This is a genomic window from Streptomyces sp. NPDC037013 (genome assembly GCF_055607265.1).
Map to the genome: position 1 here is coordinate 1 of NZ_JBVJRV010000001.1, position 56,487 is coordinate 56,487.

A 56,487-nucleotide genomic window follows, 5' to 3' on the forward strand; every position below is an offset into this window, starting at 1 on the left:
TGCCGCTCAGGTCGTCGCTGTCGAAGAACACCGCCACCGGGTTACCGGACAGGGGCTTTTCGGCAAACGCGTCGACCACTACATAGGTGTGCATCTGTTCCGTTCTCCGCTCGTCCTTCGGGTCGAAGCCCACGATGCGCGGTCAATCTTTGGCGGGAACGGATTCCTGCTGGAATCACGCCGAACCCGCCCCGGCTCGGTGGCGCGGGGCGGGTCCGTACGTGTTTCCTGACGCCCTCACAGGGGTACGGGCGTCTCCGTTCCGCCCCTGAGGAACCTCCGGAGGTGCTCCTTGAGGCCGAACCCCGGAGCCGAGGCCTCCGCGGGCGTCAGGACGGCACCCTCCGCAAGGAGCCGGCGCGCGGCGAGGTGGTCGGCGGGGCGGTTGACCGACTCGACCGCCTGGAGGGCTTCCCCTCGGAAGAGGAGCACCGAGAACGCGCCGGGGTCGTCGCCGGTCACCACCTCGGTCTCGTGCCCCTCGTCGAGCCCCGCGATCTGCAGGGTCGTGTCGAACTGATCGCTCCAGAACCAGGGCAGTTCGTCGTACGAGCCGGTCGTGCCGGTCAGCCGCCTGGCCACCGCCAGACCGTGGCCGACGGCGTTCTGCACCGATTCCAGCCGCAGCAGGTTCCCGGAACGCACCTGCGGGAACGCCGCGCAGTCCCCGATGGCGGAGATGTGCGGGTCGGCGGTGAGCAGCCGGGAGTCGACGACGATGCCGTCGTTCACCGGGAGACCGGCCTCGGCGGCCAGCTCCGTGCGCGGGGTGACGCCGGCGCCGATGAGGACCAGGTCGGCGGGGAGCCGGCTGCCGTCGGCAAGCTCCACCGCCGTGACGCCCGAGCGCGGGCCGCCGTGCAGGGCCGCGACGCCCTGTCCGAAGAGGAGCCGGGTGCCCCGGTCGCGGTGCAGCCGCGTGAAGTACTCCGCGGTCCGCGCCGAGACGGCGCGGGCGAGCGGCCGGTCGAGGGCTTCCGCGACGGTCGTCTCGACGCCCGCTTCCCGTGCCGCGGCGGCGAATTCGAGGCCGATGAACCCGGCTCCCACCACGACCGCGCGCCGCGCCCCGGCGAGTGAGGCCCTTAGCGCGGCGGCGTCCTGCGCGGTGCGCAGGGTGTGCACGCCGCGCAGCCCGGCACCCGGCACGTCGAGGGTGCGCGGCGCGGCGCCGGTGGCCAGGACGAGGTGGCCGTAGTCGTACGTGGTGCCGTCGGTGAGGCGCACCGTGCGGGCGGCCGGGTCGATCCCGGCCACGGTCCCGGCGACGAGGTCGATGGACTGGCGCACGTAGTACGTCGCGGGGCGCAGCCAGAGCTGTGCCTCGTCCGCCTCGCCCTTGAGGTAGGCCTTGGAGAGCGGCGGACGCTCGTAGGGGAGGGCGTCCTCGGCGCTGATGAGCGTGATGCGGCCCTCGTAACCGTGTTCGCGCAGGGAGGCCGCCGTCTGGTGGCCGCCCTGCCCGGCCCCCACGATGACGACGGACGGCGGGTGGGTGCTGTCCTTCATCAGTTCTGCCGTTCGGGGGTGTGGACGATCAGGCCGTCCAGGGCGTCGCTGGACTTCAGCTGGCAGCTGAGCCGGCTGTTGGGGCGGCGCTCGCACGCGGTGAAGTCGAGCATCTCGTTCTCCCGCTCCTGCGGCGGCTCCAGCTTGTCGAGCGTGGTCTCGTCGACGTAGACGTGGCAGGTGGCGCACTGCATGTTGCCGCCGCACTGGGCGACGATCCCGTCGATGTCGTTGAAGACGGCGCCGCGCATGACGCTCGTCCCGGCGGGGACGTCGACGGTCCGCTCGGTGCCGTCGACGGAGATGTACGTGATCTTGGGCATGGCAAAGGGCTCCTCGAAGGGGGAGACACACGGAAAACACACGGGAAACACACGGAAGAAGGCACGGAGAGACGCACGGAAGACGCGCACAGAGCAACGCAGGAAAAAGACGTGGCCGTGGGCGAGGGGGAACGCGACGTCCCTCTCAACGCACCGTCGCATGCGGGCCGTTCGGACACGCGACGTCCGGGGCCACGGGCATGGCGACTGGTTCGGAGCGTACCAAAGGAGCCCGTGACGGAGCCAGGAAGCGCCGGGCGGCCGGGGGCCTTCCCAGGGACAGCCGGGAGGCACGCATTGATGCCTCCGGGGATATCTGCACATGGCAAAACCGGTCTTGGAACGCATGAGAAGTTCTCTCTACTGTTCTTACCGAGGCGGGAACGCGGCGCACAGCCGCACCAGACTCCCGCCCGGCGGCCGTCCTCCCCCGTCCGGCCGCCGGGCGGGCCCTCCCGTGCCCCGCCGCGCGCCCCGGAAACCGGTGCAGCGATTCTCGACCCGGCCCCGAGCCGCGGTCACCATCATTCAGCTCGAACGGCCTGGACTCGCTGGTCGGGGAGGTCCTCGCAGACGGCACCCCGCGGACCCGAGGGGCCCGCTCGACTGAACTCCGTATCGACATGTGGGGGATTTTGATGTCCGGTAAAGCTGACATAGAGAGTCTGTACACGGCCGTCGAGGAGGCGGCCGGACTGCTGGGCGTGGCCTGCTCGCGCGAGAAGATGTGGCCGGCCCTGACCGCCTTCCAGGACATGATCACCGACCCCATCGTCTTCAACATGGTGACCAGCGGGGGCCGGATCGGGGACCTCTCCTTCGACTTCATGGTGCCGCCGAGCGCCGGTGACCCCTACGAGACAGCCGTGGCCAACGGCCTCGCGGAGGAGACCGACCACTCCATCCGCGGGCTGTTCACGGAGGTCCTGAAGCGCTTCCCCGTGCAGACCTTCGGTGTCGACCAGCGGCTCGGCGGCGGCTTCAGCAAGACCTACACCTTCTTCCCGCAGGGGCAGTTGCAGGAACTGACCGCACTGGCCGAGGTCCCCGCCATGCCGCCGGGGCTCTCCGAGAACCTCCGTACGTTCACCGAGTTCGGCCTCGGCGACAAGGTCTCGGCGCTTGCGATCGACTACGGGCGCCGGACCTGGAACGTCTACTTCAACGGGCTCTCCTCCGACTACGTCCAGCGCAAGACGGTCCGCTCGATGCTCGACGCGTTCGGGCTGCCGGAGCCGAGCGCACGGATGCTCGACTTCATCGAGACCTCCTCGGCGCTCTACCCGAGCTTCAGCTGGGACTCCTCGAAGGTCGAGCGGATGAGCTTCTCCACGAGGACCACGGATCCCGCGGCGCTCCCGGCCCGCGCGGAGCCGCTGCTCGGGAAGTTCGCGCGGAACGTGCCGCACACGTACGACGGCGACTGCGTCCTCGTCTACGCCGGTGCGCTCTCGCGCAGCGAGGAGTACTTCAAGCTCGCGGCCTACCACCGGATGTCCGCCGCGGCCCACGACCGGGTCCGCCCCGTGAGCTGACGCACGCCGCGGTCCGCACACCGCGGCCCGCACGCCGCGACCCGCCCGCCCGACCGCTCGTTCCACGCGGTCGGGCGGGCGGGTCTTTTGGTGCCCGCCGGCAGGGCGTCAGCTGATCTTCATCGTCGCCATCATGCCCATCGCCGAGTGGTCGAGCATGTGGCAGTGGTACACGAACTCGCCGGCATAGGTGTCGAAGGTCGCCTGCAGCTTGACCGTCTCACCGGGCTGGAGCACCACCGTGTCCTTCAGCCCCGACTCCGAAGGGCCCGGCGCGGCCCCGTTCCGCTCCAGTACCCGGAACTGCACCAGGTGCATGTGGAAGTTGTGCGGGGCCTTCACGTTGGCGTTGGTGACGGTCCAGACCTCGCTCGCGCCGTGCCGGATCATGGCGTCGACGCGCTCGGGGTCGTACACCTTCTCGTCCATGTACGCCTGCGGGTTGGTGCGGCCGTCCTCGTCCATGCGCAGCACGATGGTGCGGCTGTTGGTGGGGGTGGGCAGCGGCGGCAGGGTGCGCAGCACGGACGGCACCGAGCTCGGGTCGTCGGCGGTGCGCGTCACGTCGAAGCGCATCACCTGCCCGACCTGCTCGACGGGTCCGCGGCCTGCGGTGTTCTGCAGGACGATCTGGCTGCCGACCGGGTAGCGGGAGAAGTCGATGACGATGTCCGCGCGTTCGCCCGACGACAGGTAGACCGACTTGGTGGTGGACGGGCGCGGCAGCAGCCCGCCGTCCGAACCGATCTGCACCAGGTCGCCGCCGTCCGCGAGGCGCAGCTCGAAGAAGCGCATGTTGGACGTGTTGGCGAAGCGCAGCCGGTACTTGCGGGCGGCCACTTCGAAGTACGGGTAGGGCGCCCCGTTCACCAGGAGGGTGTTGCGGTTGCGGTCGCCCATGGCGTACAGGAGCTGGCCCGTCGGCTCGAAGTCCACGTCGCGCAGCTCGATCACGACGTCGTACTTGCCCTTGGGCAGCGGCAGGGCCTCCTCCTCGGCGTCACTGATCAGATAGCTGCCGTGCAGGCCCCGGTAGACGTTCTCCGACTCCACGTGGTGGGCGTGGTCGTGGTACCAGAGCGAGGCGTGCGGTTGCTTGTTGGGGTAGTGGTATACGCGGGTCTCGCCCGGGTCGATGGTGTCCATCGGGCCGCCGTCGCTGTCCGGGGCGACCGAAGCGCCGTGCAGGTGGCGGGAGATGGGCACGTCCAGGTCGTTGTGCTGGATGATGGAGACGGGTCGGTTCCGGCGCGCCTTGATGGTCGCGCCGGGGAACTGCCCGTCGTAGGTGAGCAGTTCGGTGCGGATGCCCGGCAGGATCTCCTTGGTGATCTTGCGCGTGGTGATCTCGTACGTGTCCATGCCGCCGTCGGTGAAGATCGGCCTGGCCACCGGTATCAGCGGCATCGGCACCTTGAAGAGCTCGATGGCGGGAAGGACCGCTGCGGCAGGCGTGTCGGCGGCCTCGGCGTCGCGGGCGTTGTACAGGGGTGCCAGGGCGGCCCCGGTGAATCCTACGGATGTGACGGCCATTCCGGCACCGAGTACACGGCGTCTGCCGATCATGGTGTTTCTCCTTCGTGCTGCCTGACGTGATCAAGCGAATCATCACGAGCGGTGCTCGGCACCGGCTGGACGCTCGCTCGACCCGCTTGACGGGCATCCGTACAGGTGCACGAGTGCGACTCCAGCGAAATGCGACATTCCAGCCGGAGGGTGAGACGTACAGGCGGGGCTCGTGCGCGATCCGTGCGCCCTGACACCTCGCAGGAAAGAGAGAGGGGACACCCCACCCATGACATCCGCACGGCACGGGGGAGCGGACAGCTCGGAGGCGGTCACCACCGCGCACGGCACCGATGCACAAGAGCGGCACCCGGGCTCCCCGGCCGACTCCGAGCACGTGACGGACGAGCTGCTCGAACTCTCCCTGGGCTACCTGTACTCGGCCGCCCTCCACACCGCCGCCCGCTTCGCCGTCGCCGACCACCTCGCGGACGGACCGCGGACGGCCGACGAACTCGCCGAGGCCGCCGGCGTCAACGGCCCCTACCTCTACCGGGTGCTACGGCTCCTCGCGACCAAGGGAGTCTTCCGCGAGGACGAGGCGGGCCGCTTCCACCTGACCCCGCTCGCGCAGCACCTGCGCTCCGACGGCGAACGTTCGCTGCGCAGCTACGTGATGGTCCGCGGCGAGCCGGTCTTCTGGCAGTCGGCGGCCCAGCTCCACGAGGCGGTGCGCACCGGCACCACCGCCTTCGAGAACGTGTACGGCGTCCCCTTCTACGACCACATAGCGGCCGATCCGGAGCTGAGCCGGGCCTTCAACTCCAGCATGGCCGCGTTCTCCGAGGCGCTCAGCAACGGCATCGTCGAGGCCTTCGACTTCTCGGGGTTCAAGACCGCCGTAGACGTGGGCGGCGGACGCGGCGGCCTGCTCCGCGAGGTCCTGCGGCGCAACCCGCACATGACCGGCACCCTGGTCGACCTGGAGTCGGTCGTGGCCGGCCACGTCCTTGACCTGCCGGAACTGGCCGGGCGCTGGAGCGCCGAGCCGGGGGACTTCTTCACCGCCGTGCCCTCCGGCGCCGACGTCTACCTCCTCAAGCACGTCCTGGCGAGCTGGCCGGACGAGGAGTGCGTGCGCATCCTGCGCACCTGTCACGCGGCGATGCCCGACCACGCACGGCTCCTCGTCATCAACGCCCTGATCCCGCCGGGCAACGAACCGCACGCGGGCAAGACCGGCGACATCCTGATGATGACGGTCCTGAACGGCCGGGGCCGCACCCGCGCGGAGTACGAGGAGTTGCTGACGGCGGCGGGGTTCACCGTCACCCGGGTCATGGACACCTCCTCGCACGCCTCTGTCGTCGAGGCGGCCAAGGCCGGGTAACGGAGCTCGACCGGAGCTCAAGTCCCCCCGCCCATACTCGAACCGGGCTTCATCGCCCGTATACCGCACCGATCCCGTCCGGCGCGGCCAGGACACCGCCGGCCCCGAGGACAGCGGTCCTCGCGGCGCGGCCGTCGCCGGCGGTGTCCAGCAGGCCTGCCCGTACCGACGGCAGGTCTTTCCCCACGGCCCCCGCGCCCGTGTGACGGCGACCGGCCCCCAAAGCGCAGCGCGCTGCGGACCCACCTCCAGCGGCAACCCCGGCCGACGGGGTGCTCGCCGCTGCCCGACTCCGATGAGAACTAGGGAAGTTGACGTTATGACGAGCACCCCCATCAGCCCCGTGGAGGCCGTCGAGGACACGCTCCGCCGGTTCTTCGCCGCCCGCCGGGACGAGGCCGCACAGATCGGTGAGGCCTGCGCCGACGCGGTCACCGAGCTGGAGACCTACGTCCTGCGCGGCGGCAAGCGCGTGCGCCCGACCTTCGCCTGGCTCGGCTGGATCGGCGCCGGGGGAGAGGCCCACGGCGCCACCGCCGACGCGGTGGTGCGCGCGGGCGCCGCACTGGAGCTGTTCCACGCATCGGCGCTGATCCACGACGACGTCATCGACGCGGCCCCGACCCGCCGCGGCGCCCCCGCCGCCCACATGACGTTCACCGGCCGGCACCGGGAGCGGTGCTGGAACGGCGACGCGGAGCTGTTCGGCACCGGGGCGGCGATCCTGGTCGGCGACCTGGCCCAGGGCTGGGCCGACGACCTGCTCCACACCTCCGGCCTGTCGCCGCAGGCGCTGGCGCGGGTCTCCCCGGTCTGGTCGGCGCTGCGCGCCGAGGTCCTGCACGGGCAGCTGCTCGACCTGACGGCCGAGGCGTCGGCCGAGGAGGACATCGAGACGCCGCTGCGGGTCAACGAGTACAAGACCGCCTCCTATACGGTGGCGCGCCCGCTGCACCTGGGTGCCGCCGTCGCCGACGCGGACGATGAACTCATCGCCGCCTACCGTGCGTTCGGCCATGACATCGGCGTGGCGTTCCAGCTGCGCGACGATCTGCTCGGCGTGTTCGGCAGCCCGGAGGAGACCGGCAAGCCGTCCGGCGGCGACCTGATCCAGGGCAAGCGCACGGTACTGTTCGCGACGGCCCTGAAGTACGCCGACGAGCGGGACCCGGACGGCGCGAAGTTCCTCAGGGCCAGGATCGGCACCCCGATCACCGACGAGGAACTCACCGCGATGCGCGCCGTCATGACGGACGTGGGGGCGGTCGACCACATCGAGCGCGACATCGCCCTGCGCACCGAGCGGGCCCTCACCGCGCTGCGGGAGAGCAGCGCCACCGACGAGGCGAAGGACCGCCTCACCGAGATGGCGATCAACGCGACGCAGCGCACGTCCTGACGCGAGAGAGCGGTACGGCCGCCCGCCGTACCGCTCCCGTGGTGCCCCGGGCCGGGAGTCCGTCGAATTCGCGTCCTATTGCCGCCCCCGCCGGAAGGGAAGAACGCCTTCCGCCGCCGCTGCTAAGTTGACGCCACATAACGCTCGTACTCCCGCGAAACACCAGGACAGTACTGTGGTTCGATTCTTGGCGGCGGCCGGAGGCCTGACGCTCACCGCGGCCGCGTGCGCATGGCTCGTCATGGACCCGGCCATGGCGGAACAGAACGCCGGCCGGGACCTTCCCACGCTCCTGCTGAGTCCGGCCGGCGGCAAGAACGCCGCCGCGTCCGCCGACGACGGCCCCGGCACCGCCTGGCGCTTCACGGCGAGGGACGTCGACGGCACTCGACGGGGCGGTGGGTTCGAGACCTGCGCCAAGGAGGGCACCGGGCGCGCCGCGGTCACCGTCTACTGCTCGGGCATCATCGACCTCGCCGACGACGGGAAGATCAGCTACCAGGCCTCCCGGCCCCTCACCGAAGGCGCCCGGAGCGGCCGCGGAGGCATCACCGGCGTGGTCACCGGCGGCACCGGCACCTACACGGGCGCCCAGGGCGAGATGGTCCTCAGCCTGCCCGACTCCGGCGGCGAGGCCTGGAGAGCCGAGTTCCGCTGACGTCAGTTCTGCCGTTCGGGGGTGTGGACGATCAGGCCGTCCAGGGCGTCGCTGGACTTCAGCTGGCAGCTGAGCCGGCTGTTGGGGCGGCGCTCGCAGGCGGTGAAGCCGAGCATCTCGTCCTCGCCCGGCTCGCGGGGCTCCAGCTTGTCCAGGGTGCTCTCGTCGACGTAGACGTGGCAGGTGGCGCACTGCATGTTGCCGCCGCACTGGGCGACGATCCCGTCGATGTCGTTGAAGACGGCGCCGCGCATGACACTCGTCCCGGTAGGCACGTCGACGGTCCGCTCGGTGCCGTCGACGGAGATGTACGTGATCTTGGGCATGGGAGGAACTCCTCTGAAGGCGCGGGGCCGCGCGCCGGCGGGCTCATGGGCACAAGCGCCGGGCGAGCGGCCGTTGAAGAGGGGTGGAGTGCCGCTCGGAGAGCCGGGTGGGGACGCGACACCCTCGCCAACTCGCCTTCACACACCGGCCGTCGGGACGTGGGGGACCACATCCGGAGACAGGGCGGCAGGACGGACCGTACCAAAGGGTCGTCCCCGCGCGCCAGGAACGGGCCGTGCCCGCCGCGTCACGTCCGGGGCCGGGGCGGGTCGGGCAGCCGGTGGGTCATGAACGGCCGCGCGGTGATGAACTCCCGGAACTGCACGGCGGCTTCGGACAGATAGCCGTCACGGCGCCAGACGAGGTTGAGCACGCGGTAGCAGGCGGGGGCGGCCACGTGCACCCACGCGACCGGGACCCGGGTGTCGGTGCCGGCCTGCCGGGACATCGCGGGGATGAGCCCGATGCCGAGACCGGCGCTGATCAGCACCTGGCTCGCGCCCGGCTCGTCGCCCTCGCACGACAGCAGCGGCGCGGACAGCCCCTCGGACGCGAACAGCCGGTCCAGCAGCGTGCGTTGCCAGTGACCCCTGCGCGTCGTGACGAAGGGCTCGTCGGCGATCTCGGGGATCGTCACGCTCTCGCGCCCGTCCAGCCAGTGCCCGCGCGGCACCGCGAGCAGCACCTCCTCGCGGGCGAGCTCGATCGACTCCAGGTGCGAGCCGGTCAGTGGCTGGGACGCGACGCAGAAGTCGACCTCGCCGACGCGTAGTTGACGTTGCATCTCCTCCGCGTTCGACTGGTAGAGCCGCACCTCGGCGCGCGGGTGCGTGGTGCGGAAGCTGCCGAGGACCGTGGTGATGGTCAGGAGCGTCTCGCTGGCGATGCTGACCCGGCCGAGCCCCTGGTCACCGGCCTCCCGCACGGCCCTGATGCCGTCGTCGAGCCCGCTCAGGGTACGGTCCACGTGGCGCAGGAACATCGCGCCGTACTCATTGAGCCTGATGCCGCGGCCCTGCCGTTCGAAGAGCGGGGAACCGAGTTCGGCCTCAAGGCGGGCGATGGTGCGGCTGAGCGACGGCTGGGCGACGCAGAGCTCCTCCGCGGCGCGGCTGATGTGCTCGAAGCGGGCGACGGTCTGGAAGTAGCGCAACTGCAGTAGATCCACGATTCACCTTCACTCATGCCTGTCGAGGCATCGTCACATGGCAAAACCGGTCTTGGAAATGCATAAGCATCCTTCTCTACGGTCATACCAGGGGTCACCGCGCGGGTGACGGGCAACGGAGCCCGGCATCCGCACACGCGACGCGAGGGCCCCGGCGCACACCCGTTCACCGCTCGACACCCCTCCCCAGGAAGGTCCCATCATGAGCGCTGCGGAGCTGGCAAGGCTCCAGTTCGCGGCCACGACCGGCATCCACTGGCTGTTCGTGATCCTCACCATGGGGCTCGTCCCCATCGTCGCGATCATGCACACCCGGGCCGCATACGCCCGCGATCCCGCCAAGAAAGCCGTCCGGGAACGCATGACCCGCTTCTGGGGTCAGCTCTACGTCATCAACTACGCGGTCGGCATCGTCACCGGCCTCGTCATGGAGTTCCAGTTCGGGCTCAGCTGGAGCGGCCTCAGCAAGTTCGCGGGCAACGTCTTCGGCGCACCGCTGGCCCTCGAGACCCTCATCGCCTTCTTCGCCGAGTCCACCTTCCTCGGCATGTGGATCTTCGGTTGGGGCCGGCTGCGCAGGGGCGTGCACGTCACGCTCATCTGGCTGGTCGCCCTGACCGCGTACGCCTCCGGCTACTGGATCCTGATCGCCAACGGCTTCATGCAGCACCCCGTCGGATACGAGGTGCGCGACGGAGCCGCCTACCTGACCGACTTCGGCGCGCTGCTCACCAACTCCAGCGCCCTGGTCGCCCTCCTGCACCTCGCGCTCGGCGCCCTGACGACGGGCGGCATCTTCGTCGCCGGTGTCAGCGCGTACCACTTCCTGCGCCACACCAAGGAGACCGAGCTGTTCCGCGGCTCCCTGCGCCTGGGCGTCTGGGTCTCCATGGTCGCCTCGTTCTTCGTCGTCATCGTCGGCGAGATGCAGCGGCCCATCATCGAGCGCACCCAGCCGATGAAGGACGCGGTCCTGGAGAACAGCGGCGTCGCGGAGGTGCAGGCGCAGCTCGTCAAGGAGTTCGGGCCAGGCAACTACGTGCCCTGGCAGGACACGATGCGGATCTCGATGGACGCGATGTCGCTCATCGGCAACACGGTCTCCACCATCACGTTCCTCGCCGTCATCCTGCTCTGGAAGGACCGCCTGATCCGCTGGCGGTGGGCCTCCTGGATCATGGTGGCGACGATCCCGTTCCCCTTCATCGCCTCCGTCGGCGGCTGGATCGTCCGCGAGGTCGGACGCCAACCCTGGCTGGTCTACGGCCAGTTGACGGTCGACGACGCGCTCTCCCACGTGGGGAGGACCTCGCTGCTGATCTCCTGCACGTTGTTCATCGCCATCTTCCTCGCGCTGGCCGTGACCAACTGGACCCTCATCACCCGCTTCGCCCTCCGCGGCCCCGACGCCACCCAGCTCGGCGTCACCGAGCCGCTCCCGGACGAGCTCCCCGACCTGCCGGAGGGCAGCGCCGGCGACAAGCAGCCCGTGCCCACCTTCTGAGCCGGGCCCGCCCGGCACCCACGACATGACGTCCCCTGCTGTAACGGAAAGTTGAGCGAGATGAGTCTGGAGACCGTCTGGCTGGCCCTCCTGGGCCTGCTACTCGCCGGGTACTTTGTGCTCGGCGGCTACGACTACGGCGCGCAGATGCTGCATCCCTTCCTCGGCCGCGACGGTCAGGAGGAGCAGCGCACCAGCGGGAACGCCGCCCTCGACGCCATCGCGCCGTTCTTCCTGGGCAACGAGGTGTGGCTGGTCGCCTTCGCCGGCGTCCTCTTCGGTGCCTTCCCGCACCTGGAAGGCACCCTCCTGGCCGGCATGTACCCGCTGATCGTCGCGATCCTCGTCGGCCTGGTCCTCGGCAACGCCGCGGTCCAGCTGCGCCGCCGCTCCCACAGCGCGCGCGGCCGCCTGACGTGGGACGCCCTGATCGTCTTCGGCGGCACCGTGCCCGCCGTCTGCTGGGGTCTCGTCGTCGGGCTGATGCTCCACGGTGTGCCCCGCCGCGCCGACGGCAGCTTCCACATCGGGTTCGGCGAGGTCTTCACGCCGTTCGTACTGGTCTGCGGAGCGGCCGCCGTGCTGCTCTTCGCCGCGCACGGCGCGACCTTCGTAGCCCTGCGCTCGGCACCTGAAGTCGCCGCCAGGGCACGGAAAATGGGCGCCACGTTGATCGCCGGAGCCGGAGCGGCCGGCGCCCTCGCGCTGGTCCTCTCCCTGGCCGGCTCGGGCGCCTCGATGACCAACCGCGCGACCTCGGTCGTCATCACCGCGGTCTTCGCGGCGGCGCTCGCGACCGCCTGGTGGTACCTCAACCGCGGGCGTCACGTCCTGGCGTTCGCCGCCACCTGCGTCGCGACCGCGCTGCCGGTGCTGCTCCTGGGGGCCGGTCACTACCCGTACCTCCTGACCACCGGGGCCGGCGCGGGGCTCGACATCGACCACGCCATCACGGACGACGCCACCCTGAAGATCCTCAGCGGGTTCGGGGTCCTGGTGATCCCGACGATCCTCGCCTACCAGTTCTGGAGCTGGTGGGCCTTCCGGGGGCGGACGGGCCAACGTCACCCCAGCTATTTCTGACCCCGGAAAGCGACGAGAGGGACCCACGATGAAGCCCGTCGAACGCCGTCTGACACGGGAGATCCCCGTACTGCGGCGCCACATGACGTACTCCTCGGTACTGGCCCTGGCGGGCGCCGGGCTCATCGTCACCCAGGCGGTCCTGCTGGCGACGGCGCTCGCGGACGGCTTCGCCGGACACGGGCTCCGCGCCGGCACGCTGGCCGCGCTCGGCGCCGTCATGGCGCTGCGCGCGCTGCTCACCTGGGTCCGCGGCGTCCTCGCCCAGCGGGCCGCCGCCGAAACCAAACGAACCCTGCGCGACCGCATCACCGGACACCTGCGCCACACCAACCCCCTGCGCCTCGCCGCGGGCCGCCACGGTGAGACGGCCACCCTGCTCACCCGGGGCCTCGACGCCCTCGACCCCTACGTGGTCGGCTACCTGCCCACCAAGGCGGCCACCGCCGTGGTGCCCCTCACCGTGGTCGCCGCCGTGGGGTGGACCGACTGGACCTCGGCACTGATCATCGTCATCACCCTGCCGCTGATCCCCGTCTTCGGTGCCCTCGTCGGCATGCACACCGCCCAACGCACCGCCCACCAGTGGCAGTTGCTGTCCCGGCTCGGCGGCCACTTCCTCGACGTGGTGGCCGGACTGCCCACCCTGCGCGCGTTCGGCCGCGAACGGCATCAGACCACCGTGGTGCACGAGATGGCCGACGCCCACCGCAGGGCCACCATGCGCACCCTGCGCGTGGCCTTCCTCTCCTCGCTGATCCTGGAGACCGTCGCCACCCTCTCCGTGGCACTGGTGGCCGTCCCCGTCGGACTGCGCCTGCTCCACGGCGAAGTGGACCTGCGCACGGCCCTGGTCGTCCTCTTCCTCGCCCCCGAGGCGTACCTCCCGCTACGCGCCATGGGTGGGGCCTTCCACGACAGCGCCGAGGGCGTCACCGTCGCCGAGCGGGTCTTCGCCACACTCGACGAGGAGGACGCCGGCCCGGCGTCCGCCGACCGCCCCGCCGTCCCCGACGCCCGCACCGCCCCGCTGCGCCTGGACGACGTCACCGTCCAGTACCCGGGCCGGGCCGCGCCCGCCCTCCACCACGTCTCCCTGGCCATCGCCCCCGGCGAGCACGTCGCCCTCATCGGCCCCAGCGGGGCGGGCAAGTCCACGCTCCTCTCGCTGCTCCTCGGCTTCGTGACCCCCACCTCGGGCCGGGTCACGGCCGACGGCACCGACCTCGCCGGCCTCGCGCCGGACGGCTGGTGCGCCCAGGTCGCCTGGGTGCCGCAGCGCCCGCACCTGATCGCGGCCTCCGTCGCCGAGAACATCCGCCTCGGACGGCCCGACGCGAGCGACGACGAGGTACGGCAGGCGGCCCGCGCCGCCTTCGCCGACCTCTTCGTCGAGGAACTGCCCCAGGGGTACGAGACCGTGCTCGGCGAGCACGGCGCCGGGATCTCCGCGGGCCAGCGCCAGCGGATCGCCCTGGCCCGCGCCTTCCTCAAGGACGCCCCCGTCCTGCTCCTGGACGAGCCGACCGCCCACCTCGACCCCGAGAGCGAGGCCGCGGTCACCCGCGCCACCGTCGCCCTCATGCGCGGCCGCACCTCGGTGGTGGTGGCCCACCGCACGAGCCTGCTCCCACACGCGGACAGAATCATCACGGTACGAGAGGGCTCCCTCTCCACTCCGACCCTCCGCGCCGACCAGAGCTTGTCCGCTGCCCCGAGCCTCCCGCCCCACCCGGACCTCCCCTCCCACCCCCGCACGGCGTCCACGGAAAGGCTGGCGGCCTCATGACTCCGTACACCTCGGCCCCCGGCCCCCGACAGGCCGCTGCCCCCCGACAGGTCCGGTCGTCGCGGCCCACCGTGCGGTTGTTGCGGTACCTCTTGCCGTACTGGCGTCGGTTGTTGCCCGCCGCGCTTGCCGCGGGCGGTAGTGAGCTGGCCGGTGCCGCCCTCATGGCCACCGCGGCCTGGCTGATCACGCGTGCCGCCGAGCAGCCGCCGCTGGCCGCGGTGAGTGTCGCCATCGTCGCCGTGCGCGCCCTCGCCCTGGGGCGCGGTGCCCTGCGCTACGTCGACCGGCTCCTCGGCCACGACGGCGTGCTGCGGGCCGTCGCCGGCTTCCGCACCCGCGTGTACGAGGCGCTCGTGCCGCTCGCCCCCGCCGGCACCCCCGCCTACCGCAGCGGCGACCTGCTGACCCGGCTCGTCGACGACGTCGACGCCGCACAGGACCTGCTCCTGCGGGTCATGATCCCGGTCACCGCGGCCTGCCTGGTCGCCGCGACCGCCACCGGCCTGGCCGCCCTGCTGCTGCCGGCGGCGGGGCTGCTGCTCGGCGTGCTGCTCGCCGTCGCGGGGATCCTCGTGCCCGCCCTGGTGCTCGCGCTCTCCCGCCGCGGTGGCCGCGCGGAGAAGGCCGCGCGCGCCGAACTCGCCGCCGTCACCGTGGACTTGACCCGGGGCGCCGCGGACCTCGCCGCCTACGGCGCCCGGGGCCGTACCGACGACCGGGCCCGCCGGGTCGCCGCCCGCATCGCCGCGCTGGAGCGCCAGAAGGCGCTGACGACCTCGCTCGCCCAGGCCGTGGTGCTCGGCCTGCAGGGCGCGGCCACGGTCGGCGTCACCTGGCTCGCGCTGCGCGCCCACACCGCGGGCGACCTGCCCGCCGTCCAGCTCACCGTCCTCGCGGTCCTTGCCCTCGTCTCCTTCGAGGCGCTCGCGCCGCTGCCCGCCGCCGCCCGGCACTTCGCCGGGGTGCGGGCCTCCGCGCGGCGGCTCGCCGACCTCTTCGACACCCCGGCGCCGGTCGCCGACCCGCCCGCCCCGGCCCCGCTGCCCGCCGAGGGGCCGCTCGACGTCACCGTCACCGACCTGCGGGTGCGTCACCTGCCGGACGCGCCGCCCGCGCTGGACGGCGTCAGCCTGCGGGTGCCGCACGGCCGGCGCGTCGTCCTGCTCGGACCCAGCGGCTCAGGCAAGTCGACGCTGATCGCCGCGCTCATGCGGTTCGTGCCGTACGAGTCGGGCAGCATCCGCGTCGGCGGGCGTGAACTCGCCGAGTGCGCGGGCGCCGACGTCCGCCGCGCGATCACCGGCATGACGCAGGACGCGCACGTCTTCCACGCCAGCATCCGCGCCAACCTGACCCTGGCCCGTCCCGGCGCCACCGACGCCGAGCTGCGCGACGCGGCCCGCAGGGCCCGCGTCCTGGAGTGGATCGAGTCGCTGCCCGACGGCTGGGAGACCTTGGTCGGTGGGGACGGCGCCACGGTCTCCGGCGGCCAGCGCCAACGGCTGCTCCTGGCCCGCGCGTTGCTCGCCGACCCGCCCGTCCTCGTCCTGGACGAACCCACCGAGGGGCTCGACCCGGAGACCGCGGCCGCGGTGCTCGCCGACATCCTCGACGCCACCCGCGGCCGCACCACGCTCCTGGTCACGCACGAGCGGGCGGGCCTCGCCGCCGCCGACCAGATCCTCACGATGGACCGCGGCCGCCTCCGCGCCGTCGACCACGAGGACCTCGCCCGAGTCCCGGATGTGTCGGACGGCCTTGCCGCCACAGCTCCCTGACGCTTCGTCATGGGCGCCGACAGGCCCCGGAAACCGTAGCCGGACGCCCGCCGAGTCCCTCTTGCCAAGCTCCGGCAAGAAGCCGAGGATTGTCCCTCCTCGGACGGCTTTGGGACGTCAGAGGTGTCATTCGACCTGCGTGACCTGCGTGAGGAGCCGGGGCCATGGATTTCGGACTCGTACTGCAGACCGACCCGCCCGCTTCGGAGGTCGTCGGCCTCATGCGGCGCGCGGAGCGGAGCGGCTTCCGCTACGGCTGGACCTTCGACTCGGCGGTCCTGTGGCAGGAGCCGTTCGTCATCTACAGCCGCATCCTCGAACACACCACGCGGCTGACCGTCGGCCCCATGGTCACCAATCCGGGCACCCGCACCTGGGAGGTGACCGCCTCCACCTTCGCCACCCTCAACGACATGTACGGCAACCGCACCGTGTGCGGGATCGGGCGCGGCGACTCGGCGATGCGCGTCGCGGGGCGCAAACCCAACACCCTCGCCCGGCTAGGCGAGGCGATCGGCGTCATCCGCGACCTCGCCGAGGGCCGCGAGGCGGACGTCGACGGACAGACGCTGCGGCTGCCGTGGGTGCGGAACGGCAAGCTGCCGGTGTGGATGGCGGCGTACGGGCCGAAGGCGCTCGCGCTCGCCGGGGAACGGGCGGACGGCTTCATCCTGCAGCTCGCCGATCCCTACCTGACGCAGTGGATGGTCAAGGCCGTGCGGGACGCGGCCGCCGCCGCGGGCCGCGACCCGGCCGACGTGAAGATCTGCGTGGCCGCGCCCGCCTACGTCGGCGACGACCTCGCGCACGCCCGCGAACAGTGCCGCTGGTTCGGCGGCATGGTCGGCAACCACGTCGCCGACCTGGTCGCCAAGTACGGCGAGCACTCCTCGATGGTGCCCGAGGCCCTCACCGCGTACATCAAGGCCCGCGAAGGGTACGACTACAGCCACCACGGCCGGGCCGGGAACCCCGACACCGCCTTCGTGCCCGACGAGATCGTCGACCGGTTCTGTCTGCTCGGCCCCGTCGAGTCCCACCTCGAACGCCTCAGGGAGCTCAGGGAGTTGGGCGTCGATCAGTTCGCGGTGTACGCGATGCACGACGCGCGCGAGGACGTCATCGACGCGTACGGCTCCTCGGTCATCCCGGCGCTCTCCTGACGTCGGCCGAGGCGGGGCGCCGCCACGGCAGGCTCGTGACGGAGTGGAGGACCAGCGCGGCGAAGAGGCCCACGGCCCACCCGTAGTCGGCCAGCGGCTTCAGCGCGGGGATCAGCCCGTCCCGGGGGAACGGGCCCTTGCCGGGCGCGGAGTGGGAGCCGCCCACCGCGAGGGCTCCGCCCACGCCGAAGGCGAGCAGCGCCCGCCAGTTCCAGCCGTTGGCGTACCAGTAGCGGCCGTGCGGCCGGTACAGGTCCGCGAGGTCGAGGACGGTACGGCGGACGATCCAGTAGTCGGCGATCAGCACGCCGGCCACCGTGCCGAGCAGCCCGCCGACCACACCGAGCCAGGTGAAGATGTACAGCTCCGGCGTCGCGGTCAGCTTCCACGGCATGACCAGGACACCGACCACGCCCGTGATCAGCGCCCCCACCCGGAAGTCGATGAGTCTCGGGGCGAGGTTGGCCAGGTCGTACGCGGGGGAGACCACGTTCGCGGCGATGTTGACGGAGATCGTCGCGATCAACACCGTCACCAGCGCGAAGAGCAGACCGAAGACGTTGTCCGTCTTGGCCGCGAGCTCCACCGGGTCCCAGATCGCCGCCCCGTACACCGCCTGCGAACCGGCGGTGACGAAGACCGACAGGAGGGCGAAGGCGGTCATCGTGGTCGGCAGCCCCAGCGTCTGCCCCCACACCTGGGCCCGCTGCCCCTTCCCGAACCGCGTGAAGTCGGGGATGTTCAGGGACAGGGTGGACCAGAAACCGATCATCCCCATGAGGGACGGGAAGAAGACCGGCCAGAAGTCGGCGCCCCAGCCCAGCCGCGACGGCTGGTCGAGGAGCGGCCCGAACCCGCCCGCCTTCGCCGCCATCCACACCAGCAGCGCCACGGCGCCGACCAGCACGAAGGGCGCCGCCCAGTTCTCGAACCGGCGCAGCGCCTCCATCCCCCGGTAGATGATGGCCAGTTCGAACGCCCAGAAGACGACGAAGCAGAGCCAGAGGGTCCACGGGTGGCCGCCCACCTCGGCGGCCTCCGCCCAGCCGCCGAAGATCTTGCCCATCAGCAGGAAGATCCCCTGGCCGCCGATCCAGGTCTGGATGCCGAACCAGCAGCACGCGACGGCCGCCCGGATCAGCGCGGGCAGGTTGGCGCCGCGCAGCCCGAAGGAGGCGCGGGCGAGCACGGGGAACGGGATGCCGTACTTGGGGCCCGCGTGCCCCGTGAGCAGCATGGGCAGCAGCACGATCACGTTGGCCAGCGCGATGACGAGCACGGCCTGCTTCCAGTCCATGCCGAGCGCCACCAGGCCTGACGCGAGCGTCCAGGACGGGATGTTGTGGGCCATGCCGACCCAGAGGGCCGCGTAGTTGTACACGCCCCAGGTGCGCCTTTCCGCGGGGACGGGGAGCAGGTCCTCGTTGGCGAAGCGCGGGTCGGGTGCCGTGGTGAGGTGCTGGGCGGTGGTCTCCCGTACGACGGGAGGGCGGGCGTCGTTCATGGGCGTGCGTCGTTCATGGGCAGGCCGTTCTCGACAGGGACAAAGGCGCTGCGCGGATGCCGGCGAGCTCACGCGGAGTGGGAGGACTGTACAACTCCCGTGCGGCTCGCGGGAGTAGGCGTACATGGCATGATCTCGGCGTGACCGTCGTACCGAGATCGCTCAGCCGCGCCGCGGCCCTGTCGGCGGCCGCGGCGCTCCTGGCCGGCTGCGGGCTCTCCGCGGAGCTGGACCGCGAGGTGAGCCCGGAGCGCGCCCCGGGCCCCGGGGCGACACGGACCGAAGCGGCCACGTCCGGCCCCACGGCGGCGCCGCCCGGCGCGGACATCCAGGCCACCCCGGGCCCGGACACCCCGCGATGCCCGAAGTCGGGCCTGCGGATGTCCCCGGGCATGGTGACCGCCGCGACGGGGCTGCGCGCGATGTCGGTGACGGTGACCAACTGCGGCGACGGCGCGCGCGAGGTGCGCGGCTACCCCGACATCCGCGTCCGCGGCCTGGACCGCGCGCTCTTCGCCGTGAACGTGCTCAAGGGGACGGAGCCCGTCACCACCATGGACGACCCCGGCCCGAGGCGCATCGCCCTGAGACCGGGGGAGTCCGCGTACACCTCCCTGGTCTGGCGGTACTCGGCCGTCGACGCGGCCACCCGGCGCGGCAGCGGCGTCTACGTCGAGATCGGCGCGGCCAAGGGCGCCCCGCGCCAGACCATCGAACCGGACGGCGGACTCGACATCGGCGAGACGGGCATGCTCGGCACGACGGCGTGGCAGCGCAGCCCTGCGGAAGGCCCCGAGCGGCCCTGAACAGCACCGGGAATCCGGACCGTGAATCCGGGCCGTGATTCCGGCCCCGGCCCGGCTCAGGGCACGCGCGCGGTCCACTCGGCGGTCGCGAACTTGGTCAGCACCAGCTCCTGGGCGCGCGCCAGCTCCTCACCGGTGACCTTCCCCTCCGTCAGGCCGTAACGGGAGCGGAAGGAGTCGATCATGCGGTCGATGACCGCCTCGCGCGGCAGTCCGGTCTGGCGGCGCAGCGGGTCGACGCGCTTCTTCGCGCTCCTCGTGCCTTTGTCGGAGAGCTTCTCCTTGCCGATGCGCAGCACTTCGAGCATCTTGTCCGCGTCGATGTCGTACGACATCGTCACGTGGTGCAGCACGGCGCCCGCCCCGCCGCCGACCGCGACCGTCCGCTTCTGCGCGGCGCCCGCGATCTTCCCCGCCTCCGTCGCGATGTCGTTGAGCGGCTGGTACCACGCCTTGATGCCCATGTCGGCGAGGGCGCCCAGCACCCAGTCGTCCAGATAGGCGTAACTGTCCTGGAAGGAGAGCCCCTGGACGAGGGCGTCCGGCACGGACAGGGAGTACGTGATGGTGTTGCCCGGCTCCACGAACATCGCCCCGCCGCCCGAGATCCGGCGCACGACCTCGATGCCGTGCCGGGCCGCGCCCTCGGCGTCGACCTCGTTGGCGAGCGACTGGAAGCTGCCGATGATCACCGAGGGGGACGCCCACTCCCACACGCGCAGCGTCGGCGGACGGCGGCCCGCGGCGACCTCCTGGGTCAGCACCTCGTCGAGGGCCATGTGCAGCGCGGGCGGCTGCGGCCCCTCGTGGACCAGCTGCCAGTCGTAGTCGGTCCAGTCGGTCGCATGGGCGAGGGCGCGGCGGACGGCGACGCCGATGCCCTCCGACGTCAGGCCGTACATGACGGTGCCCTCGGGGAGCGCGGCGTCGATGCGGGCCGCGAGCCCCGCCGCGTCCGTGTCGGCGGGCGCGCCGTCCAGCGCGCCGTTGATCGCGTCGAGCGCCTCGTCCGGTTCGAGGAAGAAGTCACCGGCCACGCGGGTGTGCCGCAGCTCGCCGTCCTCGACGTCCAGGTCCACCACGACGAGCTTGCCGCCGGGGACCTTGTACTCACCGTGCACCGTTGCTTCCTCCATGCCCGCGGGGAGCGGCCGCCCCCGTCCGATGTGCCGAATCGTCCCCCAACGCTAGCCGAGCGGGGGAATGTCCCGTTGCGCACCCCATATGGGGGAACGCGCACGGCACGGCGCATCCCCGGCGGCCCCTCCGGCCGAAGAGAGTGGGTGGCAGCATCCGGCCCAGGCCCGCCCTGGCTCCCTCCCCGGCACCCCCCTTTGGAGTCCGCACCATGCACATCTCGGTCGTCCTGTTCACCTCCGACCTGCGGGTGCACGACCATCCGCCGCTGCGCGCCGCCGCCAGACGCGCGGACGCGGTGGTGCCGCTCTTCGTCCGCGACCCGGCGATCGACGACGTCGGCGGCTCGGGCCCCAACCGCGAGGCGTTCCTCGCCGACTGCCTGACCGACCTCGACCGGCGGCTGCGGGAGCGCGGCGGCCGGCTCGTGGTGCGCTCCGGCGACCCCGTCGACGAGGTCCTGGCCGTCGTCCGGGCCGCCGACGCCGACGAGGTCCACCTGGCGGCCGGCGTCAGCCGGTACGCCCACGAGCGGGAACGGCGGCTGCGCGAGGCGCTGGAAGCGGACGGCAGGCACCTGCACGTCCACGATGCCGTGATCACCGCGGTCGCGCCCGGCGCCGTGACCCCCGCCGGGTCGGACCACTTCGCCGTCTTCACCCCGTACCACCGCCGCTGGTCGGCCGAGGGCGTACGGGCCGTCCTCGCCGCGCCCCGCACCGTGCGCGTGCCGGACCACATCCCCTCCGACCCCCTGCCGGTCCGTGACGACGTGCGGGGGCTCTCGCCGGGGCTCGCCGAGGGCGGGGAGGGCGCCGGCCGCGCGCGGTGGAAGGCGTGGCTGCGCGACGGTATCGACGCCTACGACACGACCCACGACGACCTGGCGGGCGACGCCACCTCCAGGCTCTCCCCGCATCTGCACTTCGGCACCCTGTCCTGCGTCGAACTCGTCCACGACGCGAGCAAGCGGAACTCCCGGGGCGCCGAGGACTTCGTGCGGCAGCTGTGCTGGCGCGACTTCCACCACCAGGTGCTCGCCGCGAGACCCGGCGCGGCCACCGGCGACTACCGCACCCGTGGCGACCGCTGGCGCTCCGCGAAGACGGCCAGGGAGGACGTCGCCGCCTGGCAGGAGGGGCGCACGGGCTACCCGATCGTCGACGCGGCCATGCGCCAGCTCCTGCACGAGGGGTGGATGCACAACCGCGGCAGGCTGCTGACCGCGAGCTTCCTCGCCAAGACGCTCTACGTCGACTGGCGGGTGGGCGCCCGCCACTTCCGCCGCCTCCTGGTCGACGGCGACCTCGCCAACAACCAGCTCAACTGGCAGTGGGTGGCCGGGACCGGCACGGACAGCCGCCCCAACCGGGTGCTCAACCCCGTCCTCCAGGCCAAGCGGTACGACCCGGACGGCGCCTACGTACGCCGCTGGGTGCCCGAACTCGCCGGCCTGCGCGGCCCCGCCGTCCACGAACCGTGGAAACTCCCGGCCGCCGAACGGGCGCGCTACGACTACCCCGAGCCCCTCCTCGAACTGGCCGACGGACTCGACCGCTTCAGACAGGCCCGGGGACTGACGTGAGGACCACGCCGGACGGTTCAGGGCCGCCGGTAGGGGAGGCAGAGCAGATCCTTGAGGTTGCCGTCGTCGAGACAGACGCGCACCAGCGCCGCCCCGCCGGGGACATCGGCCGGAACGAGTATGGGGCTGAACTCCTTGGTCGTACCGCAGGCCGTGTCGGCGGGGGCGGAGCCGGCCGAGCCCAGCAGCGCGCCGGAGGCGCTGTAGGTGTACACCCAGGTGCGCCGGCAGTACTCCGGGCCCGCCGAACTCACCGACTTGTGCGCCCCCTTCACCACGACCGACCGGTTGTACCAGGTGATCGTGCCCTTCGTCCACGTGTTCCCGACGGCGACGGGACCGTACGGGGTGACGGGGTAGGAGGTGACCTGAGCTTCGGCGGCGGGGGCACCCAGCAGGGCGCCCGCGGTCAGCAGGACGGAACCGGACGCGGCGGCGAGACGAGTCTGCATGCGAACTCCAGGAGGGGATCGGTTGGGTGAACCGGTTGCGGCTTCCCATCCTGGGCGGCCGTTCACCCCGCGGCCCACCTCTTAAGCCACGGCTTAAAGGGGGAGGGCCGACGGCGGCCTCACGGCTGTGCCGGGACGCCGGTCCGCAGCAGGGCGAGCCCGAGGGGAGTGATGAGGTGCAGCACGGAGCCGCCCCGGCGGCTGGTGGTGATGAGACCCGTGTTCCGCAGCACGGTCGCGTGCTGACTCGCCGCCGCGGCCGTGACGTCCAGGCGGCGGGCCAGTTCGCTCGTCGTGCAGCCCTCCGCCGTCACGCGCAGGGCGGCGGCCCGGGTGCGGCCCAGCAGGGACTGCAGGTTCCGGGTGGCGGAGCCGCCGGCTTCCGCAGGACCGGCACCGGTCAGCGGCCCCCGGAGGGCCGGCACGGTCAGCCGGGGCGGCTGGGCGGTGTCGAGCGGGTCCCACAGAAGGCTCACCGGATGCTTCGAGAAGACCGTGGGCGTGATGGTCAGCCCCCTGCCCTGCAGGCGCACCTCGACCCGTCGCGGGTAGGGGGCCTCAAGGACCGGTGGGCGCCAGCGGACCAGCGGCGCGCAGACCGAGCGCAGCAGCAGGTCGATGCCTCCCTCCACCAGCAGGTTCGCGCACCTGGTGGTCAGCGCGACCAGGTCGGACCGCCCCTGGTCCCAGTAGGGCTCCACGGTCAGCCGATGGCAGGCGCGGACGGCGTCGGCGAGCTCCCGCCGCGCGTCGCGGTCGCCCTCCGAGACCCGCCTGGCCCACGGCAGTTGGCCGGGGTGGAAGGCGAGCCCCTCGAACTCGCGCCGCAGCCGGGCCGCCGGGGCGTGCAGCAGGTTGTCCACGGCATGGTCCAGGGAGGGTACGTCGCCCATCAGCGCCAGCAGGTCAAGTCCGGGCCCACGCACCGGGATCAGGGAGGTCAGGGGGCGCGTGTCCGCCCCCATCCGGCCCGCGACCGCCGAACGCCACGCGCCGAGGTGGGGCAGCGCCCGCCTCTCCTTCAGCAGCTCCAGGCTGTAGTAGACCTCCGCCGCGACCCCGATCGTCGCGGCCACCCGGGTCCGGGTGAGGTCGTCCGCCGTGAAGTGGATGCGTAACACCGGCCGGCCCCCTGTCGCCGCGGTGGAGCGGGTCAGCCTCCAGCATGCCCAACCCGGCCTGCCCTGGGGCCACTTCAGGCCAGAGGCCGGACGCTCTCACGCCGAGGTGATCCTTTCCACCACAGAGAGGGCTGCCGTGAGCGCGTCGGCGCCCGGCGGGAGCGCGGGCGGCAGGCCGATGAGCGCCCGGTCGGTGAAGCCGGTGTCCAGGTGCGGCGCGCGGAAGTCGAGGACCGCCACCGACCGCGGCACGAGCTCCTCGGCGAGCACACCGAGCCAGCCGCTCAACGCCGCCTTGGAAGCGGTGTAGTCCGCGGTGCCCGCGACGGGACCTGCGTCGAGCGGGCCGGTGACCGCCAGCAGGAACCCCTTGTCCGCCACGACCGGCGCCGCGCCCCGCAGGACGGCCATGGGGCACAGTGCGTTCACCGTGAGCAGATGGCCGGCCGCCGCGTTCGACACCTCCTCGACGGCACCGAAACCCGCCGCCCCCACCGTCGCCACGACCCCGTCGAGCCCCGGCAGCACGCGGGCCGCCCACGGGCCGAGGGCGGTGCACTGGTCCAGGTCGCACGCCTCGAAGCTCCGGGAGGGGCAGTCGCCGAGATCCTGGGCGAGCGTGGCCAGACGTACCGGATTGCGGCCCGCGAGAGCCACTTGCGCACCCTGTTCGGCCAGGGCGCAGGCCACGAGACCGCCGAGGACCCCGGTGGCGCCGACCACCAGGACGCGGGTTCCCGAGATGTCCATTTCGCTGCCTCCAAGTAGGGCCGGGAACCGGCCGGTTCAGGCCGCCGGGGACGTCAGGCGGGACGGTTCACGGGCCCCGGTCCCGGCGGACGGTTTCAGGCCGTCCCGCAGGGCCCGCAGCCCGCGCCGGGTGTGGCTCTTGACCGTGCCGAGCGGCAGCCCCGTCCGCTCCGAGATCTGGGTCTGCGTCAGATCCGCGTAGAACGCGAGGCCGATGACCAGCCGCTGGGCGGAGGGCAGGTTCGCCAGCTCGCGCCGGACCAGGATCCGGTCGATGACGTGCTCCAGGGAGTGTTCGGCGCGTGGCCCGGCGCCGTGGGCCGTCTCCTGCCGGGCGCCCACGGCCGCCACGACCACGGCACGCCTGGCCCGCGCGGCGAGCGCGTCGGCGATCTTGTGCCGGGCGATGCCCACCAGCCAGCCGCCCAGGTCACCCGCGCCCGCCCGGTACCCGTGCCGGCCGCGCCAGGCGGCGAGGAACACCTGCTGCGTCACGTCCTCGGCGTCCGGCCCGTCCCCCAGGGCGCGCCCCGCGAGCCCCTGCACGAGCCGCCCCCAGCGCCGGTACGCCGCCGCGAGGCAGAGCGCGTCACCGGCGGCGAAGCCCGCCGCGAGCTGATCGTCCCCGAGCAGGTCCTCGGGGTGCCGGAAGCCGGCGAAGGTCCCGGTGTCGACCGCCACCATGATGTGTACTCCTCGTACAGGGGCCGGAGTTGCCCTCAGATTGGTGACAGCCCGCGAGAGACGACAACTTGCAGCGCTTGTGCGTCGTATCGTCGCGGGATGGGCGCAACAGGGCAGCCGGACCCCTCCCGGCCGAACGAGACCGACCCCGCGCTGACCACGGGGTCCGTCGCCCGCAGACTGGGCGTCGCGCCGACCACGCTGCGCTCGTGGGAGCGGCGCTACGGCATCGGGCCCGCGGACCGCAGGGAGCAGGGCAGACACCGCCGCTGGACCCCCGAGGACGTGGGCCGGGTGGAGGAGATGTGCCGGCTCACCGCGCTCGGCGTGCCGCCGGGCGAGGCCGCGCGCCTGGCCCTGCGGGAGGCCGGGGCCGAGGTGCCGCGGGCGAGGCAGGGCGGCGACCCCGGCGCCCTCTCCCTCGGCAACGTCCGTCAGGAGTGCCGCGGCCTCGCCAGGGCGGCGGTACGGCTCGACGCGCCCGCCGTGGAGTCACAGCTGCGGACCACGGTGCAGGCGTACGGCTTCACCACGGGGTGGGAAGAGGTCATGGCCCCGGCGCTGCACGCCATCGGCCGCAAATGGGCGTCGTGCGGCGAGCGGTACGTCGAGGTCGAGCACCTGCTCTCCTGGCACGTCTCCTCCGTGCTGCGCCGCGTCCCGGACCCCGGCGCGGACACCGACGCGGACGACGCGGGGACGCGCGCGCCGGTGCCCCGCGCGCCGGTGCTGCTCGCCTGCGTCCCCGGCGAACAGCACACCCTCGCGCTGGAGGCGCTCACCGCGGTGCTCGGCGAACGGTCCCTGCCCACCAGGATGTTCGGCGCCGCCCTCCCGGCGGAGGCGCTGTACGAGGCGGTGCGGCGCATCGGCCCCTCGGCCGTGGTGCTCTGGGCGCACTCGCGGAACACCGCCGACCGCGCGCTTGTGCACCTCGTCACGGAGGCGGAGTGGGGCGTACGGGGAGCCAGGAGCCGGCCCGCCGTGCTGGTCGCGGGACCCGGCTGGTCGACGGCGGCGGGGGCGTACGCGCCGGGGGTGGAGCGGCTGACGGGACTGCGGACGGCGGCGGACCGGATCGGATCACTCTTCGCGGCGTGACCGGCGTGACCGGCGTGATGGATGTGACCGGCGTGAGGGGCGCCTCACCGCGTCCGGGGAAAGGCCTGTTCGGTCCAGATCGTCTTGCCCGAGGGCGTGTAGCGCGTGCCCCACCGCTGGACGAGCTGCGCGACGATGAACAGGCCGCGCCCGCCCTCGTCGTCCTCCCCACTGTGGCGCAGGTGCGGTGAGGTGTGGCCGGTGTCGGCGACCTCGCACAGCAGGGTGCGGTCGCGGATGAGGCGTACGTCGATCGGGCCCTCCGCGTACCGGACCGCGTTGGTCACCAGCTCGCTGACGACCAGTTCGGTCGTGAACGACAGCTCTTCGAGGCCCCAGAGCTCCAGCTGCCGGGTGGCCAGGTCCCGGGCGAGGCCGGCGGCGACCGGCTCCGCGGGCAGCTCCCACTCGGCGACCCTGGAGGCGTCGAGTGCGCGGGTGCGGACCAGCAGCAGGGCGGTGTCGTCGGCGGTCGAACCGCCGGGCAGGAGCTCCGTTACGGCCCGGTCGCACAGCTCCTCCAGGGAGGCGTGCCGGTCGCCGAGCACCCGGCCCAGGGTGTCGAGTCCGTGGTCGATGTCCCGGTCACGGGCCTCGACGAGCCCGTCGGTGAAGAGGGCGAGCAGGCTCCCCACGGGCAGCTCGACCTCCAGGGACTCGAACGGCAGACCGCCGAGGCCCAGCGGCGGCCCGGCGGGCAGCGCGGGGAAGGTCACTTGTCCGTCCGGGTCGACGAGGGCCGGCGGCAGATGCCCGGCCCTGGCCATGACGCAGCGCCGCGAGACCGGGTCGTACACCGCGTAGAGGCAGGTCGCCCCGGTGGTCACGTCGGTGTAGGCGCTCTGCGGCGTCCCCCGCGCGCTCCCGTCCTCCTCCGCCGACTGGGCCACCAGGTCGTCGAGCCGTGACAGCAGTTCGACGGGGTCCAGGTCCATCTGGGCGAACGCGCGGACGGTCGTGCGCAGCCGCCCCATGGTCGCGGCCGCCTGCAGACCGTGCCCCACCACGTCCCCGACCACGAGTCCGACCCGGCTGCCGGAGAGCGGGATGACGTCGAACCAGTCGCCGCCGACCCCCGTCACGTCGTCCGTGGGCAGATAGCGGTGGGCGAGGTCGACCGCCGACTGCTCCGGCAGCTGCTGCGGCAGCAGCTGGCGCTGGAGGGCGAGGGAGGCGGTGCGCTCGCGCGTGAAGCGGCGCGCGTTGTCGATGGACACGGCCGTCCGGGCGACCAGCTCGTCGGCGAGGGCCACTTCACCGCTGTCGAAGGTCGCCGTGGGGCCGCGCAGGAAGGTGACAAGACCCAGCACGCTGTTCCCGGCCCGCAGCGGCACGACCAGGGTCATGTCGTCGAGTACGAGCCCGCCCGAGGAGAGGCAGCGGTCCTGCGGCGACCCGGAGGGATACTCCACGGGCGGGTGGCGCGGGACGGCGGCGGCCGGCGGTCCCGGGTCCGTCCTGCCGGGCTCATCGGCCGGGCAGCGGGCCACCCGCACCAGCGACATCGCCGCCGCGCCGCTGGTGGCCGGAGCCTCGCCCTCCAGGACGGCCTTCGCGAGGTCGACCGTGACCGTGGCGGCGAACTCCGGCACGGCCACCTCGGTGATCTTCTCCGCGGTGGCCAGCACGTCGAGCGCGGTCCCGATGCCGCGGCCCGCCTCCACCAGCAGGGCGAGCCGGGCCTGGGCCCGGTAGCGGTCGGAGATGTCGAAGGCGTCCTCGCAGACCCCGAAGACGTGCCCGTCGGCGTCCTGGAGCCGGTAGTACGCGCAGGACCAGAGGTGGTCCGTCTCCGGGTCGCTGGGCGGCCTGCCCTGGAAGTGCAGGTCGAGGAAGGGCTCGCCGGTGGCAAGGACGTGACGCATGACGGCGTCGAGGGTGGGCGGGTGGCCCTTGGTCACGAACTTCCCCTCCGAGTACAGCTCGTCGGCCCGGGAGCCGCGGAACTCGGCGAGCGGGCGCCCCATGTCCTGCTCGTACGCCGCGTTGCACCAGGTCAGGCGCAGATCGGTGTCATAGATGGCGAGGCCCACGGGTGACTGCGTGGCGAGCCCGTGCAGCAGGGACTGCCGGGCCTCCCACAGCCGGAGGTCGGACAGTTCCGTCGCGACGACGACGCGCAGCGGCGCGTCGGCACCGGCGAGCGGGCAGACCGCGGTCGCGACGATCAGCTCGCGCCCGTCCCGGTGCCGGGCCACGCGGATCTCGTTGCCCCGGAACCCGGGGGAGAGGGGGAGCAGGCGCGGCGCGGTCTCGGGTGACGACAGGTACGTGGCCAGGGGCCGGCCGACGGTCTCCCGGGGCCCGTAGCCGAGGAGCCGCTCCGCCGCGGGGCTCCAGCCGACGACCGTGTCGTGGGCGTCGACGATCGCCGTGGCCGCCCTGGTGACATCGAGGGGACCACGAAAGTCAGCACTCTGTTCCGCGTTCCATGCGCTCATGGCGCCGCATCAGCCCCGTTCATCGCTTACAGAATCCGCTGTCCCCGGGGCGGGCACAACCGCGGCACCCCCGACCGCGCCCCGCGGTGGGCCGGGCCGGTCAGGCGGTCCGCTCGTCGCGGTCGGCCGGCTCGTCCCGGTCGAGGAGGCGCAGGCAGTCGTCCCAGCGTCGGCGCCGCTCGGCGAGGGTCTGCTCCCACCAGGCGGTGCCGCGTTCGCCCAGTCCGGTCTTGGCGAGCTGTACGCGGGCGCGGGCGGCGCGCCGTGCCGCCTCGTCGTCGCGCGCGGCGGCGACGGCACGGCGGGCGGCCATCAGGTGGTGGACCAGCCGCTCCTTCACGTCGTCGGGCACGCGCGGGTCGGTGGCCCGCCAGCGCCGGCCCTTGACGACGATGAAGTGGCCGTCCTCGGTGTACCGCACGTTCTCTGCCGCCACGGAGCCATCATGGCCCGCTCACGAGCGCGTGGCGCAGGCGTTCGGCTGTCCGGCGGAGGTGGGCGGTGACCTCGGGGCCCGCGTCCAGGGTGTACTCCGCGTCGAGTGCGGCGAGGGTCTGGGCGACGGCGGGCAGGTGGTCGCCCGAGCAGTCGACGGTGCAGCTGTTCTCGTCGAGCGGGCGGACGCGGTGGGCCAGGGCCCGGGTGCGGCGGCGGACGGTGGCGGCGGGCGCGTGGACGGTGGCGACGGCGCGGTAGCGGGTGGGCGCGGTGGCGATCTTGTCGGCGACGTAGGCGGCCGGGTCGTCACCGGGGACGGGGCGGGGGGTGAAGCGGTGACGGGTGGGAGCCGGGTCGGTGATGCGGTCGAGGCGGTAGACGCGCCAGTCGTCCCTGCCGGTGTCGTGGGCGAGGAGGTACCAGAGGCCGCCGGAGGCGACGAGGTGGTGGGGCTCGGCGCGGCGGGCGGTGAAGGCGCCGTCGCGGGCGGTGTAGCCGAACGTGACGCTCTCGTGGTCGCGGCAGGCGACGGCGAGCAGGGCGAGCAGTTCCGGGTCGACGCGCGGGGCCCGGGACTCCCAGTCGATGGCGGCCGTGGCCTGCTGCACGGCGGCGACCTGAGTGCGCAGCCGGGCGGGCAGCACCTGTTCGAGTTTGGCCAGGGCGCGCAGTGCCGTCTCCTCCATGCCGGTGAGGTGGCCGGCGGCGGTGCGCAGCGCGACGGCGACGGCGGTGGCTTCGTCGTCGTCGAGGAGGAGCGGCGGCATGGCGGTGCCGGAGGCGAGCCGGTAGCCGCCCGCGTGACCGGTGGTGCCTTCGACGGGGTAGCCCAGCTCGCGCAGGCGGTCGATGTCGCGGCGGACGGTGCGGGAGGTGACGCGCAGGCGCTCGGCGAGTTCGGCGCCGGACCATTCGCGGCGGGTCTGCAGCAGGGAGAGCAGGCGGAGCATCCGGGCGGGCAGGTCGCTGGTCATGCCTTCCAGACTGCCCGACTTTGCGGACACGGTATGTCCTGAAAGGCCCCTAGCGTGAACGGCAGGTCACTGGACTGACCGCACGCAGCACCGCAAGGAGGCACACACGATGAAGATCGCACTGCTGGGAACCGGTTTCGGCCGGGCGCACGCAGCCGTCTACGCCGCCCGTGGCGACGCGGAGGTGGTGATGTTCGGCCGCGATCCGGGGAAGACGGAGGAGGCGGCCGGCCAGTTCGGTCTGGCCGCCTCCACCGACCTGGACGCCGCGTTCGAGGACGGCTCGTTCGACCTGGTGGACATCTGCCTGCCGACACGCCTGCACGCCCCGTACGTACTGCGCGCCCTCCAGGCGGAGAAGCACGTGCTGGTCGAGCTGCCGCTGGCCGACAGCGTGCGGGACGCCGAGCGCGTCGCCGAGGCCGCCGCGCGCAGCGACAAGCACGTGTTCGTGGACATGTTCGAACGGTTCATCCCGGCCAACCAGGCCCTGTTCGACGCCGTCCGCCACCACACGTACGGGCGGCTGGAGCAGTTGACGCTGTGGAACCTCACCGCGCACCTGTGGCCGGGCGCCTCCCTCGGACTGAAGGTGCTGCCGCTGGACGCGATGCACAGCGACATGGACATCATCACGCGCACTCTCGGCCTGCCGCGGGACCTCGCCGTGACCACCGTGGCGCGCGACGAGGACTCCGGGGCCGTCGACGCCACCTTCCGCTACGACGGCGCGGAGGCCGGCAGTTCGGTCTCCTCGCTGATGCCGAAGGCGTGGGGCGCCAGGGGCGGTTACACCGCCACGTTCGAGCACGGCGTGCTGGACGCTGACTCCACGATGGGCTTCGACGGCAAGCCGTCGGGGACCGTCACCGCCTACACCGCCGACGGCGCCCGCGTGTTGGAGCTGCCCGCCGCCGACCAGTACACGGCGATGATCGGCCACGTCATGGACGTACTGAACGGCACGGCGGAGAACCGGATCGCCCCGGACAGCGTGCTCGACGCCCTGAAGCTCACCCTCGAACTCGACCGAAAGGTCAACGGCCCCCGCCGGACCGGCCCGTCGCCGGCCTGAACCCCCGGCCCTTGCCGCAGCCTGAACATCCGGCCCCCGCCGCCACCCCCCTGCGGCACGACGAAAGAATCCGTCATGAAGATCGCTGTCCTGGGCACCGGCGCCGGAGCCCGCTGCCACACCGCCCGCCTGACCGGCCTCGGCCACCAGGTCGTCGTCGGCACCCGCGACCCGCATGCCACCCTGGCCAGATCGGAGCCGGACATGATGGGCACCCCGCCCTACCGGGACTTCCACGCCACCCACACCGGCATCCCGCTGCACACCTTCGCCGAGGCCGCGTCCGAGGGGGAGCTGGTCATCAACGGCATCGACGGCGCCCACGCCGTCCAGAACCTGGGCGCCCTCCCGAGCGCCGCGCTGGCCGGCAAGGTCGTCATCGATTACGCCGTCCCCTACGTCTACCAGCAGCCCGGTCAGGTCGAACGGCCCTGGCCCACCCCCTGGGGCGTGATGCCGCGCCTGGACCCCGTGGACACCGACAGCCTGGCCGAGCGGATCCAGCGCGCCCTGCCCGCCGCGAGGGTCGTCAAGGCCTTCGTCACCCAGGAACAGGAGACCGTCACCCGCCCCGAGGAGTTCGCCGACGGCGACCACACCATGCTCCTCGCCGGTGACGACGCCGGAGCCAAGGCCGTCGCCGAGGAGTTGCTGCGCTCCTACGGCTGGCGGGACGTCATCGACCTCGGCCCGCTGGCCGCCGCCCGCGGCATGGAGATGTACGCCCACCTCCACACTGCCATCGGCCTGGCCCTCGGCACCCGCTTCGGCGTCAAGATCATCCGCTGAGGTCCCGGCGCGGACAGGACCCCCGGGGCGGCCGGGGGAATCGGCCTTGCGCGGAGCCCCGCGCCTCCGGCTGAATCCTTTTCGGTGGCCCGTGCCTCTTATACGCGTGCCGTCAGACGTCGGCACGGATTTGGAGGTCATCGTGGTCACCGGGACAGTCATCGCGGTCGGGCTCGTACTGCTCTGCACCTGCATGCTCGTCGTCAAGCGGAAGCGAGCCGGGCGTGGGTAACTCCGTGTGGCCGGACGAACAACTGGTCGCCGCCGCACAGAGCGGCGACCCCGACTCGATCGCGGCGCTGGTGTCGGGCTCGCACCCGAACGTGCGGCGGTTCGCCCGCTCGCTCTGCGCCTCGCCGGAGGACGCGGAGGACGCGGCGCAGGAGGCCCTGATCATCCTGTACCGCAAGATCGGGACGCTGCGAGCCTCCGGCGCCCTGGCGTCGTGGATGTTCCGCATCGTCCGCAACGAGTGCGTCCGGCGCGCGCGGGCCAGGCTGCGGGACGCCACCGCGCCGCCGCCTCAGGAGTCGCCCGTGGCCTCGGCCGAGGACGAGGTCCTCCAGCGCATGGAAGCGGGCAGGGTGGCGGCCGCGGTCGCCGCGCTCCCTCCCGACCAGCGCCGCGTACTGATCATGCGGGACGTCCAGGGGTACAGCGGCCGGATGACCGCCGACGCGCTGGGTCTCAGTACGGCGGCGATGAAGTCCCGCCTGCACCGGGCCCGTTCGGCGGTCCAGCAGACGCTGCGGGCCGCCCCCGCACCAGTATCCGGAGGAGAACGATGACCGGGAAACGGCGCGACACCGCCGCCGGTACCAAGGGTCCCGACTACGCGAGCAAGTCCCTGGCCGAGCACATCGCGCGCGGGGTGGTGGGGTTCGGCTCGCTGGCCGGCTCGGTCGCGCTCATCCCGGTGTTCGGACCGGTCGGCCTGGTGCTCGTCCCGGTCGGCCTGCTCTTCCTGCGCGGCTGCCCGATGTGCTGGACGGTCGGGCTGATGCAGACGATCTCGCGGGGCCGTCTCCGGCGCTCCTGCGACGAGGGCCGGTGCAGGCTGACCGTGGCCGGCCACACCGAACCCCCGTGACCCCTGGGGCAGGTGGGGCGGGTGGGCGCACGGCAGTGGATAGCCTTCCGGGGAGCGGGAGAAGGAGACCTCCGACACCGGCTCCCCGGTTGGCCCCCAACGGCCGCCCCGAGCGCCCGACTTCGGGGACGGCGCCAAGAAGCAGCGAGGTGGAAGTTCGTGTTCACGACCCGACCCACCCTCCAGGGCACCTTTGGGATGGTCTCGTCCACCCACTGGCTCGCCTCCCAGTCCGCGATGGCCGTACTGGAGGACGGCGGCAACGCCTTCGACGCCGCCGTCGCCGCGGGGTTCGTCCTGCACGTGGTCGAGCCGCACCTGAACGGGCCCGCCGGCGAGGTCCCGATCATCCTCGCCCCCGCGGGCGGCGAGGTGCGCGTGCTCTGCGGGCAGGGCTGCGCCCCGGCCGGCGCCACCGTGGCCCACTACCGCTCCCTCGGCCTTGAACTGGTGCCCGGCACCGGCCCCCTCGCCGCCGCCGTGCCCGGCGCCTTCGACGCGTGGATGCTGCTCCTGCGCGACCACGGCACGAAGTCGCTCGCCGACGTCCTCACGTACGCCATCGGGTACGCGGAGGACGGCCACGCCCCCGTCGAGCGGGTCGGCGAGACCGTGGAGACGGTACGGGAGCTCTTCGAGCGGGAGTGGCCCTCGTCGGCGGAGGTCTACCTCCCCGGCGGCCGGTCGCCGCGTCCCGGAGAGCTGTTCCGCAACCCCGCGCTCGCCGCGACCTGGCGGCGCCTGACGGCCGAGGCGGAGGAGCGGGCCGAGGCGCACAGCGGCGCCGGAACCGACCTGCGGGTGGCGCAGATCGAGGCCGCGCGTGAGGTGTGGCGCGACGGGTTCATAGCCGAGGCCCTCGTGCGGCAGGCCGGACGGCCGACCATGGACACGAGCGGCGAGCGGCACGTGGGGACGCTCTCGGCGCGGGATCTGCGCGGCTGGGAGGCCTCCTACGAGAACCCCGTCACGTACGACTGGGACGGCTGGACCCTGTGCAAGGCGGGCGCCTGGAGCCAGGGCCCCGCGTTCCTGCAGCAGTTCGCGCTGCTGCCGCCGACCGCCGCGGAGCTTCCCCGGTACGGGTCCGCCGCCTACGTCCACCTCCTCGTGGAGGGCTGCAAACTGGCCATGGCGGACCGGGAGGCCTGGTACGGGGACGCGGGGGAGCGGGGCGCGCGGGACGTGCCGGTGGCGGAGCTGCTCTCGGCCGCGTACAACGAGCGGAGGCGGCGGCTCATCGGCGAGAAGGCCTCGTACGAGCTGCGGCCCGGGGCGCCCGGGGGGCGCGAGCCGAGGCTCTCCGCGCACGCGCTCGCGGTGGCCGCGGGCCGGACCGAGGGGCTCGACGCGGGCGCAGGGGCGGCGGCCGGGGCCGGCGAGCCGACCGTGGCCGTGGACGGGGCGACGCGCGGCGACACCTGCCATCTCGACGTCGTCGACCGGTGGGGGAACATGCTGTCCGCCACGCCCAGCGGCGGCTGGCTGCAGTCCAACCCGGTCGTGCCCGAACTGGGGTTCCCGCTGGGGACGCGGCTCCAGATGGCGTGGCTCGAGGAGGGCCTGCCGAACTCGCTCACGCCCGGCCGGCGCCCCCGCACGACGCTGACGCCGTCGCTGGCGCTGAAGGACGGGGTGCCGGTCATGGCCTTCGGCACGCCCGGCGGCGACCAGCAGGACCAGTGGCAGGTGCACTTCTTCCTGGGGGCCGTCCTGCGGGACTCCGTGCGCGGCGGACTCGATCTGCAGGGGGCGATCGACGCGCCCAACTGGCACACGGAGGCGTTCCCCGGCTCCTTCCATCCCCGGCGGATGACGCCCGGCAGCCTCGCCGTGGAAGCGCGGATGGACCCCGGGGTGGTGGAGGAGCTGCGGCGCAGGGGACACGACGTGGTGGTCGGCGGCGCGTGGTCGGAGGGGCGCCTGTGCGCGGTGGCACGGGATCCGCGGAGCGGCATCCTCTCGGCGGCGGCGAACGCCCGCGGGGCGCAGGGGTACGCGGTGGGGCGGTGAGGGGGCGGTCCCGAGGGGCGGGCCTCGCCCCCCAGTGCCCGGACCGGTGCAGGTGAGGACGCTGTTACCGGTGACACCAGGGGTTCGCCGGGGGTTTAGGCCGCGTTGGCCGGGGCCGCACGGGATGTCAGTGGAACGTGCTCTCATGGACGCATGATCGAAGACTTTCTGACGCACGGGGTGCGCGACGTCGAAGAGGCCCTCCGCAAGGCCGCCGCCGCGGAGGTGACCCCCCGCTTCCGGCAGCTCGCCGAGGGTGACGTCGTGCAGAAGAGCGACCCGCACGACATGGTGACCGTCGCCGACCGCCGCGCCGAGGAGCAGCTGACCGCCGACCTCGCCGCCCTCCTGCCCGGCTCGGTCGTCGTCGGCGAGGAAGCCGTGCACGCCGACCCCACGGTGTACGAGGCGATACGCGGCTCCGCGCCCGTCTGGATCGTCGACCCCGTCGACGGCACGCGGCAGTTCGTCAACGGGGACCCGGGCTTCTGCATGCTCGTCGCCCTCGCGGTCGACGGTGTGGTGCAGGCCTCCTGGACGTACGCGCCCGCGCTGGACGAGTTCGCCGTCGCCGTACGCGGCCGGGGCGCCTGGCTCAACGGCGAGCGGCTGACCGCCGGACCGCGCCCGGCCGGCGCCGACCTCGAAGTGGCCACCTCCCACCCGGACTTCACCACTCCGGAGCAGAAGCGGGCGCTCCTCGGGCTCGCGGTGGAGGGCGTGCGCCCCCGCCCGTGCGGCTCGGCCGGCCTGGAGTACCTCGCCATCGCCAGGGGAGAGCTGGACGCCGTCGCCTTCTCGTGGGAGCTGGCCTGGGACCACGCCGCGGGCCTGCTGCTCGTGGCCGAGGCCGGCGGCGCCGACCTGACGCTGAGCGGCGAGCCGTTCCGGATCGGCGGGGGCAACACCCTGCCGTTCACCGCCGCCCGCGACGCCGCCACGGCCCGGCGCGTCGCGGACCTGCTGGCCGGCGGTGCCTGAGCGGGCCGCGCGGTTGCAGCGGGGCTCGAGGAACGGCGCGGATGCCCCGGCCTATCCTGGCGGCAGTGGCCATCGGCTGACGAAGGAGTCCGAAGGTGCCGTCGATGCTTGATGCCGTCATCGTGGGGGCGGGGCCGAACGGGCTGACCGCCGCCGTCGAGCTGGCCCGCCGGGGCTTCTCCGTGGCCGTCTTCGAGGCCAGGAGCACCGTGGGAGGCGGGGCGCGCACCGAGGAGCTGACGCTGCCCGGGTTCCGCCACGACCCCTGCTCGGCCGCCCACCCGCTGGGCGTCAACTCCCCGGCGTTCCGCGCCATGCCCCTCGACCGGTACGGACTGGAGTGGCTGCAGCCGCCGCTGCCCATGGCCCACCCGTTCCCGGACGGCACCGCCGCCGTGCTCTCCCGCTCCGTCGCCGAGACCGCGGCCTCCTTCGGGCCGCGCGACGCGGGAGCGTACCGGAGACTGGTCGAGCCCTTCCTGCCCAAGTGGGACGTCCTGCTGCGGGACTTCATGTCCCTGCCGCTGAGCTCGCTGCCGCGGGACCCCGTGACGCTCGCCCGCTTCGGACTCGCCGGGCTGCCGCCGTCGACCTGGCTGATGCGGCGCTTCCGCGACGAGCGCGCCCGCGCCCTCTTCTCCGGCCTCGTCGCGCACGTCATGGCGCCGCTCGACGGCATCATCACCGGCGGCGTCGGCCTGGTCTTCGCGCTGGCCGCGCACGCCCGCGGCTGGCCCGTTCCCCGCGGCGGCTCGCAGTCCATCTCCGACGCGCTCACCGCGTACCTGAAGGACCTCGGCGGCACCGTCCACACGGATTACGAGGTCAAGCGGCTCGACGACCTGCCGCCCGCCCGCGCCTACATCTTCGACACCTCGCCGACCGCCCTCGCCAGGATCGCGGGGCTCGGCCGCGCCTACGACGGATACCGGTACGGGGCCGCCGCCTTCAAGATCGACTACGCCCTGGACGGCCCCGTCCCCTGGACCGCCGAGGAGGCACGGCGCGCCGGGACGGTGCACGTCGGCGCGGACAGCGCGGAGATCGGCGCCGCGCTGCGCGCCGCCTCCCGCGAAGGGCGAGCACCGGACCCGCCGTTCCTGATCACGGTGCAGCCCGGCGTCGTCGACCCCTCCCGCGCCCCGGCGGGACGGCACACCTTCTGGGCCTACGGCCACGTCCCGAACGGCTGGCGGGGCGACCTCACCGACGCGATCGAACGACAGCTGGAGCGCTTCGCCCCCGGCTTCCGCGACCGCGTCCTCGCGCGCGCCACGGCGGGCCCGCCCGAACTCGCCGCGGGCAACGCCAATTACGTGGGCGGCGACATCGCCTGCGGCGCCGCGAGCGGCCTGCAACTCCTGCTGCGGCCCGGGCCCACCCTCTTCCCGTACGCCACCCACCACCCCGCGGTCTTCATCTGCTCGTCCGCGACGCCGCCCGGCCCCGGTGTGCACGGCATGTCCGGGCACAACGCGGCGAAGGCCGTGTGGAAGACGCTCAGGAGAGAACGGTGACCGTCCCCATCACCCTGGTCCTCGGCGACATCACCCGGCAGCACGCCGACGCCATCGTCAACGCCGCCAACTCCTCGCTGCTGGGCGGCGGCGGTGTCGACGGCGCCATCCACCGGCGCGGCGGCCCCGAGATCCTCGCCGACTGCCGCCGCCTGCGCGCCTCCCACCTCGGCAAGGGGCTGCCCACCGGCCGCGCCGTCGCCACGACCGCGGGCCGCCTGGACGCCGGACACGTGATCCACACCGTCGGCCCGGTCTGGTCCGCCACCGAGGACCGCTCGGAGCTCCTCGCCTCCTGCCACCGCGAGTCGCTGCGCGTCGCCGCCGAGCTCGGCGCGCGGACGGTCGCGTTCCCCGCGATCTCCACCGGCGTCTACCGCTGGCCGCTCGACGACGCCGCCCGCATCGCGGTCCGCACGGTCCGCGCGTACGCCGACCCCGCGCACGTCGACGAGGTGCGGTTCGTCCTCTTCGGCGAGGAGGCCCACGATGCCTTCGCCGCCGCGCTGGCCGAGGCGGAGTAGGACGGGCCCGGGCCCGGCAGGCGCGATGTCGATGTCGGATTCTCGCCAGCCACCCGGGGCGCGACCCGCGATCCTTGAAGGCATGCACACCGACACGGAGCGCTGCGTACGCGCTGTTCAGTCGAAGGACGCCCGCTTCGACGGCTGGTTCTTCACGGCGGTCGTCACCACCCGGATCTACTGCCGCCCCAGCTGTCCGGTCGTGCCGCCCAAGGCCGAGAACATGACGTTCTACCCCAGCGCCGCCGCCTGCCAGCAGGCCGGCTTCCGCGCCTGCAAGCGGTGCCGGCCCGACAGCAGCCCCGGCTCCCCCGAATGGAACCAGCGCGCCGACCTCGTGGCCCGCGCCATGCGCCTCATTGGCGACGGCGTGGTCGACCGCGAAGGCGTCCCCGGCCTCGCGAACCGCCTCGGCTACAGCACCCGCCAGGTCGAGCGGCAGCTTCTCGCCGAACTCGGCGCGGGCCCGCTCGCCCTCGCCCGCGCCCAGCGCGCGCAGACCGCGCGGCTGCTCATCGAGACCAGCGCGCTGCCCATGGCCGAGATCGCCTTCGCCGCCGGATTCTCCTCGATCCGCACCTTCAACGACACCGTGCGCGAGGTCTTCGCGCTGGCCCCCGGCGAACTCCGCGCCCGCGCGCCGAAGCGGCCCGGCACCGTGCCGCCCGGCGCCGCGGGTGGCGTCCTGTCGCTGCGGCTGCCGTTCCGCGCCCCGCTCAACCCCGACAACCTCTTCGGGCACCTCATCGCCACCGCGGTGCCCGGCGTCGAGGAGTGGCGGGACGGCGCGTACCGCAGGACCCTCAGCCTCCCCTACGGGCACGGGACCGTCGCCCTCACCCCGCACCCCGACCACATCGGCTGCCGGCTCTCCCTCACCGACCTGCGCGACCTGACCATCGCCATCAGCCGCTGCCGCCGCCTGCTCGACCTGGACGCCGACCCGGCCGCCGTCGACGATCAGCTGAGGTGCGATCCGCTGCTCGCGCCGCTCGTCGACAAGGCGCCGGGACGGCGTGTGCCGCGCACCGTCGACGAGGCCGAGTTCGCCGTGCGCGCCGTCCTCGGCCAGCAGGTCTCCACGGCCGCCGCCCGCACCCACGCCGCCCGCCTCGTCACCGCGCACGGCACCCCGGTCGAGGACCCCGAGGGCGGCCTCACCCACCTCTTCCCCGGCCCCGACGCGCTCGCCGCACTCGACCCCGACGCGCTCGCCCTGCCCCGCAGCCGCCGCGCCACCCTCACGACGCTCGTGCGCGAACTCGCCGAAGGACGTCTCGGCCTCGGCGTGGCGAACGACTGGGACGAGGCCCGCGCCCGGCTCACCGCACTCCCCGGTTTCGGGCCCTGGACGGTCGAGGTCATCGCGATGCGGGCGCTCGGCGACCCCGACGCGTTCCTCCCCACCGACCTCGGCATCCGGCGCGCCGCACAGGGGCTCGGCCTGCCCCACACCCCCGCGGCGCTCACCGCGCGCGCCGCGGCCTGGCGGCCCTGGCGCGCGTACGCCGTCCAGTACCTGTGGGCCACCGACGCCCACCCCATCAACTCCATCCCCGCGTGAGGGACACCAAGTAACCCAAGTACACCTAGGGACAGACATCACCCATGGACCGCCTGCACACCCACATCGACAGCCCCTACGGGCCGCTCACCCTCGTCGCCACCGACGGCGTCCTCAGCGGCCTCTACATGACCGGCCAGCGCCACCGTCCGCCCGAGGAGACCTTCGGCGACCGCGACCCGGCACCCTTCGGCGCGGCCACCGCCCAGCTGGAGGCCTACTTCGCCGGTGAGCTGACCGAGTTCGACGTGCCGCTGCGGCTCGACGGCACCCCCTTCCAGCGCACGGTCTGGCGCGCGCTCCAGGAGATCCCTTACGGCGAGACCCGTACGTACGGCGAACTCGCCGAACTCCTCGGGAAGCCGGCCGCCTCCCGCGCGGTCGGCCTCGCCAACGGCAAGAACCCGATCGGCGTCATCGTGCCCTGCCACCGCGTCATCGGCGCCAACGGCAGCCTGACCGGTTACGGCGGCGGGCTCGACCGCAAGCAGCGGCTGCTGGCCTTCGAGGGCGGGGCGGCGCGCGCCGGGGCCGACGTCCTGTTCTAGACGCCGACCCGGTACCCGTCCTCCAGCTCCGCCGGACCGCCGCCCCGCGCCAGCACGTCGAGCGCGACGGCGACCCGGCGGCCCAGCGAGCCGGGCAGGTGCTCCGCGAGCTCTTCGGGAGCGACCAGCCGCCAGGAGATCAGCTCCTCCTCCTGCAGCCTGATCGACTTCAACTGGTCCGTGCCGAGCACCCCGCCGTCGTACAGGTAGGCCACCAGCGGCGGGCGCGCCCGTGAGGGGCCCGCCGGCACCCAGTCCACCGCGAGCAGCGGCCCGAGCGCGACATCGAGCCCGATCTCCTCCGCCGTCTCCCTCCGCGCCCCCTGCCGGGGTGTCTCTCCGTCGTCCGACTCGACGGTCCCGCCCGGCAGCGCCCACCCCTCGCGGTAGTTGGGCTCGACGAGCAGCACCCGGCCCTCCGCGTCGCGGAAGAGGGCGGCGGCCCCGACGAGGACGCGGGGGAGGCCCGCGATGTACGTGGCGTAGTCCTGAATGGTCACGGGGGAAAGCCTAGGCCCGCCGCTCAGGTCAGTTCCCGGTGGGCCAGGGGGCCGTCAGGAGGTCCCGGGTCGCGAGGGTGTCCGGGTGATCGCCGCCCAGCACGCGCGCGCGCGCCGCATGGACGGTCTGCGCCACGTCGAGCGCCTCCGTCCGCTGCCCGGCGCCGCTGAGCGCCAGGGCCAGTTCGTGGCCGCTCGCGAGGGTGTCCGGGTGGTCGGCGCCGAGGGTGAGGGTCCGGCCCATGCGGGTGGCGCGGGCCTCGAAGACGGCCTCCTCGTAGCGGTGCAGGGCGGTGAGGGCGGCGGCCAGGTTGTGGCGGCACAGCAGGGTGTCGGGGTGGTGGTGGCCCCGGACCTTCTCCCATACGCGCAGCACCGTCCGGCAGATCGTGTACGCCTCGTCGTAGCACCCCGTGCGGAAGAGCACGTAGGCGCGCAGCTGGTGGGTGGTCAGGGTGTCCGGGTGCTCCCTGCCGAGCACCGTGTCACGGGCCGTGGCGCAGGCGGTGAAGGTCTCCAGGGCCGCATCGAGACGTTCCAGCGCGAGCTGCAGAGTGCCGATCTCGCAGCGGGTGGCGAGCAGATGGGGGTGGCCGGGACCGAGATGTTCGAGCTGACGGGTGGCGATCCGCTCGAGCCAGGCCAGCGCCGCGCGGTGGTTGCCCTGGCGGCCGTGGTCGACGGCCGCGTGGAACTCGTCGGCGAGCACGGCCTCGTGAGGGACGCGGCGGGGCAGCGGCAGCCAGAAGGGGATGCCACTGCGGGGCACGCCCGCATGGTGGAGCACGGGGTGCCCGTCGGGGAAGTCGATGCCGAAGTCGAGGTCGAGCGGGCTCTCCCGGGAGTCGTGCAGCAGCAGGAGGTGGATGTCGAGGTCTTCGAGCCAGCTCACGTCGCCCGGCAGGGCGTCCGAGGTGAGCACCACGACCAGGCTGGTCAGGGCCGGGCGCGGCGCGCCCCTCCCGCGCGCGTCGGCGAGCAGCGCCCGGCGGCGGTCGCGCTCGGCGTCGAGTCCGTGCTCCAGGGTCTGCGTCGCGGCCGTCACGATGTGCGGCAGTGCGGTGCCCGTCGTCGCGCGCAGGTACCGCGCGGTCGAGCCGAGCAGGTGGAACTGCACCTCGGCAGGCGAGTACCGCTCGGCGAGGCCGCGCACGATCTGGTCGAGCACCGCCGACCACTCGGCCTCCGTGCCGTGCAGGACGCCGTGCGGGCCCATGGCGCGGAAGTCCAGCAGGACGTCGTCCCCGCGCTCGTCGCGGCCGAGGCACACGGTCAGAGCGCCTCTGGTCCCGTCGGACGGCACGGCCGGCAGGTCGGTGGACCGGAGGAATGCCTCGTAGTGCGCGGCGATCTCGGCGGCGGTGGGCCGCTCGCCGAGCAGCGGCGTGGAGCAGCGCCGCAGGATCGCGGTCAGGGAGTCGGGGAGGCCGTCACCCGCGACCTCCAGGAGGGCGTGGCCGAGCTTGGAGACGTCGTGGAAGGTGCCGTCCGCGTGGTCCCGCACGCACCACCCCGTGACGCACACGTCATCGGGGGTGAGCAGTACCCTTCTCGCCCTGAGGTCGCCGTGGAGGATCCCCCGCATGTGGGCGCCGGCGACGACGTGGGCCAGCCTGTGGCCGAGCAGGGCGAACTCCCTCGGGTCGTCATACCGTTGGCCGTCCGGCATCCGCTCTTCGAGGTGCGGCGCGGGCCGCCCGTCCCGCATGCGGACCTCGGTGGCCAGCCAGGACGGCTCCTCGGCGGGGTCCACGGCGAGCAGCCGGGGTGCCTGTACGCCCTCCAGCAGGGCCAGCGCCGCCGCCTGCCGGGGGAGGGCGGCGCGGCGCGCGGAACCGGGGCGGGTGAGCCGGATCGCCGCGACCCTGCCGTCCTCGTGCCGGCCGAGGAACATCCCGCTGGTCGACCTCGCGCGGGTGTGCCGGGCGAAGAGCCGCCAGGGGCCCGCCCACCGGGGGTTGACGGGCGTCAGGGCCAGCCACGGGGAGCCCGGCGCGGCCACGTACGACGGCACGGCGGGTTCGGCGGGCGCGGCCGGTCCGGCGGGCGGCGCGGGCGCCGGCCGGGGCACGCCCACGCCGAGCCTCCGCAGGAGCCGTTCGTCCGCCCGGCCGAACGGCCGGGCCCCGCCGTCGGCCCGCCCGGTCCCCTCGGGGTGGGCGAGCCACGCGGGGAAGTCGGCGGAGCGGCCCGCCAGTTCACCGAGGCGCCGGGTCACCGCCCTACTGGTGCGCAGGAGTTCGCGGGCCGGGGCCGTACCCAGGAGGATGTCGCGGGCCTCGTCCGTGACGTCGTAACCGCGGTGCTGCGGCGCGAGAGCGGCGGAGTCGTCACAGCGCCGCAGCAGGCCGCTCAGGAACACCTCCGCCAGATGCCCGGTCGTCACGTCCGGGCCGAGCGCGTCCTGGACGAGGCGCATCACGGGCACGGAGACCGGGGCGACGGCGGCGAGGTGGGCGGCGAGCCGGTACGCCTCCGGGGAGGCACTCGTCCGGAACCGCAACACCCGCCGCCCGGCGTCGGGTTCGGGCTCCGGCTCGGGACCCGGACCGAAGGGGGCGGCCAGGAGCGGCAGTACCGCGCTCGCCCCGGGTGAGGCGACCAGCCCCGCCCAGGCGCCGACCGCGGCCGGCTCCGGGGCGAGCACCGGGACCGGTACGCCGTCGAAGGCGGTGAGCCCCGGCGGTAGCACCGGATCCTCCACGTCCCAGCTGAGGTTGGGCGCGCCGCGCCGCCTGGTGGTGACCCGCCAGCGCTCGGCGCGGATCCCGGAGCCGTCCCACAGGTGCCGGGGCAGCGCGTGCAGCACCGCCGTCGGGCCGAACCGCCCCCACTGGGCGAGGAGTTCGGTCATCCGGCCGTCCCGCCAGGCCGTGCCGACGCCGTCGCTGAGGACGAGGATCAGCGTGTTGCCGCCCGGGTCGGTCACGGTGGCGGGCGGCAGCACGGCGGTGCCGGGCGTGAAGGGGCGGCGGCCGAGCAGCGGGGCACCGGGGGTCCGGGTGTCCAGGCCGTGCACGCGTACGTCACGGAAGGCGCCGCTGCGCTCCAGGAGCAGCCGCGTCTCCGTGGCGAGCCGCTGCCACAGGAGCATGGAGGCCCCGTCGTCCACGAGCAGCGTCAGGTCGAGCCAGCGGGCGCGCGCGGGGCGCAGCACGGCGTCGCCGAAGCCGCTGTGGGCCGTCGACTCGGCGGTGGCCCCCTCGTCGAGCTCCCACCGGCGGCGGTCCGCCACGGTCTGCTTCAACGGCCGCAGCGCCCGGCCCAGTTGCAGCTGGCAGGAGGCGAGGGCGCGGGTGCCCGGGGCGCGGACGGGCCGGACGGGGACGGTGCGGTGGCGCGGGGCCCGCTCGGGGGCGGTGCCGCCGAACAGGGCGGTGTTGCCGGAGGGCCGGCGGATACGGACGGTCCGTGTCGAGCGCAGCACGAGGGGGTCCTCGGTGTCGGCGTCCGGCGCCGGGCGGTCCGCGGTGGCCTGCCCCGGAACCGGGTCGGGGACGGCACCGTCCCCGTCCTGCCGGGTCGGGCCGGAGAGGGCGGTTCCGTCGGGATCCGCCACCCGGGGCTCGGCGGCCAGTGGCTCCCATCCGTCGCCGGGCGCCTGCCGGGCGGACGCGATCGTCGCGGAGGCCCGCGCCAGGGATGTCGACGCGCCCTCGGGCAGCCGCCCCGCCAGCCAGAGCGCGTCGAGCAGCTCCTCCTGGGTCAGCTCCGCCCCGGCCCCGGCCAACGCCCCGACCGCCCGCAGCAGTTGCTCGGCCCCGGCGTGCGCCGCGGCCCTCCTGAGCAGGCGGGCGACCGGGTCGTGCCCGGAGGGTTCGTCCGGCACCGCTACACCGCCCCGCCGAGCCGGTGCAGCACCGCGTCGAGCAGGGCGCCCGGCGGCAGATCGAGGCCGCCCTTGCGCAGGAACACGGCGTTCAGGAGCTGGTCCGTGGCGAGTTCGCCGGGCGCCCGGCGGCCCAGGAAGGCGCGCAGCAGGTCGTCGACGCCGTCGAGTGCCGCGTCGCCGAGGTGTGCCTCGACGATGTCACGCAGCCGCTGCTCGTCCGGCTCCGCGAGATCGAGGCGTACACAGCGGCGCAGGAACGCCGGCGGGAACTCGCGCTCGCCGTTGCTGGTGATGACCACGACCGGAAACTCCGAACAGCGCACCCTGCCCCGCGTCACCGGCGTCCGCACCCGCGGATCCGCGGTCAGCACGTCGACCCTCGCCTGCTCGTCGGGGAGCCTGGCCAGCTCCGGGATCTCGAACTCACCGTCCTCGAAGACCGTCAGGAGATCGTTCGGCAGGTCGACGTCGCCCTTGTCGAGTTCGTCGACGAGCAGCACGCGCGGGCGTTCGCCCGGGACCAGCGCGGTGCCGAGCGGACCGAGACGGACGTACGAACCGATGTCGGGGCCGTCGATGTCAGCTGCGTCGGACTCCGTCCGGCGGCGCAGATTGGACTCCCGCAGCCGGCCGATCGCGTCGTAGCCGTACAGGGCGTCGCGCAGCGTCGAGCGGCTGTTGACCGGCCAGGTCAGCACGGGGCCCAGGGTCAGTTCGTGCGCGATGGCGTGCGCCAGGGAGGACTTGCCGGTGCCGGGGTGGCCGGTGACCAGGAGCGGGCGGCGCAGCAGCAGCGCGGCGTTGACCACCTCCGACTCGTCGGGGCCGATCAGGTACGGGCGCGGCCGGGGCGTGCCCCGGTCCGGGGTGAAGCGGCGCCACGGCGGGGCCTCGGGGAAGTCGACGCGCCGGGCGTCGCCGTCGCCGCGGAACAGCCGCCAGTCGCCTTGCTGGGGTGCCGTCATGAACTGCGTGCTCCTTCGTCGGAAAGCGGATGCGGCGCATCGGGGTCCGCCAGCCTCGGCTCGTGCTCGGCGCCCACCCGGTCCTGCCAGGCGAGGTCCTCCCACACGAGGGAGGGGCGCACCGGGAAACCGGCCGGATCCGGCAGCGCCGACGCCCGGAAACGGTGCACCCGGAAGGGCAGGTCCTGCAATCGCCCGGCGGGCGCCAGGGGGTCGAGGCGGTGGGCGTGGTCGTGCCCCTCCGCCGCCCGGTCCCAGAGCACCACCGGGATGCCGAGGGCCAGGCAGAGGTCGAGGAGCTGGGCGCGGAGCGCGGGCGGGCCGTGCAGGACGACGTGGTTGGCGTCCCGGTGGGTGGAGCCGAGCAGCGCGGCGACCTGTCTGCCGTCCGCGCAGCTCGGGTCGATGACGAGGGGCCTGACGTGCCCGTCGCCCCAGCGCCTGCGGTGTTCCGTGTCGCGCCGCGGCACCCGGCGGCTCATCTCCGGGCAGCGCAGCGTGAGCGGGAAGGAGGCGCCGAGCGGGAGACTCGGCACGAATTCGTTGGGGCTGCCCGCGTCCCACTCGTCGACCGGCAGATGGAGCCCCGCGCGGTCGACCTCGATGTCCACCGCAGGCAGCCCGTCACCGGAGCGTTCGGCGCCCTCCCGGATCACCGCGCCGACCTGCTCGGGGGTGAGGGGCGCGTCGCCGGGGACGGTCTCCAGGCGGCGCACCGAGCCGTCCGCGTGCTGCTGCCAGAGCCGGCAACGGTAGCGCTCGGCGCCCTCACCCTCCGGTTCGCTCCTGGAGAGGCGGGCCAGGAGCCGGGTGACCGGGGGAGTCCGCGCGCCCGCCCAGTGCACGGCGTCGGCCCTTCGCTGGTCGCGTGCCGCGGGGTGCACGCCGAGCCGGGCGCAGACCCGCTCGCTCCAGCGGCTCAGCCCTTCGCCGAGGTCGCCGCCGCAGGCCGCGGCGATGAACTCGACCAGGTGCACCAGCGCGGGCACCCGCGGTGTCCCCGCCGGTACGCTCCCGCCGTCCTGGTACTCCTCCAGCTCCACGATGACCCGCTCCAGCTCCTGTGCCGGCAGCCGGGCGGTGCACAGCGCCGGGGGCAGCGGGGTGTAGCGCAGAGCCTCCTGGGCCGCGCGGCCGGGCAGTGTCGGGTCGGCCAGGACGACACGGCCTAGCTGCTTGTGGAGAAAGGTGTGCTCGGCGCGGGAGAGCAGGCTCGCGGCCTCGACCGCCCGGCCGGTGCTGAGCAGGTCCGTCAGCCGGTCGGGGCGTGCGCCGTAGGGGCCGGCGGTGAGCAGGGACTCGCTGAGCGTGGGCAGGGCGCGGTGCCGGGTCAGCAGGAGGGTGGTCAGCTCCTCGATGCCGGGTGCGGAGCCGTCCGCCGGTGCGGCGAGGCCCAGTTCGGCGGCGAGCCGCCGCGCGTGCTCGGCGCGGGCCGCCCGGTCGGGCAGCAACGCGCGCAGTACGTCGGAGAGTTCGGCGCCCAGCGGGTCGTCCTGCGCGACGGCCCGCGCCGTGCGGCAGTCGTCCACGACGGCGCCCGCCCCGGCCGCGTGGAGCTGCTCGCGCACCGCCTGCCAGGGCAGGGCCCAGGTGCGCCGCAGGGTCCTGTTGGGGTCCACGGGGGCGTCCGGCTGCCCGAGCCGGCCGACGACGAGCCCGGCGGCGCTGTCCCCTGTGTCGGTCCACAGCGGTCCGCCGCTGAACCCGGGGCCGATCGGAGCGCCCGCCAACGGCGCGTCGAGATAGCCCAGTTGTCCGTCGAGCAGTTTGAGGACCGTGTCCGCGAAGGTGATCGGCTCACCGCAGCCGTGCCAGGCCCGCAGCGACTGGCCCTCCGTCATCTCCGTCCAGACGACCGGGTCGGCGCCCGCCGGGGCGGGTTCGGCGAGGCTCAGGACGCAGAGGTCGCCCTGCCAGACCGCGGTGGAGCGCCGGGGCGGCACCCACACCTCGATCTGCGCCTTGATCCGCACCGTGCGCCGCGCGAAGGCGACCTGGAGCACCTCGCCGTCGGGCCGCACACCGCTCAACAGGGGCCTCCCCAGCGCTTCGTTGACGACGTGGGCACAGGTCAGGGCCCGCCCGGAAGAGAGCAGCGCGGCGGCGCCGACGGCCTCGTCGCCGTGCCGGCCGAGGACCGCGACCACCGAGGGGGGTTTCTGCTGCCCCTTGAACCAGCCCACCGCTACGCCCTGGTGGCGCCGCCGGGCGTCCCGTCGCCTCCGTCCCCGGCCGCCACGCCGACGCCCTGGTCCCCGGCCTCCTCCGTACGCCGCCAGGTCGCCGACACCGTCATGGTGGCCGCCCCCTTCAGCCCGACGATGCCCAGCTTGAGGTCCTTGCCCACCTCGATGCCGAACTCGACCGTGAACTCCTCGGGCGGCCGCTGGGCCCGCGAGACGGAGGCGTGCACCTCGTCGAGGAGGGGCCCGAGCGGGCTCAGCGTCGCCCGCAGGGCGTCGGCGGCGAAGGCGGCGACCCGCCCGCGGCCGGTGGAGACGGGGTCAGGCACGCCGAACTCCGGCGGCAGACCGTCCCGTTCCGGGGCCTGCCCCACGTCGGCGAGCTCGACGCGCAGCGCGGCCCCGGCCAGGTCGAGTTCCAGGTACTCAGGCATGAGGTCATTGTGCGGCCAACGTGGGGTTACGCGCGGAGAGTTCACCGAACCCCGCACGGCCGGAGCCTGCCCGCCCGGAGCCGACCCCGCGCGGCCCGCCCCCGGGGAACACCGGCCCCGCCCCAGCTGGAGGCAGGACCGCTCACTCCTCCTCCCTGCTGCGGGACCTGACGATCCGTCGCAGCCGGTGGTGGCGTCCCGGGCTCTGCTCGGTCATGGCGTCGCCGACCATCGTGCGGACCGCGTCCCGCAGCCCGTGCAGCGCCTGGCCGCGAGCGGGCCCCGCCCCGGGGTCCTCGCGCAACTCCTTCAGGAGCGCCCAGCACAGCGTCAGCATCACCACGACGAACGGCAGCGCCACCAGGATCGTCGCGCTCTGCAGGGAGTTGAGCCCGCCCGCGACCAGGAGCACCGCCGCCACCGCGGCCATCAGCACGCCCCAGGTGACGACCAGCCAGGTCGGCGGGTGCAGCGAGCCGCGGCTGCTCAGCGAGCCCATCACCAGGGAGGCGGAGTCGGCGCTGGTGACGAAGTACGTCATGACGAGGATCATCGCGACCCACGAGGTGACCGTGGAGAGCGGCAGCGCGTCGAGCATCGCGAAGAGCGAGGCCTCCGCGCCCTCCTCCACCTTCGCCGCCATGTCCACCTTGCCGGTCGCATCCAGCCGGATGCCGGTGCCGCCCATCACGCAGAACCACACGATGGTGGCGCCGCTCGGTACCAGGAGCACGCCGATCAGGAACTCCCGGATGGTGCGCCCGTGCGAGATGCGGGCGATGAACGTGCCGACGAACGGGGCCCAGGACAGCCACCACGCCCAGTAGAAGATCGTCCAGGTGCCGAGCCAGGAGCCGTCGGTGAACGCGCCCGTGCGCGAAGCCATCGGCAGCAGCTGGTGGAGGTAGCCGCCGACACTGGACGGGATCGCGTCGAGGACGTAGACGGTCGGCCCGAGGACGAAGACGAAGAGCATCAGGCAGGCGGCAAGCACGATGTTGAGGGTGCTGAGCCACTTGACGCCCTTGTGCACCCCGGAGAAGGCCGACACCACGAAGGCGGCGCCGAGCGCCACGATGATGATCAGTTCGAGGGTGGTCGTGTCCGCCACGCCCGTCGTGAGGTTGAGTCCCGTGGCGACCTGGAGGGTGCCGACGCCGAGGCTGGTCGCCGTGCCGAAGACGGTCGCGAAGACGGCGAGCAGGTCGATGAGCCGCCCGGCCGGGCCCGCCGCCCGCCGGGCCCCGATGAGCGGCACGAAGACGGCGCTGAGCCGGTTGCCGCGGCCCTTGCGGAAGCCCGCGTAGGCGAGGGCGAGCCCCGCGATGCCGTAGATCGCCCAGGGCGTCAGCGTCCAGTGGAAGAAGGAGTACTCCAGGGCGGTGCGGGCCGCGCCGCCGGTGCGGGGCTCGCCGCCCGTCGACGGGGGAGGGTTCAGATAGTGGGTGAGGGGTTCCCCGACGCCGTAGAACATCAGGCCGATGCCCATGCCCGCGCTGAACATCATCGCGATCCACGCCAGGTTGGTGAACTCCGGCCGCGCGTCGTCCTTGCCGAGCCGGATGCCGCCGAAGCGGCTGAGCGCGAGGACCACGCACAGGACGAGGAAGAAGTCGGCGGCGATCACGAAGAGCCAGGCGAAGTTGGCCAGGACCCAGCCGAGCGCGGTGCCGGAGGCGTGCTCGAAGGACTTCTTGCCGATCGCGGCCCAGGCCACCACGGCGAGGACGGCCGCCACGCCGATGCCGACGACCACGAAGTCGGGTGTGCCGTCCGGGGGCGAGCCGTCCGCCGGGTCCCGGTCGGCCGGCGGGTCCGGCGGGCCCTCGCCGGGAAGGGGCTGATCGATCATTTCCGTGCTCATGGCGCACCACTATGGAGCGATATGGGGGGATTTTTCGCCGGGACGCGCCGTCTCGCGCCCCGGCCGGCCATGGGCATCCGGCCCCCTCTGCGGTTATGGTCGCAGCGGCGCGACTGCCTTGACGCGAGCAAGGCCCAAGAAGCAAGGGGAAACCAAGGTGGCGGACGCTGCAGGGACGGCGGGACACGGACGGCGGGCGCAGGCCCGGAACGAGCGGGCGCAGCGCGTGCTCATCGCCGCGGACAAGTTCAAGGGTTCGCTCACGGCCGTGCAGGTCGCCGAGCGCGTGACGGCGGGCCTCCAGCGCGTCGCGCCCGGCGTGCGGGTCGAGGCACTGCCGGTCGCCGACGGCGGCGACGGCACGGTCGCCGCGGCCGTCGCGGGCGGCTTCGAGCGTCGCGAGGTGCGGGTCACCGGCCCGCTCGGCGACGAGGTGACGGCCGCGTACGCGCTGAAGGACGGCACCGCCGTCGTGGAGATGGCCGAGGCCTCGGGCCTCCAGCTCCTCCCCGAGGGCGTCTTCGCGCCGCTCACCTCCACGACGTACGGCTCCGGCGAGCTGCTGCGCGCGGCGCTCGACGCGGGCGCCCGCACCATCGTCTTCGGCGTCGGCGGCAGCGCCACGACCGACGGCGGCGCGGGCATGCTGGCCGCGCTCGGCGCGCGCTTCCTCGACGCGGACGGCGAGCCCGTCGCGCCCGGCGGCGGCCCGCTCAAGGAGCTGGCCAGCGCGGACCTGTCGGGCCTCGACCCCCGCCTGAAGGACGTCGAGATCGTCCTCGCCAGCGACGTCGACAACCCGCTGACCGGGCCGAAGGGCGCCCCCGCGGTGTACGGCCCGCAGAAGGGGGCATCCCCGGACGACGTCGCCGCGCTGGACGCCGCGCTCGCCCACTTCGCCGCGGTCCTGGAGAAGTCCATCGGCCCCAAGGCCGCCGAGTACGCGCAGTCGCCGGGCGCGGGCGCCGCGGGCGGCATCGGGTACGGCGCGCTGGTCGGACTCGGCGCGGGCTTCCGCCCCGGCATCGACGTCATGCTCGACGTCCTCGGCTTCGCGCCCGCCCTGGAGCGGGCCACCCTCGTCATCACCGGCGAGGGCTCGCTCGACGAGCAGACCCTGCACGGCAAGGCGCCCGCCGGGGTGGCCGCCGCCGCACGGGCCGCCGGCATCGAGGTCGTCGCGGTCTGCGGCCGCCTCGCGCTCGCCCCGGAGGTCCTCGGCAGGGCGGGCATCCGCCGCGCGTACGCCCTGACCGACGTCGAGCCGGACGTGGCGCGGTGCATCGCCGAGGCGGGCCCGATCCTGGAGACGGTGGCGGAGGGCATCGCCCGGGACTTCCTCGTCTGACCTCCGGCGGACCCCGCCCGCGCCCCGCGACGCCGCGCCCGGGACCACTCCCGGGCGCCCGTGTCGAACCCGGCACCTGATCGTTTCTTCCCTACGTGAAGAGGATTCGATCTTGACCGGGTGGGTGCAGCTCGGCGGGGGCATCGGCATCGTCGCGACCCTGTGCCCGGTCGGCTCCCTGTCCGTCCACGCACAGGTCGAGGCGGCCGGCGCGGTCCTGTCGGAACGGCTGGAGATCTGCCGCCCCGACCAGCCGGCCACGGACGACCCGGCCCCCGCGCCCGGCCCCGCCCCGCCCGCAGCCCCGGCCACCCCGCCCCACCCCGGGCCGCCCGCCGCCGCGCCACCCCCCGGCCGCACGGCCCCGCCCACGCCACGGGCCGCGCCCCGCGTCCGGGAACTCATCATCCCCGTACGCCTGGAAACCCCCGTACGCCCGGAACCCTCCGTACGCCCGGAACCCCCGGCACGCCCCGAGCCCGGCCCGCGTCACGCGCGGCCCGTGCCCGCCCCGCCGCCCCGGCCGTCCTTCGGGGCGCCCGGCTACCGCGCCCCCGCCGAACGGGAGCGCACGGGCGGGCGGTCCATGGTCACCACCTCGATGGTCGTCACCACCCCCGCGGTCCTCGCCGCGGCCCTGCTGCGCCCGCGCTCGCGCTCCGCGGCCGGCGCCCGATCCCGCCCCAACTCTCCCTCCGGAGGCCCCTCGTGACGGAATGGTTCGTACTCGGCCTGGCCATGGTGCTGGCCTGCGCGGTGGTGCTGACCGTCACCGTGATCAGACATCGCCGGGTGCCGGAGGACGACGACCCCAGCCAGACGCCCGACGTCCTCGAGTACATGGTGATGATGGTCGGCGTCGTCTACGCGATCGTCCTCGGCCTGGCCATCGCGGGCGTCTGGGAGGCCCGCGGCGCGGCCGAGGACGGCACCCGCGACGAGGCCCAGGCCCTGCACGAGATCAGCAGGCGCGTGCAGGTCTACCCGGCGGACGAGCGGGAGCGCATCCAGCGGGACGTACGCCGCTACAGCGAGCACGTGACCAGCGTCGAGTGGCCCCGCATGATCGACGAGCACCGCCTCACCGACCGAGGCGGCGAACTCCTCGACACCTTGCGCCGGGACATCGCCGCGCGCCCGCCCGCCAACGAGCTGGAGGCACAGACGTACCAGCCGCTGCTGGACCAGGTGGCCGCCGCCGACGAGGCGCGCAGGGCGCGGGCCGACAACGCGGAGGAGACCCTCCCCGGAGTGGTCTGGTTCGGCCTGGTCACGGGGGCGTTCGTCACGGTCGGCCTGATCTTCACGCTGCAGATCAGACGCTCCGCGCGAGAGCTGCTGCTGGCCGGCACCTTCAGCGCCCTCATCGCCTTCCTGCTCTTCCTCGTCTGGAACTTCGACGCGCCCTTCGGCAGATCGGCGGCGGAGTCGACGACGGCGTTCCAGGACCTGCTCAGCGTGTGAACCGCGGGCCCGCCCGTGGTTCACGCCGGGCGGGCCCGCTGCGCGAGCCGGTGCGCCTCCACCGCGAGCGCCACCTCCACCAGGTCCCGCGGCCGCGCCAGCGAGCGCGAGGTGAGCTGCTCCAGACGGCGAAGCCGGTTGAAGACCGTGTTGCGGTGGCAGTAGAGCCGCCCGGCCGCCCGGCCCGCCGACCCCTCACAGGCCAGCCACGCGTCCAGCGTCTCCAACAGCACGGCCCGGTCCGCAGGTTCGAGCGCGAGGACCTCGCCGAGCACCTCGCTCACCAGCCGCCCCGCCAGCTCCGGCTGGCTCACCACCAGGGCGGTCGGCATCCGCCGGTCGAGCCGTACGATGCCGGTCGCGTCCGGCGGGCAGGTGCGCAGCGCCAGCTCGGCGAGGCGCCGGGCCCGGCCGAGCTCCGCGAGGCCGCCGACCACGGGGCTGATCCCGCCGGGCCCCGGGCAGCGGCCCTCCAGCAACCGCGCCAGCTTGTCGAGACCGCCCCCCGCGGCGGCACCCTTCGGACCGTCCTTCCCGCCGTCTCTGCCGCCGTCCTTCCCGTCCTCCGCGCGGTCCTCCGCCGGGCCGAGCGAGACCACGCCCACCTCGCAGTCCGTCCGCATCCGCCAGATGAAACGGAACCCCGCCCGCTGGATCTGCCGGTGGAAGGCCTCGCGCCCGTCCCGCCGCTCCACCCGCAGCACCACCACCGCGTACGGTCCGTGCTCGGGCAGATCGAGCCCCGCCGCCGCCCGCGCCGCGAGCCCCGGCGCCGACCGGCCCTCCAGCAGCGCGTCGAGCAGCGCCTGCAACTGCTCGTCGGTGCGCCGGCGCAGCTCCAGCTCCGTCGCCCGGTACGCGTCGGAGGCCACCGCGGCCTGCGCGTCCACCGCCGACCACACCATCGTCGCCGAGCGCATCAGGACCGCGAGCTTCTCCGGCTCCTTGCCCGCCGTGCCCTCCAGGAGCCAATCCCACACCAGGTAGCCCGCGTTGCGGTACGAGTGCACCACCAGGTCGAGCGGCAGGCCCTGTTGGGCGCGGCGCCGCCCGGCCTCCTCCGCGTACTCCAGGTCGCGGCGCGGCGACGCCCGCGGCGCCGAGATCGCCTCGATGCCGATCCGCATGGCCTCCTCGGCCTCCCGCCACTGCACGTCGTACGGCAGGACGCGCCCGTACACCGGTGAGTGCTCGCCGAGTTGGCGCAGATGCTCGTCGACCAGCTCGGGCAGGCGGGGCAGCAGCGCGGTGCACGCCTCCTTGAGGAGCTTCCAGTCGTGCCCGGTCCGCGGCCTGCGTCCGTTCGTGGGCCCGGTCATGGTTCCCTCCGTCGCCGCGCTCCGGGACGTCGTGGGGGACGTCGAGAGGATGTCGCAAGGATGCCGCACGGGCGCCGTCCCGACGGTGCGCGGGACGGCGTCGCTGCGGAGGATGCCATGGGGCGGGCCGCTCCGGCAGGCCCCTGACACGCGGTGTTGTGCGCGTGCACAACGGCGGGGCGTCGCCGCTGGTCTCCCGCAGCGTTTCGCCCGCCGCCCGTGGACGGGCCGCTCCCGCGGTGCTGGGGTGAGCGCCACGCGACGGCGGACGGCCGGCGGGACGAGAGGGGCGACAGGTGGGCGGGTCCGATGGGGAGGACGTCGGCGGTGACGGTCCGGGGCCGGGCGGCCGCGGGCTCGTCGTGCGCGACGTGTCGGTCGGCTACGGACCCGTACGGGCCCTGCGCCGGGTCTCGCTGCGGCTGCCCGACGGCGCCGTCGTCGCCGTGCTCGGCGGCAACGGCGCGGGCAAGTCGACCCTGCTGCGCGCGATCTCGCGCACCCTCTCCTTCCACGGCGGAACGCTCACCTCGGGCGACATCCGCTTCGACGGACGCCGCACCGACGGCCTCGCGCCGGACCGGGTGGTGGCCGCCGGGATCTCCCAGGTCCCCGAGGGCAGGCGGGTCTTCGCACGGATGACCGTCACCGACAACCTGCGGGCCGGGGCGCTCGGCTCCACCGGCTCGCGCACGGCCAAGGCGGACGCCCTGCGGCGCGTGCACGACCTCTTCCCCGTCCTCGCCGAGCGCGGCGCGCAGCGCGCCGGACTCCTCTCCGGCGGCGAACAGCAGATGCTGGCGGTGGGCAGGGCCCTCATGGCGTCCCCGCGCCTGCTGCTCCTCGACGAACCCTCCCTGGGCCTCGCGCCGCTGATGGCCGCGCGCATCGCGGACACCATCCGGGAGATCAACGCGCAGGGCACCGCGGTGCTCCTCGTCGAGCAGAACGCCGCCCTCGCGCTGCGGCTCGCCTCCACGGCCTACGTACTCGACGTCGGCGAGGTCGCCCTGGCGGGCCCCGCGGAGGAGCTCGCCGCCTCCGACGAGGTGCGCAGGCGCTATCTGGGCGTGGTCGACGAGGACGCGGCCGCCGACGTGTCCCAGGGGCTCGGCGCGCCGCCGGTCCTGCCCCGGTGGGAGGACGCGCGATGAGCACCGGGAGACCCGTGCCGCCGCTTGAGGTGCGCGACCTGACCGTCCGCTTCGCCGGGCTCACCGCCCTCGACGCCGTCAGCTTCACCGTCCGCCCCGGCACCGTGCACGCGGTGATCGGCCCCAACGGCGCGGGCAAGTCGACCTGTTTCAACGTGCTGTCCGGCGTCTACCGTGCCTCGGGCGGCAGCGTCCGCTTCGGCGACCGCGAACTCACCGGCATGCGTCCCCACCGCATCGCCGGCCTCGGCGTCGCCCGGATCTTCCAGAACCTCGCCCTGCCGCCGCGCGCCACCGTCGCCGAGAGCCTGCTGCTCGGCCGCCACCGGCTGACCCGCGCCGGGTTCGTGGCCGCCGGGCTCCGGCTGCCCTCGGCCGCCCGCGAGGAGCGCCGTCACCGCGAACGCGTCCGTGAGATCGCCGCGTTCGTCGGCCTGGAGCACCGGCTCGACGCACCCGCGGGCTCCCTGCCGTACGGACAGCAGAAGCTCGCCGAACTCGCCCGCGCCCTGTGCATGGAGCCGCGCCTGCTGCTCCTCGACGAACCCGTCGCCGGCATGACCGCCGACGAGCGGCGCCGCACCGCGGCCGTCATCGCGGGCGTCCGCGACAGCCTCGGCATCTCGATCGTCCTGGTGGAACACGACATGGGAGTGGTGATGCGGCTCGCGGACGCGGTGACCGTACTCGACTTCGGGCGCCGGATCGCCGACGGCGCCCCCGCCGACGTACAGAACGACCCGGCGGTCATCCGCGCCTACCTCGGCGAGAGCGACCGGGCCGAAGAGGGCGACCGCATCGGCGAGCGCGACCGTACCGGCGAAGAGGAGCCCCGCCCATGACCACCTTCACGGAACTCCTCCTCAACGGCGTCTCCCTGGGCTCCGTCTACGCCCTCATCGCGCTCGGCTTCGTCGTCATCTTCCGCGCCACCGAGGTGGTGAACTTCGCGCACGCCTCGCTGCTCCTCGCGGGCGGCTACATCACCGCCTCCCTCCACGACGACCTCGGCTTCTGGCCGGCCCTGCTCGTCGGCATCGCGGGCGCCGCCCTGGTCGGGGCCGCCGTCGAGTTCCTGGTGATGCGCCGCTACCGGGGCAGCGACCACAGCGTCCTCGCCATCGTCACCATCGGCGTCGACATCCTGCTCACCACCGAGCTCACCCGCCGCCTCGGCACGGACGTCCTGCCGCTC

Annotated in this window: 50 protein-coding genes (1 of these 50 only partly in view); 28 read left to right on the forward strand and 22 right to left on the reverse strand. The window is 73.7% G+C overall.

Annotated features, from left to right (window positions below; genetic code table 11):
* The 3 genes from ACZ7DY_RS00005 to ACZ7DY_RS00015 all read right to left on the reverse strand — a co-directional run.
* Positions 1-94 (reverse strand): PhzF family phenazine biosynthesis protein (locus ACZ7DY_RS00005; protein ID WP_471130122.1); only part of this gene is annotated, 94 nt, incomplete at its 3' end.
* Positions 95-237: 143 nt separating this feature from the next.
* Positions 238-1,509, reverse strand: coding sequence for an NAD(P)/FAD-dependent oxidoreductase (locus tag ACZ7DY_RS00010; RefSeq protein ID WP_471127853.1), 1,272 nt, complete (start codon positions 1,507-1,509; stop codon positions 238-240).
* The gene (locus ACZ7DY_RS00015; RefSeq protein ID WP_471127855.1) at positions 1,509-1,832 is read right to left on the reverse strand and encodes a 2Fe-2S iron-sulfur cluster-binding protein; all 324 of its coding nucleotides are present in this window, start codon (positions 1,830-1,832) and stop codon (positions 1,509-1,511) included. Before ACZ7DY_RS00015 ends, ACZ7DY_RS00010 begins: the two co-directional genes overlap by 1 nt.
* Before the next feature lie 638 nt (positions 1,833-2,470).
* On the opposite strand from ACZ7DY_RS00015, the gene ACZ7DY_RS00020 reads away from it, so the two are divergent.
* On the forward strand, positions 2,471-3,367 hold the full coding sequence (locus tag ACZ7DY_RS00020) for an aromatic prenyltransferase (RefSeq protein ID WP_471127857.1): 897 nt from the start codon (positions 2,471-2,473) through the stop codon (positions 3,365-3,367).
* A 108-nt stretch (positions 3,368-3,475) separates the two neighbouring features.
* On the opposite strand, the gene ACZ7DY_RS00025 is transcribed toward ACZ7DY_RS00020, so the two are convergent.
* Positions 3,476-4,933 (reverse strand): multicopper oxidase family protein, encoded by a 1,458-nt coding sequence (locus ACZ7DY_RS00025; protein WP_471127859.1) that lies wholly within the window; start codon positions 4,931-4,933, stop codon positions 3,476-3,478.
* A 229-nt stretch (positions 4,934-5,162) separates the two neighbouring features.
* Here ACZ7DY_RS00025 and ACZ7DY_RS00030 point away from each other — a divergent pair, with 229 nt between their 5' ends.
* The 3 genes from ACZ7DY_RS00030 (at position 5,163) to ACZ7DY_RS00040 (ending at position 8,320) form a co-directional block, all read left to right on the forward strand.
* On the forward strand, positions 5,163-6,263 hold the full coding sequence (locus ACZ7DY_RS00030; RefSeq protein ID WP_471127861.1) for a methyltransferase: 1,101 nt from the start codon (positions 5,163-5,165) through the stop codon (positions 6,261-6,263).
* A 319-nt stretch (positions 6,264-6,582) separates the two neighbouring features.
* Complete coding sequence (locus ACZ7DY_RS00035) at positions 6,583-7,662, forward strand: polyprenyl synthetase family protein (RefSeq protein ID WP_471127863.1); 1,080 nt, start codon at positions 6,583-6,585, stop codon at positions 7,660-7,662.
* Between the two features lie 175 nt (positions 7,663-7,837).
* Positions 7,838-8,320, forward strand: a complete 483-nt coding sequence (locus tag ACZ7DY_RS00040) for a hypothetical protein (protein ID WP_471127866.1) — start codon at positions 7,838-7,840, stop codon at positions 8,318-8,320.
* A 2-nt stretch (positions 8,321-8,322) separates the two neighbouring features.
* Here ACZ7DY_RS00040 and ACZ7DY_RS00045 read toward each other — a convergent pair whose 3' ends face one another.
* A complete protein-coding gene (locus ACZ7DY_RS00045; RefSeq protein ID WP_471127869.1) occupies positions 8,323-8,646 on the reverse strand; it encodes a 2Fe-2S iron-sulfur cluster-binding protein in 324 nt (107 codons plus the stop codon).
* Positions 8,647-8,894: 248 nt separating this feature from the next.
* Positions 8,895-9,815: a LysR family transcriptional regulator gene (locus ACZ7DY_RS00050; RefSeq protein WP_471127871.1), complete on the reverse strand. Its 921-nt coding sequence runs from the start codon at positions 9,813-9,815 to the stop codon at positions 8,895-8,897.
* A gap of 202 nt (positions 9,816-10,017) precedes the next feature.
* Here ACZ7DY_RS00050 and ACZ7DY_RS00055 point away from each other — a divergent pair, with 202 nt between their 5' ends.
* From ACZ7DY_RS00055 to ACZ7DY_RS00075, 5 genes are all read left to right on the forward strand, one after another.
* A complete protein-coding gene (locus ACZ7DY_RS00055; RefSeq protein WP_471127873.1) occupies positions 10,018-11,319 on the forward strand; it encodes a cytochrome ubiquinol oxidase subunit I in 1,302 nt (433 codons plus the stop codon).
* A gap of 60 nt (positions 11,320-11,379) precedes the next feature.
* Positions 11,380-12,402 (forward strand): cytochrome d ubiquinol oxidase subunit II, encoded by a 1,023-nt coding sequence (gene cydB / locus ACZ7DY_RS00060; protein ID WP_471127876.1) that lies wholly within the window; start codon positions 11,380-11,382, stop codon positions 12,400-12,402.
* 28 nt (positions 12,403-12,430) lie between these two features.
* Positions 12,431-14,191 carry a thiol reductant ABC exporter subunit CydD gene (gene cydD / locus ACZ7DY_RS00065; RefSeq protein ID WP_471127878.1) on the forward strand — a complete coding sequence of 587 codons (1,761 nt, stop codon included), beginning with the start codon at positions 12,431-12,433 and terminating at the stop codon, positions 14,189-14,191.
* 71 nt (positions 14,192-14,262) lie between these two features.
* Positions 14,263-15,972: a thiol reductant ABC exporter subunit CydC gene (cydC, locus tag ACZ7DY_RS00070; RefSeq protein WP_471130125.1), complete on the forward strand. Its 1,710-nt coding sequence runs from the start codon at positions 14,263-14,265 to the stop codon at positions 15,970-15,972.
* Between the two features lie 164 nt (positions 15,973-16,136).
* Complete coding sequence (locus ACZ7DY_RS00075) at positions 16,137-17,135, forward strand: TIGR03842 family LLM class F420-dependent oxidoreductase (RefSeq protein WP_471127881.1); 999 nt, start codon at positions 16,137-16,139, stop codon at positions 17,133-17,135.
* Here ACZ7DY_RS00075 and ACZ7DY_RS00080 read toward each other — a convergent pair.
* The gene (locus ACZ7DY_RS00080; protein ID WP_471127884.1) at positions 17,116-18,639 is read right to left on the reverse strand and encodes an NCS1 family nucleobase:cation symporter-1; all 1,524 of its coding nucleotides are present in this window, start codon (positions 18,637-18,639) and stop codon (positions 17,116-17,118) included. The genes ACZ7DY_RS00075 and ACZ7DY_RS00080 overlap by 20 nt on opposite strands.
* Positions 18,640-18,779: 140 nt before the next feature.
* Here ACZ7DY_RS00080 and ACZ7DY_RS00085 point away from each other — a divergent pair, with 140 nt between their 5' ends.
* On the forward strand, positions 18,780-19,445 hold the full coding sequence (locus ACZ7DY_RS00085) for a DUF4232 domain-containing protein (protein ID WP_471127886.1): 666 nt from the start codon (positions 18,780-18,782) through the stop codon (positions 19,443-19,445).
* Between the two features lie 56 nt (positions 19,446-19,501).
* On the opposite strand, the gene ACZ7DY_RS00090 is transcribed toward ACZ7DY_RS00085, so the two are convergent.
* Positions 19,502-20,566, reverse strand: a complete 1,065-nt coding sequence (locus ACZ7DY_RS00090) for a lipoate--protein ligase family protein (RefSeq protein ID WP_471127889.1) — start codon at positions 20,564-20,566, stop codon at positions 19,502-19,504.
* A 227-nt stretch (positions 20,567-20,793) separates the two neighbouring features.
* On the opposite strand from ACZ7DY_RS00090, the gene ACZ7DY_RS00095 reads away from it, so the two are divergent.
* Complete coding sequence (locus tag ACZ7DY_RS00095; protein WP_471127892.1) at positions 20,794-22,167, forward strand: cryptochrome/photolyase family protein; 1,374 nt, start codon at positions 20,794-20,796, stop codon at positions 22,165-22,167.
* A 17-nt stretch (positions 22,168-22,184) separates the two neighbouring features.
* Here ACZ7DY_RS00095 and ACZ7DY_RS00100 read toward each other — a convergent pair whose 3' ends face one another.
* The 4 genes from ACZ7DY_RS00100 to ACZ7DY_RS00115 form a co-directional block, all read right to left on the reverse strand.
* Positions 22,185-22,619 carry a hypothetical protein gene (locus ACZ7DY_RS00100; RefSeq protein WP_471127894.1) on the reverse strand — a complete coding sequence of 145 codons (435 nt, stop codon included), beginning with the start codon at positions 22,617-22,619 and terminating at the stop codon, positions 22,185-22,187.
* 119 nt (positions 22,620-22,738) lie between these two features.
* Positions 22,739-23,740, reverse strand: a complete 1,002-nt coding sequence (locus ACZ7DY_RS00105) for an ArsR/SmtB family transcription factor (RefSeq protein ID WP_471127897.1) — start codon at positions 23,738-23,740, stop codon at positions 22,739-22,741.
* A gap of 96 nt (positions 23,741-23,836) precedes the next feature.
* On the reverse strand, positions 23,837-24,490 hold the full coding sequence (locus tag ACZ7DY_RS00110) for an SDR family NAD(P)-dependent oxidoreductase (protein ID WP_471127900.1): 654 nt from the start codon (positions 24,488-24,490) through the stop codon (positions 23,837-23,839).
* A 36-nt stretch (positions 24,491-24,526) separates the two neighbouring features.
* On the reverse strand, positions 24,527-25,174 hold the full coding sequence (locus tag ACZ7DY_RS00115; RefSeq protein ID WP_471127902.1) for an RNA polymerase sigma factor: 648 nt from the start codon (positions 25,172-25,174) through the stop codon (positions 24,527-24,529).
* Between the two features lie 99 nt (positions 25,175-25,273).
* Here ACZ7DY_RS00115 and ACZ7DY_RS00120 point away from each other — a divergent pair, with 99 nt between their 5' ends.
* Positions 25,274-26,275, forward strand: a complete 1,002-nt coding sequence (locus ACZ7DY_RS00120) for a MerR family transcriptional regulator (protein WP_471127905.1) — start codon at positions 25,274-25,276, stop codon at positions 26,273-26,275.
* A 44-nt stretch (positions 26,276-26,319) separates the two neighbouring features.
* Here the strand turns inward: ACZ7DY_RS00120 and ACZ7DY_RS00125 are convergent, their stop codons facing one another.
* The 3 genes from ACZ7DY_RS00125 to ACZ7DY_RS00135 all read right to left on the reverse strand — a co-directional run bounded on the left by ACZ7DY_RS00125 (position 26,320) and on the right by ACZ7DY_RS00135 (position 30,128).
* Positions 26,320-28,716: a SpoIIE family protein phosphatase gene (locus tag ACZ7DY_RS00125; RefSeq protein WP_471127908.1), complete on the reverse strand. Its 2,397-nt coding sequence runs from the start codon at positions 28,714-28,716 to the stop codon at positions 26,320-26,322.
* 100 nt (positions 28,717-28,816) lie between these two features.
* Entirely contained in the window at positions 28,817-29,152 is a 336-nt protein-coding gene (locus tag ACZ7DY_RS00130) for a hypothetical protein (RefSeq protein ID WP_471127910.1), read from the reverse strand.
* 7 nt (positions 29,153-29,159) lie between these two features.
* On the reverse strand, positions 29,160-30,128 hold the full coding sequence (locus tag ACZ7DY_RS00135) for a helix-turn-helix transcriptional regulator (protein ID WP_471127912.1): 969 nt from the start codon (positions 30,126-30,128) through the stop codon (positions 29,160-29,162).
* A gap of 109 nt (positions 30,129-30,237) precedes the next feature.
* Between ACZ7DY_RS00135 and ACZ7DY_RS00140 the strand changes: the two genes are divergently transcribed.
* The 10 genes from ACZ7DY_RS00140 (at position 30,238) to ACZ7DY_RS00185 (ending at position 40,229) form a co-directional block, all read left to right on the forward strand.
* Positions 30,238-31,203 (forward strand): Gfo/Idh/MocA family protein, encoded by a 966-nt coding sequence (locus tag ACZ7DY_RS00140; protein WP_471127914.1) that lies wholly within the window; start codon positions 30,238-30,240, stop codon positions 31,201-31,203.
* A 75-nt stretch (positions 31,204-31,278) separates the two neighbouring features.
* A complete protein-coding gene (locus tag ACZ7DY_RS00145; RefSeq protein WP_471127917.1) occupies positions 31,279-31,992 on the forward strand; it encodes an NADPH-dependent F420 reductase in 714 nt (237 codons plus the stop codon).
* 224 nt (positions 31,993-32,216) lie between these two features.
* The gene (locus ACZ7DY_RS00150; RefSeq protein ID WP_471127920.1) at positions 32,217-32,780 is read left to right on the forward strand and encodes an RNA polymerase sigma factor; all 564 of its coding nucleotides are present in this window, start codon (positions 32,217-32,219) and stop codon (positions 32,778-32,780) included.
* A complete protein-coding gene (locus ACZ7DY_RS00155; RefSeq protein WP_471127922.1) occupies positions 32,777-33,082 on the forward strand; it encodes a hypothetical protein in 306 nt (101 codons plus the stop codon). Before ACZ7DY_RS00150 ends, ACZ7DY_RS00155 begins: the two co-directional genes overlap by 4 nt.
* A gap of 159 nt (positions 33,083-33,241) precedes the next feature.
* Positions 33,242-35,095 carry a gamma-glutamyltransferase family protein gene (locus ACZ7DY_RS00160; protein ID WP_471127924.1) on the forward strand — a complete coding sequence of 618 codons (1,854 nt, stop codon included), beginning with the start codon at positions 33,242-33,244 and terminating at the stop codon, positions 35,093-35,095.
* Positions 35,096-35,248: 153 nt separating this feature from the next.
* Entirely contained in the window at positions 35,249-36,076 is an 828-nt protein-coding gene (locus tag ACZ7DY_RS00165) for an inositol monophosphatase family protein (protein ID WP_471127927.1), read from the forward strand.
* Positions 36,077-36,180: 104 nt separating this feature from the next.
* Positions 36,181-37,593, forward strand: a complete 1,413-nt coding sequence (locus ACZ7DY_RS00170; protein ID WP_471127929.1) for a phytoene desaturase family protein — start codon at positions 36,181-36,183, stop codon at positions 37,591-37,593.
* A complete protein-coding gene (locus ACZ7DY_RS00175; protein WP_471127932.1) occupies positions 37,590-38,117 on the forward strand; it encodes an O-acetyl-ADP-ribose deacetylase in 528 nt (175 codons plus the stop codon). Before ACZ7DY_RS00170 ends, ACZ7DY_RS00175 begins: the two co-directional genes overlap by 4 nt.
* Positions 38,118-38,199: 82 nt before the next feature.
* Complete coding sequence (locus ACZ7DY_RS00180) at positions 38,200-39,681, forward strand: AlkA N-terminal domain-containing protein (RefSeq protein WP_471127934.1); 1,482 nt, start codon at positions 38,200-38,202, stop codon at positions 39,679-39,681.
* Between the two features lie 44 nt (positions 39,682-39,725).
* Positions 39,726-40,229, forward strand: a complete 504-nt coding sequence (locus ACZ7DY_RS00185; protein ID WP_471127937.1) for a methylated-DNA--[protein]-cysteine S-methyltransferase — start codon at positions 39,726-39,728, stop codon at positions 40,227-40,229.
* Here the strand turns inward: ACZ7DY_RS00185 and ACZ7DY_RS00190 are convergent.
* From ACZ7DY_RS00190 to ACZ7DY_RS00215, 6 genes are all read right to left on the reverse strand, one after another.
* Entirely contained in the window at positions 40,226-40,729 is a 504-nt protein-coding gene (locus tag ACZ7DY_RS00190; protein WP_471127940.1) for an NUDIX domain-containing protein, read from the reverse strand. The genes ACZ7DY_RS00185 and ACZ7DY_RS00190 overlap by 4 nt on opposite strands.
* A gap of 28 nt (positions 40,730-40,757) precedes the next feature.
* A complete protein-coding gene (locus ACZ7DY_RS00195) occupies positions 40,758-44,558 on the reverse strand; it encodes an SAV_2336 N-terminal domain-related protein (protein ID WP_471127941.1) in 3,801 nt (1,266 codons plus the stop codon).
* Positions 44,559-44,560: 2 nt separating this feature from the next.
* A complete protein-coding gene (locus tag ACZ7DY_RS00200) occupies positions 44,561-45,526 on the reverse strand; it encodes an AAA family ATPase (protein ID WP_471127944.1) in 966 nt (321 codons plus the stop codon).
* The gene (locus ACZ7DY_RS00205; protein WP_471127947.1) at positions 45,523-47,709 is read right to left on the reverse strand and encodes a VMAP-C domain-containing protein; all 2,187 of its coding nucleotides are present in this window, start codon (positions 47,707-47,709) and stop codon (positions 45,523-45,525) included. Before ACZ7DY_RS00205 ends, ACZ7DY_RS00200 begins: the two co-directional genes overlap by 4 nt.
* Positions 47,710-47,711: 2 nt before the next feature.
* Positions 47,712-48,143 (reverse strand): CU044_2847 family protein, encoded by a 432-nt coding sequence (locus tag ACZ7DY_RS00210; protein ID WP_471127949.1) that lies wholly within the window; start codon positions 48,141-48,143, stop codon positions 47,712-47,714.
* A 142-nt stretch (positions 48,144-48,285) separates the two neighbouring features.
* On the reverse strand, positions 48,286-50,007 hold the full coding sequence (locus ACZ7DY_RS00215; protein WP_471127952.1) for a BCCT family transporter: 1,722 nt from the start codon (positions 50,005-50,007) through the stop codon (positions 48,286-48,288).
* 157 nt (positions 50,008-50,164) lie between these two features.
* Between ACZ7DY_RS00215 and ACZ7DY_RS00220 the strand changes: the two genes are divergently transcribed.
* From ACZ7DY_RS00220 to ACZ7DY_RS00230, 3 genes are all read left to right on the forward strand, one after another.
* Positions 50,165-51,355 carry a glycerate kinase gene (locus ACZ7DY_RS00220; RefSeq protein ID WP_471127954.1) on the forward strand — a complete coding sequence of 397 codons (1,191 nt, stop codon included), beginning with the start codon at positions 50,165-50,167 and terminating at the stop codon, positions 51,353-51,355.
* Between the two features lie 112 nt (positions 51,356-51,467).
* Positions 51,468-52,067, forward strand: coding sequence for a hypothetical protein (locus ACZ7DY_RS00225; RefSeq protein WP_471127957.1), 600 nt, complete (start codon positions 51,468-51,470; stop codon positions 52,065-52,067).
* Positions 52,064-52,819, forward strand: coding sequence for a bestrophin-like domain (locus ACZ7DY_RS00230; RefSeq protein ID WP_471127959.1), 756 nt, complete (start codon positions 52,064-52,066; stop codon positions 52,817-52,819). The genes ACZ7DY_RS00225 and ACZ7DY_RS00230 overlap by 4 nt, the downstream gene beginning before the upstream one ends.
* 20 nt (positions 52,820-52,839) lie before the next feature.
* Here the strand turns inward: ACZ7DY_RS00230 and ACZ7DY_RS00235 are convergent, their stop codons facing one another.
* Positions 52,840-54,138, reverse strand: a complete 1,299-nt coding sequence (locus ACZ7DY_RS00235; protein WP_471127961.1) for a PucR family transcriptional regulator — start codon at positions 54,136-54,138, stop codon at positions 52,840-52,842.
* Positions 54,139-54,500: 362 nt separating this feature from the next.
* Between ACZ7DY_RS00235 and ACZ7DY_RS00240 the strand changes: the two genes are divergently transcribed.
* The 3 genes in view from ACZ7DY_RS00240 to ACZ7DY_RS00250 are tightly spaced (each overlapping or abutting the next) and all read left to right on the forward strand, a layout consistent with a single transcriptional unit that may run on beyond the window.
* The gene (locus ACZ7DY_RS00240; protein WP_471130128.1) at positions 54,501-55,292 is read left to right on the forward strand and encodes an ABC transporter ATP-binding protein; all 792 of its coding nucleotides are present in this window, start codon (positions 54,501-54,503) and stop codon (positions 55,290-55,292) included.
* Positions 55,289-56,134 (forward strand): ABC transporter ATP-binding protein, encoded by an 846-nt coding sequence (locus ACZ7DY_RS00245; protein ID WP_471127963.1) that lies wholly within the window; start codon positions 55,289-55,291, stop codon positions 56,132-56,134. Before ACZ7DY_RS00240 ends, ACZ7DY_RS00245 begins: the two co-directional genes overlap by 4 nt.
* Positions 56,131-56,487, forward strand: the beginning of a protein-coding gene (locus tag ACZ7DY_RS00250) for a branched-chain amino acid ABC transporter permease (protein WP_471127966.1). The gene runs 534 nt beyond the window's last position; only the first 357 of its 891 coding nucleotides appear in the window; its start codon is at positions 56,131-56,133; the stop codon falls past the right edge of the window. The genes ACZ7DY_RS00245 and ACZ7DY_RS00250 overlap by 4 nt, the downstream gene beginning before the upstream one ends.

Coding starts and splice junctions, on each gene's coding strand:
- ACZ7DY_RS00010 (WP_471127853.1), bottom strand. CDS start 1,509: ATGAAGGACAGCACCCACCCGCCGTCCGTCGTCATCGTGGGGGCCGGG.
- ACZ7DY_RS00015 (WP_471127855.1), bottom strand. CDS start 1,832: ATGCCCAAGATCACGTACATCTCCGTCGACGGCACCGAGCGGACCGTC.
- ACZ7DY_RS00020 (WP_471127857.1), top strand. CDS start 2,471: ATGTCCGGTAAAGCTGACATAGAGAGTCTGTACACGGCCGTCGAGGAG.
- ACZ7DY_RS00025 (WP_471127859.1), bottom strand. CDS start 4,933: ATGATCGGCAGACGCCGTGTACTCGGTGCCGGAATGGCCGTCACATCC.
- ACZ7DY_RS00030 (WP_471127861.1), top strand. CDS start 5,163: ATGACATCCGCACGGCACGGGGGAGCGGACAGCTCGGAGGCGGTCACC.
- ACZ7DY_RS00035 (WP_471127863.1), top strand. CDS start 6,583: ATGACGAGCACCCCCATCAGCCCCGTGGAGGCCGTCGAGGACACGCTC.
- ACZ7DY_RS00045 (WP_471127869.1), bottom strand. CDS start 8,646: ATGCCCAAGATCACGTACATCTCCGTCGACGGCACCGAGCGGACCGTC.
- ACZ7DY_RS00055 (WP_471127873.1), top strand. CDS start 10,018: ATGAGCGCTGCGGAGCTGGCAAGGCTCCAGTTCGCGGCCACGACCGGC.
- cydB (WP_471127876.1), top strand. CDS start 11,380: ATGAGTCTGGAGACCGTCTGGCTGGCCCTCCTGGGCCTGCTACTCGCC.
- cydD (WP_471127878.1), top strand. CDS start 12,431: ATGAAGCCCGTCGAACGCCGTCTGACACGGGAGATCCCCGTACTGCGG.
- ACZ7DY_RS00075 (WP_471127881.1), top strand. CDS start 16,137: ATGGATTTCGGACTCGTACTGCAGACCGACCCGCCCGCTTCGGAGGTC.
- ACZ7DY_RS00080 (WP_471127884.1), bottom strand. CDS start 18,639: ATGAACGACGCCCGCCCTCCCGTCGTACGGGAGACCACCGCCCAGCAC.
- ACZ7DY_RS00095 (WP_471127892.1), top strand. CDS start 20,794: ATGCACATCTCGGTCGTCCTGTTCACCTCCGACCTGCGGGTGCACGAC.
- ACZ7DY_RS00100 (WP_471127894.1), bottom strand. CDS start 22,619: ATGCAGACTCGTCTCGCCGCCGCGTCCGGTTCCGTCCTGCTGACCGCG.
- ACZ7DY_RS00110 (WP_471127900.1), bottom strand. CDS start 24,490: ATGGACATCTCGGGAACCCGCGTCCTGGTGGTCGGCGCCACCGGGGTC.
- ACZ7DY_RS00115 (WP_471127902.1), bottom strand. CDS start 25,174: ATGGTGGCGGTCGACACCGGGACCTTCGCCGGCTTCCGGCACCCCGAG.
- ACZ7DY_RS00120 (WP_471127905.1), top strand. CDS start 25,274: ATGGGCGCAACAGGGCAGCCGGACCCCTCCCGGCCGAACGAGACCGAC.
- ACZ7DY_RS00125 (WP_471127908.1), bottom strand. CDS start 28,716: ATGAGCGCATGGAACGCGGAACAGAGTGCTGACTTTCGTGGTCCCCTC.
- ACZ7DY_RS00135 (WP_471127912.1), bottom strand. CDS start 30,128: ATGACCAGCGACCTGCCCGCCCGGATGCTCCGCCTGCTCTCCCTGCTG.
- ACZ7DY_RS00140 (WP_471127914.1), top strand. CDS start 30,238: ATGAAGATCGCACTGCTGGGAACCGGTTTCGGCCGGGCGCACGCAGCC.
- ACZ7DY_RS00145 (WP_471127917.1), top strand. CDS start 31,279: ATGAAGATCGCTGTCCTGGGCACCGGCGCCGGAGCCCGCTGCCACACC.
- ACZ7DY_RS00155 (WP_471127922.1), top strand. CDS start 32,777: ATGACCGGGAAACGGCGCGACACCGCCGCCGGTACCAAGGGTCCCGAC.
- ACZ7DY_RS00165 (WP_471127927.1), top strand. CDS start 35,249: ATGATCGAAGACTTTCTGACGCACGGGGTGCGCGACGTCGAAGAGGCC.
- ACZ7DY_RS00170 (WP_471127929.1), top strand. CDS start 36,181: ATGCTTGATGCCGTCATCGTGGGGGCGGGGCCGAACGGGCTGACCGCC.
- ACZ7DY_RS00180 (WP_471127934.1), top strand. CDS start 38,200: ATGCACACCGACACGGAGCGCTGCGTACGCGCTGTTCAGTCGAAGGAC.
- ACZ7DY_RS00185 (WP_471127937.1), top strand. CDS start 39,726: ATGGACCGCCTGCACACCCACATCGACAGCCCCTACGGGCCGCTCACC.
- ACZ7DY_RS00200 (WP_471127944.1), bottom strand. CDS start 45,526: ATGACGGCACCCCAGCAAGGCGACTGGCGGCTGTTCCGCGGCGACGGC.
- ACZ7DY_RS00210 (WP_471127949.1), bottom strand. CDS start 48,143: ATGCCTGAGTACCTGGAACTCGACCTGGCCGGGGCCGCGCTGCGCGTC.
- ACZ7DY_RS00215 (WP_471127952.1), bottom strand. CDS start 50,007: ATGAGCACGGAAATGATCGATCAGCCCCTTCCCGGCGAGGGCCCGCCG.
- ACZ7DY_RS00235 (WP_471127961.1), bottom strand. CDS start 54,138: ATGACCGGGCCCACGAACGGACGCAGGCCGCGGACCGGGCACGACTGG.
- ACZ7DY_RS00245 (WP_471127963.1), top strand. CDS start 55,289: ATGAGCACCGGGAGACCCGTGCCGCCGCTTGAGGTGCGCGACCTGACC.